The 55,724-nt window shown below is 64.0% G+C and carries 51 protein-coding genes and 3 pseudogenes (1 of these 54 running past the window's edge); 26 read left to right on the plus strand and 28 right to left on the minus strand.

The genetic code is table 11. The annotated features are described in order from the left end of the window. Positions 1–166: 166 nt before the first annotated feature. The 5 genes from ACLEJU_RS20105 to ACLEJU_RS20125 form a co-directional block, all read right to left on the minus strand. Complete coding sequence (locus ACLEJU_RS20105) at positions 167–1,087, minus strand: LysR substrate-binding domain-containing protein (protein WP_435424604.1); 921 nt, start codon at positions 1,085–1,087, stop codon at positions 167–169. Positions 1,088–1,169: 82 nt separating this feature from the next. After that, complete coding sequence (locus ACLEJU_RS20110; protein WP_435424605.1) at positions 1,170–1,769, minus strand: START domain-containing protein; 600 nt, start codon at positions 1,767–1,769, stop codon at positions 1,170–1,172. 90 nt (positions 1,770–1,859) lie between these two features. Further along, entirely contained in the window at positions 1,860–2,696 is an 837-nt protein-coding gene (locus ACLEJU_RS20115) for a bifunctional allantoicase/(S)-ureidoglycine aminohydrolase (RefSeq protein ID WP_027918838.1), read from the minus strand. Positions 2,697–2,828: 132 nt separating this feature from the next. After that, entirely contained in the window at positions 2,829–4,193 is a 1,365-nt protein-coding gene (locus tag ACLEJU_RS20120; RefSeq protein ID WP_435424606.1) for an LLM class flavin-dependent oxidoreductase, read from the minus strand. A 16-nt stretch (positions 4,194–4,209) separates the two neighbouring features. After that, positions 4,210–5,181 (minus strand): aliphatic sulfonate ABC transporter substrate-binding protein, encoded by a 972-nt coding sequence (locus ACLEJU_RS20125; protein ID WP_435424607.1) that lies wholly within the window; start codon positions 5,179–5,181, stop codon positions 4,210–4,212. A gap of 192 nt (positions 5,182–5,373) precedes the next feature. Here ACLEJU_RS20125 and ACLEJU_RS20130 point away from each other — a divergent pair, with 192 nt between their 5' ends. Next, positions 5,374–6,252 (plus strand): SMP-30/gluconolactonase/LRE family protein, encoded by an 879-nt coding sequence (locus ACLEJU_RS20130; RefSeq protein WP_435424608.1) that lies wholly within the window; start codon positions 5,374–5,376, stop codon positions 6,250–6,252. Here ACLEJU_RS20130 and ACLEJU_RS20135 read toward each other — a convergent pair. The 7 genes from ACLEJU_RS20135 to ACLEJU_RS20165 form a co-directional block, all read right to left on the minus strand. Further along, positions 6,249–7,133, minus strand: a complete 885-nt coding sequence (locus ACLEJU_RS20135) for a DMT family transporter (RefSeq protein WP_435424609.1) — start codon at positions 7,131–7,133, stop codon at positions 6,249–6,251. The two genes, ACLEJU_RS20130 and ACLEJU_RS20135, sit on opposite strands and share 4 nt — an antisense overlap. 42 nt (positions 7,134–7,175) lie before the next feature. Then, a complete protein-coding gene (locus ACLEJU_RS20140) occupies positions 7,176–7,838 on the minus strand; it encodes a class I SAM-dependent methyltransferase (protein ID WP_435424610.1) in 663 nt (220 codons plus the stop codon). Positions 7,839–7,865: 27 nt separating this feature from the next. Continuing rightward, positions 7,866–8,687: a phosphatase PAP2 family protein gene (locus ACLEJU_RS20145; protein ID WP_435424611.1), complete on the minus strand. Its 822-nt coding sequence runs from the start codon at positions 8,685–8,687 to the stop codon at positions 7,866–7,868. Between the two features lie 2 nt (positions 8,688–8,689). Further along, a complete protein-coding gene (locus ACLEJU_RS20150; protein ID WP_435424612.1) occupies positions 8,690–9,367 on the minus strand; it encodes a histidine phosphatase family protein in 678 nt (225 codons plus the stop codon). Positions 9,368–9,447: 80 nt separating this feature from the next. Continuing rightward, positions 9,448–10,821 (minus strand): efflux transporter outer membrane subunit, encoded by a 1,374-nt coding sequence (locus ACLEJU_RS20155; protein ID WP_435424613.1) that lies wholly within the window; start codon positions 10,819–10,821, stop codon positions 9,448–9,450. Beyond that, positions 10,821–13,952: an efflux RND transporter permease subunit gene (locus ACLEJU_RS20160; protein ID WP_435424614.1), complete on the minus strand. Its 3,132-nt coding sequence runs from the start codon at positions 13,950–13,952 to the stop codon at positions 10,821–10,823. Before ACLEJU_RS20160 ends, ACLEJU_RS20155 begins: the two co-directional genes overlap by 1 nt. 10 nt (positions 13,953–13,962) lie before the next feature. Continuing rightward, the gene (locus ACLEJU_RS20165; RefSeq protein WP_435424615.1) at positions 13,963–15,159 is read right to left on the minus strand and encodes an efflux RND transporter periplasmic adaptor subunit; all 1,197 of its coding nucleotides are present in this window, start codon (positions 15,157–15,159) and stop codon (positions 13,963–13,965) included. A gap of 151 nt (positions 15,160–15,310) precedes the next feature. Here ACLEJU_RS20165 and ACLEJU_RS20170 point away from each other — a divergent pair, with 151 nt between their 5' ends. Further along, the gene (locus tag ACLEJU_RS20170) at positions 15,311–16,705 is read left to right on the plus strand and encodes an ATP-binding protein (RefSeq protein WP_435424616.1); all 1,395 of its coding nucleotides are present in this window, start codon (positions 15,311–15,313) and stop codon (positions 16,703–16,705) included. Then, on the plus strand, positions 16,702–17,364 hold the full coding sequence (locus tag ACLEJU_RS20175; RefSeq protein WP_435424617.1) for a response regulator: 663 nt from the start codon (positions 16,702–16,704) through the stop codon (positions 17,362–17,364). Before ACLEJU_RS20170 ends, ACLEJU_RS20175 begins: the two co-directional genes overlap by 4 nt. A gap of 57 nt (positions 17,365–17,421) precedes the next feature. Here the strand turns inward: ACLEJU_RS20175 and ACLEJU_RS20180 are convergent, their stop codons facing one another. The 5 genes from ACLEJU_RS20180 to ACLEJU_RS20200 form a co-directional block, all read right to left on the minus strand. Beyond that, a complete protein-coding gene (locus tag ACLEJU_RS20180) occupies positions 17,422–18,627 on the minus strand; it encodes an MFS transporter (protein ID WP_435424618.1) in 1,206 nt (401 codons plus the stop codon). A gap of 73 nt (positions 18,628–18,700) precedes the next feature. Continuing rightward, positions 18,701–19,747, minus strand: coding sequence for a heme-dependent oxidative N-demethylase family protein (locus tag ACLEJU_RS20185; RefSeq protein ID WP_435424619.1), 1,047 nt, complete (start codon positions 19,745–19,747; stop codon positions 18,701–18,703). Positions 19,748–19,764: 17 nt separating this feature from the next. Next, entirely contained in the window at positions 19,765–20,733 is a 969-nt protein-coding gene (locus ACLEJU_RS20190) for a PDR/VanB family oxidoreductase (protein ID WP_435424620.1), read from the minus strand. Next, a complete protein-coding gene (locus tag ACLEJU_RS20195) occupies positions 20,730–21,335 on the minus strand; it encodes a dimethylamine monooxygenase subunit DmmA family protein (protein WP_435424621.1) in 606 nt (201 codons plus the stop codon). The genes ACLEJU_RS20190 and ACLEJU_RS20195 overlap by 4 nt, the downstream gene beginning before the upstream one ends. Before the next feature lie 141 nt (positions 21,336–21,476). After that, entirely contained in the window at positions 21,477–22,901 is a 1,425-nt protein-coding gene (locus tag ACLEJU_RS20200) for a gamma-aminobutyraldehyde dehydrogenase (protein ID WP_435424622.1), read from the minus strand. Between the two features lie 216 nt (positions 22,902–23,117). Between ACLEJU_RS20200 and ACLEJU_RS20205 the strand changes: the two genes are divergently transcribed. Beyond that, on the plus strand, positions 23,118–23,867 hold the full coding sequence (locus ACLEJU_RS20205; protein WP_103447590.1) for a FadR/GntR family transcriptional regulator: 750 nt from the start codon (positions 23,118–23,120) through the stop codon (positions 23,865–23,867). 42 nt (positions 23,868–23,909) lie between these two features. Beyond that, positions 23,910–24,656, plus strand: a complete 747-nt coding sequence (locus tag ACLEJU_RS20210; protein ID WP_435424623.1) for a PDC sensor domain-containing protein — start codon at positions 23,910–23,912, stop codon at positions 24,654–24,656. A 119-nt stretch (positions 24,657–24,775) separates the two neighbouring features. On the opposite strand, the gene ACLEJU_RS20215 is transcribed toward ACLEJU_RS20210, so the two are convergent. After that, the gene (locus tag ACLEJU_RS20215; protein WP_435424624.1) at positions 24,776–25,231 is read right to left on the minus strand and encodes a GNAT family N-acetyltransferase; all 456 of its coding nucleotides are present in this window, start codon (positions 25,229–25,231) and stop codon (positions 24,776–24,778) included. Positions 25,232–25,365: 134 nt separating this feature from the next. On the opposite strand from ACLEJU_RS20215, the gene ACLEJU_RS20220 reads away from it, so the two are divergent. The 5 genes from ACLEJU_RS20220 (at position 25,366) to ACLEJU_RS20240 (ending at position 29,750) form a co-directional block, all read left to right on the plus strand. Further along, entirely contained in the window at positions 25,366–26,562 is a 1,197-nt protein-coding gene (locus ACLEJU_RS20220) for an MFS transporter (protein ID WP_435424625.1), read from the plus strand. 54 nt (positions 26,563–26,616) lie between these two features. Next, positions 26,617–26,817 carry a DUF1289 domain-containing protein gene (locus ACLEJU_RS20225; protein WP_435424626.1) on the plus strand — a complete coding sequence of 67 codons (201 nt, stop codon included), beginning with the start codon at positions 26,617–26,619 and terminating at the stop codon, positions 26,815–26,817. A 53-nt stretch (positions 26,818–26,870) separates the two neighbouring features. Next, on the plus strand, positions 26,871–27,506 hold the full coding sequence (locus tag ACLEJU_RS20230; RefSeq protein ID WP_435424627.1) for a LysE family translocator: 636 nt from the start codon (positions 26,871–26,873) through the stop codon (positions 27,504–27,506). A gap of 126 nt (positions 27,507–27,632) precedes the next feature. Continuing rightward, positions 27,633–28,646, plus strand: coding sequence for a GNAT family N-acetyltransferase (locus ACLEJU_RS20235; RefSeq protein ID WP_435424628.1), 1,014 nt, complete (start codon positions 27,633–27,635; stop codon positions 28,644–28,646). Between the two features lie 258 nt (positions 28,647–28,904). Next, positions 28,905–29,750 carry an alpha/beta fold hydrolase gene (locus tag ACLEJU_RS20240; RefSeq protein ID WP_435424629.1) on the plus strand — a complete coding sequence of 282 codons (846 nt, stop codon included), beginning with the start codon at positions 28,905–28,907 and terminating at the stop codon, positions 29,748–29,750. A gap of 31 nt (positions 29,751–29,781) precedes the next feature. Here ACLEJU_RS20240 and ACLEJU_RS20245 read toward each other — a convergent pair whose 3' ends face one another. Further along, positions 29,782–30,732, minus strand: a complete 951-nt coding sequence (locus tag ACLEJU_RS20245) for a GlxA family transcriptional regulator (RefSeq protein WP_049276379.1) — start codon at positions 30,730–30,732, stop codon at positions 29,782–29,784. 107 nt (positions 30,733–30,839) lie between these two features. Here ACLEJU_RS20245 and ACLEJU_RS20250 point away from each other — a divergent pair, with 107 nt between their 5' ends. The 3 genes from ACLEJU_RS20250 to ACLEJU_RS20260 all read left to right on the plus strand — a co-directional run bounded on the left by ACLEJU_RS20250 (position 30,840) and on the right by ACLEJU_RS20260 (position 33,333). Further along, entirely contained in the window at positions 30,840–31,637 is a 798-nt protein-coding gene (locus ACLEJU_RS20250) for an SDR family NAD(P)-dependent oxidoreductase (RefSeq protein ID WP_435424630.1), read from the plus strand. A 23-nt stretch (positions 31,638–31,660) separates the two neighbouring features. Continuing rightward, positions 31,661–32,176 (plus strand): carboxymuconolactone decarboxylase family protein, encoded by a 516-nt coding sequence (locus ACLEJU_RS20255; protein ID WP_435424631.1) that lies wholly within the window; start codon positions 31,661–31,663, stop codon positions 32,174–32,176. A 149-nt stretch (positions 32,177–32,325) separates the two neighbouring features. After that, complete coding sequence (locus ACLEJU_RS20260) at positions 32,326–33,333, plus strand: zinc-binding alcohol dehydrogenase family protein (RefSeq protein WP_435424632.1); 1,008 nt, start codon at positions 32,326–32,328, stop codon at positions 33,331–33,333. A 293-nt stretch (positions 33,334–33,626) separates the two neighbouring features. On the opposite strand, the pseudogene ACLEJU_RS20265 reads toward ACLEJU_RS20260, so the two are convergent. Next, positions 33,627–33,753 (minus strand): annotated as a pseudogene (locus ACLEJU_RS20265) (GNAT family N-acetyltransferase); the annotation flags it as partial. Positions 33,754–33,930: 177 nt separating this feature from the next. Between ACLEJU_RS20265 and ACLEJU_RS20270 the strand changes: the two are divergent. After that, positions 33,931–34,245: a chorismate mutase gene (locus ACLEJU_RS20270; protein WP_435424633.1), complete on the plus strand. Its 315-nt coding sequence runs from the start codon at positions 33,931–33,933 to the stop codon at positions 34,243–34,245. Between the two features lie 135 nt (positions 34,246–34,380). Here the strand turns inward: ACLEJU_RS20270 and ACLEJU_RS20275 are convergent, their stop codons facing one another. Continuing rightward, complete coding sequence (locus ACLEJU_RS20275; RefSeq protein WP_435424634.1) at positions 34,381–34,710, minus strand: hypothetical protein; 330 nt, start codon at positions 34,708–34,710, stop codon at positions 34,381–34,383. Positions 34,711–35,004: 294 nt separating this feature from the next. On the opposite strand from ACLEJU_RS20275, the pseudogene ACLEJU_RS20280 reads away from it, so the two are divergent. Beyond that, positions 35,005–35,100, plus strand: a pseudogene (locus ACLEJU_RS20280) (DUF3077 domain-containing protein); the annotation flags it as partial. Between the two features lie 182 nt (positions 35,101–35,282). On the opposite strand, the gene ACLEJU_RS20285 reads toward ACLEJU_RS20280, so the two are convergent. The 3 genes from ACLEJU_RS20285 to ACLEJU_RS20295 all read right to left on the minus strand — a co-directional run bounded on the left by ACLEJU_RS20285 (position 35,283) and on the right by ACLEJU_RS20295 (position 38,830). Further along, complete coding sequence (locus tag ACLEJU_RS20285; RefSeq protein ID WP_435423886.1) at positions 35,283–36,584, minus strand: ABC transporter ATP-binding protein; 1,302 nt, start codon at positions 36,582–36,584, stop codon at positions 35,283–35,285. Between the two features lie 9 nt (positions 36,585–36,593). Next, a complete protein-coding gene (locus tag ACLEJU_RS20290) occupies positions 36,594–38,315 on the minus strand; it encodes an ABC transporter permease (RefSeq protein WP_435423885.1) in 1,722 nt (573 codons plus the stop codon). Between the two features lie 332 nt (positions 38,316–38,647). After that, positions 38,648–38,830, minus strand: coding sequence for a DUF2986 domain-containing protein (locus ACLEJU_RS20295; protein ID WP_435423884.1), 183 nt, complete (start codon positions 38,828–38,830; stop codon positions 38,648–38,650). 124 nt (positions 38,831–38,954) lie between these two features. Between ACLEJU_RS20295 and ACLEJU_RS20300 the strand changes: the two are divergent. Together ACLEJU_RS20300 and ACLEJU_RS20305 are read left to right on the plus strand one after the other, a co-directional pair. Then, positions 38,955–39,326, plus strand: a pseudogene (locus tag ACLEJU_RS20300) (tetratricopeptide repeat protein); the annotation flags it as partial. A 145-nt stretch (positions 39,327–39,471) separates the two neighbouring features. Next, entirely contained in the window at positions 39,472–40,662 is a 1,191-nt protein-coding gene (locus tag ACLEJU_RS20305; protein WP_435423883.1) for an MFS transporter, read from the plus strand. Between the two features lie 10 nt (positions 40,663–40,672). Here the strand turns inward: ACLEJU_RS20305 and ACLEJU_RS20310 are convergent, their stop codons facing one another. Beyond that, complete coding sequence (locus ACLEJU_RS20310) at positions 40,673–41,605, minus strand: LysR substrate-binding domain-containing protein (protein WP_435423882.1); 933 nt, start codon at positions 41,603–41,605, stop codon at positions 40,673–40,675. A gap of 303 nt (positions 41,606–41,908) precedes the next feature. Between ACLEJU_RS20310 and ACLEJU_RS20315 the strand changes: the two genes are divergently transcribed. From ACLEJU_RS20315 to ACLEJU_RS20340, 6 genes are all read left to right on the plus strand, one after another. Further along, on the plus strand, positions 41,909–42,802 hold the full coding sequence (locus ACLEJU_RS20315; RefSeq protein WP_435423881.1) for a LysR substrate-binding domain-containing protein: 894 nt from the start codon (positions 41,909–41,911) through the stop codon (positions 42,800–42,802). 101 nt (positions 42,803–42,903) lie between these two features. Next, positions 42,904–43,608, plus strand: a complete 705-nt coding sequence (locus tag ACLEJU_RS20320) for an SDR family oxidoreductase (protein ID WP_435423880.1) — start codon at positions 42,904–42,906, stop codon at positions 43,606–43,608. Positions 43,609–43,834: 226 nt separating this feature from the next. Continuing rightward, on the plus strand, positions 43,835–45,814 hold the full coding sequence (gene hflK, locus ACLEJU_RS20325) for a protease modulator HflK (RefSeq protein ID WP_435423879.1): 1,980 nt from the start codon (positions 43,835–43,837) through the stop codon (positions 45,812–45,814). Continuing rightward, positions 45,811–46,833, plus strand: coding sequence for a protease modulator HflC (gene hflC, locus ACLEJU_RS20330; protein ID WP_435423878.1), 1,023 nt, complete (start codon positions 45,811–45,813; stop codon positions 46,831–46,833). The genes hflK (ACLEJU_RS20325) and hflC overlap by 4 nt, the downstream gene beginning before the upstream one ends. Then, complete coding sequence (gene hflK, locus ACLEJU_RS20335) at positions 46,820–47,860, plus strand: protease modulator HflK (RefSeq protein ID WP_435423877.1); 1,041 nt, start codon at positions 46,820–46,822, stop codon at positions 47,858–47,860. The genes hflC and hflK (ACLEJU_RS20335) overlap by 14 nt, the downstream gene beginning before the upstream one ends. 37 nt (positions 47,861–47,897) lie before the next feature. Then, positions 47,898–49,862: a heavy metal translocating P-type ATPase gene (locus tag ACLEJU_RS20340; RefSeq protein WP_435423876.1), complete on the plus strand. Its 1,965-nt coding sequence runs from the start codon at positions 47,898–47,900 to the stop codon at positions 49,860–49,862. On the opposite strand, the gene mtlD is transcribed toward ACLEJU_RS20340, so the two are convergent. The 3 genes from mtlD to ACLEJU_RS20355 all read right to left on the minus strand — a co-directional run bounded on the left by mtlD (position 49,859) and on the right by ACLEJU_RS20355 (position 53,830). After that, on the minus strand, positions 49,859–52,033 hold the full coding sequence (gene mtlD / locus ACLEJU_RS20345; protein WP_435423875.1) for a bifunctional mannitol-1-phosphate dehydrogenase/phosphatase: 2,175 nt from the start codon (positions 52,031–52,033) through the stop codon (positions 49,859–49,861). The two genes, ACLEJU_RS20340 and mtlD, sit on opposite strands and share 4 nt — an antisense overlap. A gap of 564 nt (positions 52,034–52,597) precedes the next feature. Next, positions 52,598–52,894, minus strand: coding sequence for a DUF3144 domain-containing protein (locus ACLEJU_RS20350; RefSeq protein WP_103447561.1), 297 nt, complete (start codon positions 52,892–52,894; stop codon positions 52,598–52,600). A gap of 84 nt (positions 52,895–52,978) precedes the next feature. Beyond that, positions 52,979–53,830 (minus strand): diguanylate cyclase domain-containing protein, encoded by an 852-nt coding sequence (locus ACLEJU_RS20355; protein WP_435423874.1) that lies wholly within the window; start codon positions 53,828–53,830, stop codon positions 52,979–52,981. A gap of 119 nt (positions 53,831–53,949) precedes the next feature. Between ACLEJU_RS20355 and ACLEJU_RS20360 the strand changes: the two genes are divergently transcribed. From ACLEJU_RS20360 to ACLEJU_RS20370, 3 genes are all read left to right on the plus strand, one after another. Next, positions 53,950–54,438, plus strand: coding sequence for an isochorismatase family protein (locus ACLEJU_RS20360; protein WP_435423873.1), 489 nt, complete (start codon positions 53,950–53,952; stop codon positions 54,436–54,438). Between the two features lie 84 nt (positions 54,439–54,522). After that, entirely contained in the window at positions 54,523–55,293 is a 771-nt protein-coding gene (locus tag ACLEJU_RS20365) for a hypothetical protein (protein ID WP_435423872.1), read from the plus strand. 290 nt (positions 55,294–55,583) lie between these two features. Further along, positions 55,584–55,724, plus strand: the beginning of a protein-coding gene (locus ACLEJU_RS20370; protein ID WP_435423871.1) for a PAAR domain-containing protein. Its footprint extends 1,053 nt past the window's final position; the window shows 141 of its 1,194 coding nt (coding positions 1–141); the start codon lies at positions 55,584–55,586; its stop codon lies off the right edge, out of view.

Raw genomic sequence — 55,724 nt, forward strand, 5'->3', positions numbered from 1 at the left:
CCCACCCCCCCCCTCCCCCCCCCCTCCCCCCCCCCCCACCCCCCCCTCTCCCCCCCCCCCCCCCCCCCCCCCCCCCCCCCCCCCCCCCCCTCCCCTTTCTCCCCCCCCCCCCCCCCCCCCCCCCCCCCAACCACGGCTCGCACAAGTACAGCGTAAGCCTGCGCGCTCAGCTACGCAGCCACTGCACCAGCCCCAGTACCGTGGCCGTGGTGTCGCGGCCATGGGGTACTACCAGATAGTACGCTTCGCGCGGTTTCACCACCAGGTCGGTCAGGCGCACCAGCTCGCCCGAGGCCAGCAGGTGATCGAGCATCCGCCCCCAACCCAATGCCACGCCATGGCCGTGCAGTGCGGCCTGAATGGTGTCGGTGTACAGGTGGCAGCGCAGCCCGTAATCGAGCTTCGGCGGGTTGCCGCCGAGGGCGCGGAACCAGGTTGGCCAGGTCATCCAACCCTCGGTGGTGGCATCGGCGTCGAGCAGGTCGGCGGTGTACAGGGCTTCGAGCGAGTCCGGCATGGCATGGCGTTCCAGCCAGGCTGGCGAACACACCGGAAAGACCTCTTCCTCGAACAACTGCAACGCAGTGCCATCCTCCCAGCGGCCATTGCCGTAGCGCACCAGCAGGTCGATGTCATGATTGCGCAGGTCGCCGGTGAACATCTGCGTCGCCAGGCGCAGGCGCACATGGGGCATGGCCGCGCGCAGGTTGCTCAGGCGCGGCATGACCCGCAGCTGGGAAAAGGTTGCGGTGGTGCTGAGCACCAGTTCCTGTTCGCTGCTGCCTTCACTGAGGCGGTCGAACATCGCCGCGATTTTCTGCAATGAATCGGACATCACCGCGAACATCGCCTGGCCTTCACTGGTCAGGCGGATGCCGCGGTGCAGGCGCTGGAACAGCTGGATCCCAAGGTTTTCCTCGAGCTGCCGGATTTGCTTGCTCACCGCCGCCTGGGTCACGCCCAGCTCACGGGCCGCCAGGGTGACACTGCTGTGCCGGGCGACCGCCTCGAATTCGAGAAGGGCGGTCATCGATGGGATGATGCGTCGGTAGCCTTTGTGCGTGTTGCCGTTTTCTTGTGTTTTCATGCGAAGTCCTGGCGAGGCACGACACGCTGGTCCGCGTCGCGCGCCGACAGTGGCAGAAAACGCGGCAGGGCGAAAGGGCTGCTCAGGGTTGGCGCTCGGCCACTGCACGCAAAGTCCGCAGCGTTACCACCGGAGCATCGACGACGAAGCGATTGGCCAGCCAGCCCGGCACGTCACCGGCAGGGTCAGCCTGCAGCTGGTAGGTCACCTCGGTTTGCCGCTCGCCGAGCGGCTTCATGACCCATTCGCCCGTCAGGTGCTGTACGCGGATCAACCCCGGCTCTTCTGGCAGGCGGTTCGGTTCGGCGCTCAGGTGCCGTACCAGGGTGCCGTCATCCAGGCGCTCGGTGCGGACCTTGAGAATGATGTCGCGCGGCAGGGTCGGCCACGGCAGGTTGGTGGTCAGGTAGACCCAGGTCGTGTCGCCCTCCACATCCAGCAAGCGCATCTGCTCGCAGGCGTACAGCCATTTGCATGCCACCCGCAGGTTTTCCTGAAGATCGGTGAGGGTGCGCACGCTGGCTTTCATGGTGCTGACGCCGCGGAACTGCTGATAGGGCGAATCCGGTGCCGCAGCCAGGTAAACACGAATACCTTCGCGGTCGTAGGCGATCTTCCAGTCATCAGCCGCCAGGCTGGCGCTGGAAGCAAGCAACAAGGCAAGCATCAGGCAGCGGTTCATGGCGAGCACCGCGCGAAGGGCAGGGCTTGTCAGTATGAGCGGCAAACAGAAAGCCCGCCAGGTGGCGGGCTTTCGGGCATCAGCCTGAACTCAACGCTGAGGGTTGAGGGTCAGGTGCACGTGGCGGTTCACGTCCTTGTACAGCAGGTAGCTGAACTTGCCTGGGCCGCCGGCGTAGCAGGCTTGCGGACAGAAGGCGCGCAGCCACATGAAGTCGCCGGCTTCCACTTCGACCCAGTCCTGGTTCAGGCGGTACACCGCCTTGCCTTCCAGCACATACAGGCCGTGTTCCATGACGTGGGTTTCTGCGAACGGAATCACGCCGCCCGGCTGGAAGGTGACGATGTTGACGTGCATGTCGTGGCGCATGTCGGCCATGTCGACGAAGCGGGTGGTGACCCAGCGGCCTTCGGTGCCCGGCATCTCGATGACGGTGGCGTTGTCGCGGTGGGTGACGAACGACTCAGGCACGGCCAGGCCTTCGACTTTCTGGTAGTGCTTGCGCAGCCAGTGGAAGGTGACGTTGGCCTTGCTGTTGTTGCGCAGGCTCCACTCGGCGCCCGGGGCCAGGAAGGCATAGCCGCCTGGGGTCAGGGTGTGGTGCTTGCCTTCGACGGTGATGTCCAGCTCGCCTTCGACGATGAACACCACGGCTTCGGCGTTCGGGTCCAGCTCAGGGCGCTCGCTGCCGCCTTCCGGGGCCACTTCGACGATGTACTGCGAGAAGGTTTCGGCAAAACCGGTCAGCGGGCGGGCGATGACCCACATGCGCATCTTGTCCCAGAACGGCAGGTGGCTGGTGACGATGTCACGCATCACGCCTTTGGGGATGACGGCATAGGCTTCGGTGAACATGGCACGGTCAGTCAGCAGCTCGGTCTGAGCTGGGTGCCCACCGTGGGGGGCGAAGTAGGAGTGGTTCGACATGAGCGGTCTCGACTTGTTGTTCTCTCCCCGTGCCTTGGACCACACCGGCCGGTGCGTGCAGGGGATGTGCGGACAGCATATGGGGCAGCCCGCATCATCCACAAATTAAATGTTGAAATACTCGACATTCAGTTACTGAATGCGAACGTGACGCCCCGCGTGGGCTTCGGGCAGCCGGTCGCCTCGGCCGAACAGCTTGTGGCGCAAGGTGCCGTCGGTGTAGTTCAGCGGGTAGCGGCCACGGCGCTGCAGCTCGGGTATCAGCAGGTCGACGACGTTGGCCAGGTCGTCTGGTTGCACCGCATAAGTGAGGTTGAAACCGTCGATGCCGGTCTGGTCGAGCCAGCGCTCCAGTTGATCGGTAATCTCTTCGGGCGAACCCACCAACACCGGGCCGCGCCCACCCAGGCCGACGAATTCGGCGGCTTCACGCACCGTCCAGCGGCGGTTCGGGTCGGCGGCGGTGAATGCCGCCAGCGCGGCACGGCCAGCATCGTTTTCGACATATTCGATGGGGGCATCCGGATCGAGGCCGGCGAAGTCGATACCGGTCCAGCCCGAAAGCAGGGCAAGCGCGGCGTCCAGGTCGACGTAGCGGCGGTATTCGGCAAAGCGTGCGTGGGCTTCCTGGGTGGTCGGCGCGACGATCAGCAGCGCCTGGGCATAGATCAGCACCTCGTCACGGTCGCGCCCGGCCAGCTCACTGGCCTGACGGATGCCGTCGGCGTAACGGCGCAGCACGGTGGGTGTCGGGCCACTGATGAACACACACTCGGCATGTCGGGCGGCGAACTGCTGGCCGCGCGCCGAGGCACCGGCCTGGAACAGCACCGGGGTGCGCTGGGGTGAGGGCTGGCACAGGTGCATGCCGGGCACCTGGAAATGCTCGCCGGCATGGCGGATGGGGTGCACTTTCGACGGTTCGATGTAGCGGCCGGTTTCACGCTCCAGCTGCACCGCGTCGTCTTCCCAGCTTTTTTCCCAGAGCTTGTACAGCACCTCCAGGTATTCCTCGGCCAGGTCGTAACGCTGGTCATGGCCCAGCTGGCGGGCCAGGCCCAGGTTGCGCGCGGCGCTGTCGAGGTAGCCGGTGACGATGTTCCAGCCGACCCGGCCATTGCTCAGGTGGTCGAGCGTGGACATGCGCCGGGCGAAGGGATAAGGATGTTCATAGGTCAGCGAAAAGGTGACGCCGAAGCCCAGGTGCTCGGTGACCCCGGCCATGGCCGGCACCAGCAGCAACGGGTCGTTGACCGGCACCTGCACGCCACCGCGCAGGGCGGCTTGCGGGCCACCCTGGTAGACGTCGTAGATACCCAGCACGTCGGCGATGAACAGTGCATCGAACAGTCCGCGCTCCAGCAGGCGGGCGAGGTCGGTCCAGTAATCGAGGCGGTTGAACGCCACGCTGGTGTTGCGCGGGTGGCGCCACAGCCCCGGGGACTGGTGGCTGGCGGCGTTCATGCTGAAGGCGTTGAAACGGATGTGGCGGGGCATTGCCTTCACTCCTGGTTCATGGCAATACAGAAGCCGGGTAGACGGCATCGGCCACCTGCAACTTGTGCGGGATCAGGCCCAGGCCCTGGAAGGTATCGGCCAGTTTCTGCTGCTCGGCGACGATCTGCGGGGTGATGGCCACGGCGTTATAGTTGCGCCGCTCGCTGGCCACCTCCAGCACACTGGCGCTGATGCCCAGTTGCGGTGCCAGCAGTGCGGCGACTTCGGCAGGCTTGGCATTGGCCCAATGGCTGACCTTGCCCAGCTCGCTGAAGAAGGTCTTCAGCAGGTCGCGGTGCTGGTCGGCGAAGGCAGCGGTGGACAGGTAGAAGGTGCGGTTGTTGGTCAGGCCGCTGCCATCGCGCAGGTTCTTCAGGCCCGGCTGGTTTTCGGCCGCTGCGAGGAACGGGTCCCACAGCGTCACGGCCTGCACGCTGCCCGATTGCAGGGCGGCGACGGCATCGGCGGCGTTGTTGACATAGGCCGGGGTGATGTCCTGATAGCTCAGGCCGGCCTGCTCCAGGGCCACCGCCAGCAGGTATTGGGCGTTCCAGCCGCGGCCGGTGGCCACGCGCTTGCCTTTGAGGTCCTGCACCGCGGTGAGGTGATCCTGCTCGCGCACCACCAGGCCGATGCCGCGCGGGTAGGGTTGTTCGGCAGCCAGGTAGACCACCGGCTTGCCGGCGGCCTGGGCGAATACCGATGGCGCGTCGGCAGCATGACCCAGGTCGATGGCGCCGGTACTCAGCGCTTCGAGCAGTTGCGGGCCCGCGGCGAACTCGTGCCAGCTGACCTTCACGCCTTGGAGCGCCAGGGCCTTTTCCAGCGCGCCGCTGCCTTTGAGGATGTTGATGCTGTTGAATTTCTGATAACCGATGCGCACGGTCTTGGTGTCTTCGGCGAAGGCGCTGGACCAGGGCAGCAGGCTGCTGGCGACGGTCGCGAAAAGGCCGCCGACGAGCAGGCGGCAAAGGCGGGAGAAAGGCATGGGCGTCGCTCCTTGAGCAGGGTGGGAAACGGTATACCCAGCCTAAGGAGGCGGCGTTTGGCTTTCAATTTTTTTATTCCATTTTGTTAGATTCTTTTGTTCTTTTTATATCCTTCTATTGCTATGTCGTCCGATGACGAAATTTTCACATCCTCTTGCTAGGATTCGGGCCAATCAAAAGGAGCCCCGTTCATGCCCATCCTGCGCCGGCGCAGCACCCGTATCGCCCTGACTGCCACCACTGGACTGGTGGCCGCCACCCTGGGCTTTTTCGCCTGGCAATCGTTTTACCCGGTGCAGGCCGCCACTGGCTGGAATGTCGAAGTGCTGCACCGCGACGTGGCCAAGGCCGCTTCGTTGCTGCCCCAGGCTGACGGCAGCCTGCTGGTCAGCCGCGAGTTGGATGACGGCAAAGGCAGCATTCTCAAGATCTCCGCCAACGGCGACCGCGTGGTGCTGATCGACAACCTGTCCAAGCCCGACGGCATGGTCGCGGCCCAAAGTGGCTGGGTGTTCAGCCAGGAAGGCGGTCAAGCACCGGTCAGCCTGTCCCGCGATGGCCAGGTCACCCACCTGTTCGACGGTAACAGTGTGCAGGGGCTGTGGAACGATGGCGATCACCTGTATGCCATCGAAGACCGCAAGGGCAATGGGCGCCTGATGCGTTATGACTGGGCCAGCGGCCAGCTCGAAGTGCTGCGCTCGGGGCTGACCGAAACCGAAGGCCTGACCCGCTGCGCCGACGGCCGCCTGCTGTACACCGAAAAAGGCACCGGCATCGTTCGTGCGTTATCCGACGACGGCAAAGACCCGGTAGTGGTCGATGGCCTGCGCCATCCCACCTTCCTGATGTGCGACCAGCGCGGCCTGTGGATCAGCGAAGATAACACCCACCGCGCACGCCTGCTGCGGGTGGATGCCGACGGCACCCAGCACGTGGTACTGACCTTCCTCAAGGCGCCGCAGTCGATCATCGCCGATGGCAAGGGTGGTTACCTGCTCGCCGAAGGCGGGCGCAATCGCGTACTGCAGCTGACCCCGCCTGCCGACGAGGCCACTGCCCAGCGTTAACTGGGCAGGCGGCGCTTGCGCCCCGGCATCAGGCCCAGCACCAGCAGGCAGCCTAGCAGGATCACCAGACCACCTGCGGCCTGCAGCAGGCTCAGGGCTTCGCCAAGGAACAGCGCGCCGACCAGAACCGCCACCAGGGTCACGACGAACTCGACACTGATGGCGCGCGTCGCACCGATGCGTGCCACCAGGCCGAAGTACAACACGTAGGTGGTGGCGCTCATGACACTGCCGCTGAGCGCCAGGTACAGCCAGTCGCTGGCCTGCGGCAGGGTCGGCACCGGGACTATCAACAGCAATGGCAAGGTCAGCAGGCCGCCGGCCAGGAATGCGCCGCCGGTCACGGTCCACGGGTCCTGCCCGCGCAGGTGCAGGCTGGCGTAGTTGCTGCCGAAGGCCGCGCACACGCAGCCGAACAGCGAAGCGAGGCAGCCGTGGATGAAGTCCTCGGTCACCGCCTGTGCCGGGAAGCCCACCAGCATGACCATACCCAGCAGGCCCAGCAACAAGCCGATCAGGCCTTGCGGGCTGATCTTCTCCAGGCCCCAGACCCGGCCGATGATCATCGAGAACAGCGGAATGGTCGCGACGAAGATCGCGGCCATGGCCGTGCCGATGCGCGGGGTGGCATAGGACAGGCCGATCAGCTGCCCGGCGACGGTGGTGGCGCCGACCACCAGCAGCGGCTTGAGCAGCGGACGCAGGCGCAAGGTGCGGCCCAGCAGGGCGGCGAGGGTGGCCAGGGTGCCGCCGGCAATGAAGGCGCGCAGGCTTACCGCGCCGACCCAGCCGAAGGCATGCACCACCTTGAGCACCACCAGAAAGGAAAAGCCCCAGGCGATGGCCAGGAACAGGTAGGCGGCGATATCGCGCGGTTGCATGGGGCAGGGTCCATCCAGCGAGAGGGACCGCAGGCTAGCAGGTTATTGAGCGACGATCAGCAGCGACTGCGGGACCGGGCTCTGCGGATGCTGCGGCTCCTGCAGGCTCAGTAACTTGAACCCCGCCATGTCCAAGGCATTCAGCCAGCTGGTCAAGGTCCGGAAGTACCAAGGCATCGGCCGCCATTCCCCGACGAAGCCTGCAAACGACTCCTCGCGCCAGCCATCCTGATAGTCCCCGCCTGCCACGCTCCAGGGGTGCAGGGTCTGGATCACCAGCGCGCCGCCAGGCGTCAGCAGGGCTTTCATGGCCGTCAGCAAGGGGATGATGTCTTGATGCAGCAGGGCGAAATTGGCGCAGATCAGCTCATAGCCGCTGCCGATATTCACCTCGCCTGCGGCCAGCTGCGCATAGCTGGCCTGGTGCACGTGCGGCGAGCCTGCGGCCCGCGAAGCCTCTACCAGCGCGGCGTCGCCGTCCACGCCCGTCACCTCGATGCCACGATCGGCCAGCGCCCGCAGCAACCAGCCTTCGCCGCAGCCCAGGTCCAGCACCCGCTCGGGCTGGCGACCGAGGATCGCCAGCAGGATCGCCTGGTCGGTGACCTGCCGGCGGCTCTCGATGGCGCCGCCACGTATTGCATCTATCCAGGCCCGGGCGTTGTGCTGCCAGCTGTGCAGCAGGGCATCTTCGGGGGTGGGCATGTCGGTGTTCCTGAGCAGTGGGACTGCTCAAGCATAGGCGTTCGCCGACGTCTTGTCCGAAGGGGCCCGGGCCGGAGCCTGAAGCGCCTCGCGACCGTAGAAGCCCAGGGCGGTGGCCCAGGTGGTCAGCCACACGAAAATCCCGGCCCAGAAGGTATGGGACATGTAATGCCAGCCTTGCAGTACGCGGGTGGTGCCATAGACGAAGCCGATCAGCAGGATGGCCACCAACAGCTTGCGCGCATGCTGCCAGCGGTAACGCAGCGCCACGAAGTACAGCGCCAGCAGGGTGAAACCGCTGGAAGCGTGGCCGCCCGGCCAGCAACGACCTTCCCCCGCCTTGCTGAACCAGCGGAAGTTCTCGTACCACTCCCCGTGCGCCTCGGGGCCGCCGTAGAGGGTGGTTTCCACCGGGCAATACACGCTGGTGTGGCTTTTCAGGTAATGGATAACCGTGGTGCTCAGGGCAAATGCCACCACCACGAACAGGAAGTCGCGGCGATGACGGCTGGTAAAGCGCAGCACCGGGCTGATTCTGGCGGCATTCAGGCCGCGGGTGATCAGCGCGTCGGGGTGGTTGGCCAGGCGGGGCCAGATGAACGATAGCAACGAGCCGATGATCGCCGCCTCGCCGGTCCAGTTCGGCAGGATGCGTGGCCATTTGTGGGTCACTTTTTCGAACAGCTGGTCATGCAGCAGCGGGAACTGCCCGCTGACCGGGTCGAGCAGCAGGTTACTGATCCAGCGGTCCAGCGTGGTGAGGTCGAACAGCAGGAACGTGATTGCGGCCAGCAACAGCGGCAACAGCAAGTTGTTGACGTAGAACGTGGTGCGTGAAGAACCGGGCATGCTTACTTCCCTGTGGCGCTGTTGAGTGTCTGCCATTGATTGGCGTTGAGTTGCCCGAGCAAGTGTGCCTTGCCGTTGCTGTCTTTGCTGACGAACAGTGCACTGGCATAGCCGGCAACGCGTTCGCCGCCCGCGACGCGCAGCTCGCGTTCAAGGTGGTCGATGCAGCCGCTGTGGGTGACCAGCACCAGGTTGCGGCCCTCGCGCTTGTGCGCCAGGGCGGCGTTGGCAAAGGTGCTGTCACAGCGCGCCAGCCAGTCCTGGGTTTCGATGGCCTTGCCGAAGACGAACGAGGCGGTCTGCTGGGTGCGGACTTCCGGGCTGCTGAGGATATCGGCATTGGCCAGGCCCAGGCGGCGAACGCCGTCGCCAACGGCGGCTGCGGCCTGGCCGCCGTCCACAGTGATGCCGGCAGGGTCGCCAAGGCAGGCATGGTTGGAGCGGTCGCAGCGCTCGGCATGGCGGATCAGCACAATCATGTTGCCGCTGTTCCAGGCGCTGTAGACGCCCTGTTCGCTCATCAATTGCGAGCTGCCGAGGTTAGTGACATGCGTACGCAACACGTGCCAGAGGCCGAACGCCGTGAACGCCAGCAACAATGCCAGCAGCCAGGCAACAGGCAGTTTCCGGCGTTTCAGGCGCACAAGGCGCGGGTGCGTCGCAATTACATTTTCCAGCATGCTGCCACTCCGAGGACAAGGCTGGCTGCACCTTATCCTCGGCTTTGTGGCCCAATAGTGAAGCGGATGTGAAAATTGTCTTATCCCTGCCAGCCCCCGCCGAGCGTCTTGTACAGGGTCACCCGGTTGATCTGCTCGGCCAGTCGCAGGCTGATCAGCGACTGTTGCGCGGAATAGAGCGAGCGCTGGGCGTCGAGCACATCGAGGAAACTGTCCGAGCCTTGCTTGTACAGCGCCAGCGACAGGCTGTAGCTGGTCTGGGTGGCATCGGTCAGGTTGCGCTGGGCGTCGAGCCGTTCATTGATGTGGGCGCGTATCGAAAGCGCATCGGCCACTTCGCTGAAGGCGGTCTGCAAGGTCTTTTCATAGGTGGCCACTTCGATCTCGCGACTGACCTTGGCCGCGTCCAGGCTGGCGCGGTTGCTGCCGGCGTTGAAGATCGGCAGGTTGATCGACGGGGCAAAGCTCCAGGCGCCGCTGCCGCCCTTGAACAGCCCGGACAACTGACTGCTGGCACTGCCGCCGTTGGCGGTGAGGGTGACGCTGGGGAAGAACTCTGCCCGGGCCGCGCCGATGTCAGCGTTGGCTGCCTTCAGCGTGTGCTCGGCGGCCAGCACGTCGGGGCGGCGCTGCAGCAACGTCGAAGGCAGGCCTGCTGGCACACTGACCAGCAGCGCGATATTGCCCTGGCTGTCATCCGGCAACAACGTGCTGTCCACACGCTGACCGACCAGCAGTTCCAGCGCGTTGCGGTTCTGCTCGACCTGGCTGGCGTAATTCGCAGCATCGGCGCGGGCCGACTCCGCGGTACTGCGGGCCTGGGCCAGGCTTACCCCGGACTCGCCACCCAGGCCGTGGCCCTGTTGCACCAGGGCGTAGGTCTTCTGCTGGCTGGCGTAGGTTTCGTTGGCTAGCTTGAGCAGCTGCTGGTCAGCGGCCAGGGTCATCCACGCGCTGGCCACTTCGGCCACCAGGCTGATCTGGGTGCTGCGGCGGGTCTGCTCCAGGGCGAGGTACTGTTCCAGGGCGGCGTCCTTGAGGTTGCCCAGGCGCCCGAACAGGTCCAGCTCGTAACTGCTGACGCCGAGGCCGACGCTGTACTGGCTGCTGACCGAGGTCGTGCCGTTGGACAGCGCGCGCTGGCGAGTGCCATCGGCCGTGGCCGACACCGCGGGCAGCAGCGCGGCGCGCTGGATGCGGTATTGCGCCTGCTGGTACTCGACGTTCAGCCCCGCCACCCGCAGGTCGCGGTTGTTGGCCAGGGCCAGGGTTACGGTGTCGCGCAGACGGCTGTCGACGAACAGCGATTGCCAACTGATGTCGGCGCTGGTCGCGCTGTTACTGGTGGTCGTCGGCCACTGCTCGGCCACTGGCGCCGCCGGGCGCTGGTAGTCGGGGGCCAGGTTGACGCAGCCGGTCAGGGCCAGCGCCAGCAAGAGGGGGGACAGGCGCATCAGGCTTCTCCTGCAACGGTTGCGGTGCTGTTGGCGCGGCGCCCGGCCTGGCGTTGCACCAGCACATAGAACAAAGGAATGAAGAACAGACCAAGCACGGTGGCGGCCAGCATGCCACCCAGCACGCCGGTACCGATCGCCTGCCGCCCGCCCGCGCCGGCGCCGCTGCTCAGTGCCAGCGGCAGCACGCCGAGGATGAACGCCAGCGAAGTCATCAGCACTGGGCGCAGGCGGATGCGCACGGCCTCCAGGGTGGCAGTGAGCAAGTCCTGGTCGCGCGCGTAACCTTCCTTGGCGAACTCGACGATCAGGATCGCGTTCTTCGCCGCCAGGCCCACGGTGGTCAACAACCCGACCTGGAAGTACACGTCGTTGGCCAGCCCGCGCAGGCCGGTCAGCAGCAGCGCGCCGAGGATGCCCACCGGCACCACCAGCATCACGGCAAACGGCACCGACCAGCTTTCGTACAGGGCAGCCAGGCACAGGAATACGAACAGGATCGAAATGGCGTACAGCAGTGGTGCCTGGTTGCCGGCCAGGCGCTCCTGATACGACTGCCCGGCCCAGGCGTAGCCGATGCCATTGGGTAATTGCGCCATGATCTGCTCGACTGCGGTCATCGCATCGCCGGAGCTGACACCCGCTGCCGGCTCGCCCACCAGCTCGTACGAACCGAAACCGTTGAAGCGCTCCAGCAGCGGCGAAGCGGTGCTCCATGAAGTGCTGGTGAAGGCCGACAGCGGCACCATGGCGTCGCTGTCGTTGCGCACGTACCAGGCGCCGATGTCCTCGGCCTGCATGCGCTTGTCGGCCTGGCCCTGCAGGTAGACCTTCTTCACCCGCCCGGCATCGATGAAGTCGTTGACGTAGCTGCCGCCCATCACCGTGCTCAGGGTGGCGTTGATGTCGCTGGCGGCAACGCCCATGGCGCCGGCCTTGCGGTCATCGATGACAACGTTCAGCTGGGGGGTGTCTTCCAGGCCCTGGACGCGCACGTTGGCCAGGCGCGGGTCCTTGGCAGCCAGGGCGATGAACTGGTTGCGCGCCTTGAGCAGCTCGGCATGGCCGAGGCCGCCCAGGTCCTGCAGTTGCACATCGAAACCGGAGCTCTGGCCCAGGCCCTGGATGGCCGGCGGGGCGATGACGAAGACGTTGGCGTCGAGGATCGACGACAGCGCCATGTTGGCCCGGCGCGCCACAGCTGCCGCGCTGTGTTCGTCGCCCTGACGCTCGCGCCAGTCCTTGAGCTTGATGAAGCCGCGCCCGGAGTTCTGCGCATTACCGCCATTGCCCAGGCCACGCACGGTCAGGATCGAATCGACTTCCGGCTGCGCGAGCATGTAATCCTGCACCTGGCGGCTCACGGCCTGCAGGCGCTGGTCGGTGCCGCCGACCGGCAGGGTCAATTGCATCATCAGCATGCCTTGGTCCTCCTCGGGCAGAAACGCAGTCGGCAGCTTCTGGAACATCAGCGCCACGCCGCCGAGCACCAGGGCATACACCAGCAGGCTGCGCAGTGGTCGCGCCAGCACCTTGCCGACGGCTCGCTGGTAGCGCTCGGACATGCGCTCGAAATTGCCGTTGAACCAGCCGAAGAAGCCGCGCCGCGTGACGCCGTGGTCGGCCAGCGGCTTGAGCAGGGTGGCGCACAGCGCTGGCGTCAGGGTCATGGCCACCAGCACCGACAGGGCCATGGCCGCGACCAGGGTCACCGAGAACTGCCGGTAGATCACCCCGGTGGAACCGCCGAAGCAGGCCATGGGGATGAACACCGCCGACAGCACCACGGCGATGCCGACCAGCGCGCCGCTGATCTCGACCATCGACTGGCGCGTCGCCTCGCGGGGTGCAAGGCCTCTTTCGGCCATGATGCGCTCGACGTTCTCCACCACCACGATGGCATCGTCCACCAGCAGGCCGATGGCCAGCACCATGCCGAACATGGTCAGGGTGTTGATCGAGTAGCCGAGCAAGGCCAGTACCCCGAACGTACCGAGCAGTACGACCGGTACGGCGATGGCCGGGATCAGCGTGGCGCGCAGGTTCTGTATGAACAGGTACATGATCAGCACCACCAGGGCGATGGCTTCGAACAGCGTCTTGACCACTTCCTCTATGGAGATCTTCACGAACGGCGCGGTGTTGTAGGCCACCTCGCTGCGCAACTGCAGCTTGCTGGGGAAGAACTGCTGCAGCTCGGCCAGCTTGGCCTGCACCGCTTCGGCAACGTCCAGGGCGTTGGCGCCCGTGGCCAGGCTCACCGCCAGGCCGCCGGACGGCCGGCCGTTGTGCTCGGCGACCACATCGTAGCTTTCGCTGCCCAGCTCGACCCGGGCCACGTCGGCCAGGGTCACCACGGCGCCGGCGCTGTTGTGCTTGAGCACCACGTCACGGAACTGGGCGGCGGTCTGCAGCTTGCTGCGGGCGTTGATGGTGGCATTGAGTTGCTGCCCGGCGCGGGCGGGCAGGGCGCCGAGCTGGCCGGCCGAGGTGTCGACGTTCTGTGCTTCCAGCGCACTGCTCACGTCTGATGGCATCAGCGCATATTGCTTGAGCTTGTCCGGGTCGAGCCAGATGCGCATGGCGTAGCTCGAGCCCAGGGTGGTCACCTCGCCGACGCCGCTGACCCGGCTGATCTGGTCGTACAGGGTGCTGGAGATAAAGTCGCTGATGTCGGTGGCGCCGATGTCGGGGTTGTCCGACACCAGGGAGACGATGATCAGGAAGTCGCTGGCCGAGTTGTGGATCTCGATGCCTTGCTGCTGCACCGTGTCGGGCAGCCGTGCCTTGGCCTGTTCCAGCTTGGTCTGCACCAGCATCTGCGCGGTGTTGATGTCGGTACCGGCCTCGAAGGTCAGTGTGATCTTGGCGCTGCCCGACGAGCTGCTGCTCGACGACATGTAGGTCAGGCCGTCGAGGCCGGTCATCTGCTGCTCGATGACCTGGGTCACCGAGTCCTCCATGGTCTTGGCCGACGCACCGGTGTAGGTGGCGCTGAGGCTGATCTGCGGCGGGGCGATGTTGGGGTACTGCGCCAGCGGCAGCTTGAAGATGGCCAGGCCGCCGCCGAGCATCACCAGGATGGCGATGACCCAGGCGAAAATCGGCCGGTCGATGAAGAAACGTGCCATGTAATACGCCTCAGTGACTGTTGTTGATCGCGGTGAGGGCTTTGTCCTGGCCCTGGGCCTGGATCTGCACCTGCTGGCCGACGCTGACCTTCTGCAGGCCCTGGACGATCACCTGGTCACCAGCCGCCAGGCCCTGGCTGACCCACCAGCGGTTGTCCACCGCGCGGGCCAGGGTCAGCTCGCGCTGCTGCACCTTGCCATCAACCACCACCAGGGCAGTGGAGCCGCCGCGTTCATCGCGGCTGACGGCTTGCTGCGGCACCAGGATGGCGTCGCGCTGCACGCCTTCCTGGACGGTCGCCTTGAGGTACATGCCAGGCATCAGCAGGCCGTCGGGGTTCGGCACCACGGCGCGGAAGGTCACGCTGCCTGTGCTTTCATCCACGCTCACGCCATTGAAGGTGAGGGTGCCGGCATGGGCGTAGGTGCTGCCGTCTTCAAGCTCCAGGCTGATGCGCGTGGCATCTGCCTGCTCGCTGGCGGCCAGCTTGCCGGAGGCCAGCTCGCGCTTGAGGCGTAGCAGTGTGCTGCTGGGCTGGGTGAAGTCGACGTAGATCGGGTCCAGCTGCTGCACGGTGGTCAGGGCGGTAGTCTGCTCGGCGGTGACCAGCGCGCCTGGGGTGACTGACGAGGTGGCGGTGCGGCCATCAATTGGCGCATTGATGCGGGTGTAGTCGAGGTTGATCTGCGCCGTGCGCTGCGCGGCCTGGGCCGATTGCAGGCTGGCGCGGGCCTCTAGCAGGGCGGCCTGGGCGCTTTCGTTGTCCTCGGCGCTGATAGCGTCGATCTTCACCAGTTGCGCATCGCGTCTGGCCTTGAGCTCCGCTGCCTTGAGCGTTGCGTTGGCGGAACTGACGGTGGCCTTGGCCTGGGCCAGCGCTGCCTGGTAGTGCTGCGGGTCGATCTGGTACAGCGCCTGGCCAGCCTTGACCGTGTCGCCTTCGTTGAACAGGCGTTGCTGGATGATGCCGCCGACCTGCGGGCGGATCTCGGCAATCAGGTGAGCACTGGCACGGCCGGGCAGGGTGGTGGTCAGAGCTTGTGCGGCGGGGGTCACATCGTAGACGGCGACCGCTTGTAGCGGGGCTGCCGGGGTGGCGGTCTCGGCTTCACGGCAACCGCCAATGACCAGTAGCCCGGCACTGAGCAACCAGGCGCGGGCCAGGGGCGAACGGGCAAGCATCAGGGAATGGAATAACGTAGGCATCGCAGGCTCCGAGCCAGAAGATTTCGATGGCCCAAGCGTGCGCGGCAATTGTGCAGGCAATGTGCAGAAAGCGTGGAGATTGCCCTGCGCGCCTTGCGGCAGCAGGGCCTGCGCGCTTCAATAGCGGCAATTCCAAAGTGCCGGCGGTGCCATGAAACTCAGCCTTTCCCGCAAGTTCTTCATCGCCATGCTCGCGGTGTGCGCATTTGCCGTGCTGGGCATGGTGTTCGCCGCCTACCTGAGCCTGAAGTACGGTTTTCTCGGCTACCTCAACCAGCAGGCCGAAGAACGTATGGACCGCATCGTGCCGCGGGTCGAGCAGGCCTATGCGCGTAACGGCAGCTGGGACTTCATCCGCCGCGACAAGGACCAGTGGTTCGAGCTGCTGCGCCCGGACGATGCCCAACCGGACAAGACCTTCGACCCCAGCTTGCTGACTGTCTCCGACCTGACCGGCGCGTTCGTGCGCTTTGCCCTGCTCGATGCCCAGCACCAGCCGATCATCGGTTACCAGGCAGCCAGCAGCGACATGCTGCTGCGGCCGATCCATTACCAGGGCCAGGTGGTCGGCTGGATGGTCCTGGCGCCGCTGCAGTCGGTCACCAGCGTCGGTGACCGGCGCTTCCAGCTCAACCAGCTGCGCTCCAGCCTGTTGATCGGCCTGGCCTGCCTGCTGGCCACGGCAGTCATCGCCTGGTGGCTGAGCCGCGCCCTGCTGCGGCCGATCCGCGAAGTGGCCAGTGCTACCCATCGGCTGGCGGCAGGGGACTACGCGATCCAGCTGCCGGTACGCTCGGCCGACGAAGCCGGGCAACTGGCCGGTGACTTCAACCGCATGGCTGCCACCCTGGCCAGCAACGAGCGCCTGCGCCGCGATTTCATGGCGGACATTTCCCACGAGTTGCGCACCCCGCTGGCGGTAATGCGCGCCGAGCTGGAAGCCATGGAAGACGGCATTCGCCCGCTCGATGGCAACGCCCTGCGCTCGTTGCAAGGCGAGGTCGGGGCGCTGAGCAAACTGGTCGATGACCTGTTCGAGCTGTCCTTGGCCGAGGTCGGCGGTCCCACCTATCGCCGCGAACGCATCGACCTGTGCGTGTTGTTGCCGGTAGTGGCCGACGCGTTCCAGGCGAGTTTCGCCGAGCGCGGCCTGGCGCTGCGCCTGGAATTGCCCGACCAGCCGCTGTGGGTACTGGGGGATGAGTCGCGCCTGGGCCAGTTACTGCACAATCTGCTGGAAAACAGCCGCCGCTACACCGATCCAGGTGGCCATTCGGTACTGCGGGCATTCCAGGACGGCGACCAGGTGCTGGTGCAATGCGAAGACACCGCCCCCGGCGTGGACAACGCGTCACTGGCGCGCCTGTTCGAACGCTTCTACCGCGCCGAACGCTCGCGCAACCGTGCCAGTGGCGGCACCGGGCTGGGCCTGGCAATCTGCCGTGGCGTCGCTGAAGTGCACGGTGGCAAGCTGACCGCCAAGGCCTCGGCCCTGGGCGGCTTGCTGCTGTCCCTTACCCTCCCGGTTGCCGGAGTCCAGGCATGAGCCAGATCCTGCTGGTGGAAGATGAACCCAAGCTCGCTGCCCTGGTGGGGGATTACCTGCGTGCCGGTGGCTACAGCGTCGATCACCTGGCCGAAGGCTTGGCCGTCATTCCGGCGATCCGCCAGGGCCAGTACGACTTGGTCATGCTCGACCTGATGCTGCCCGGTCGCGATGGCCTGGACATCTGCCGTGAGCTGCGCGGCTTCAGCCAGATGCCGCTGATCATGATGACCGCCAGGGTCGATGAGATCGACCGCCTGCTGGGCCTGGAGTTGGGTGCCGACGATTACATCTGCAAGCCGTTCTCCCCGCGCGAGCTGGTCGCGCGGGTCAAGGCGGTGCTGCGCCGCAGCGGCCAGCAGGCGCCGAACCTGAGGCTGGAGCTCGACGCCCGTGCGTTCCAGGTGCGTTACCAGGGCGTGCCGCTGGACCTGACGCCTGTAGAGTTCCGCATGCTTGCCGCGTTGGCGGCGCGCCCCGGCCACGTACTGTCCCGCGACCAGCTGATGAACCACATTTATCAGGATCATCGGGTGGTGGCTGACCGCACCGTCGACAGCCATGTGAAGAACCTGCGGCGCAAGCTCACGGCAGTCACCCCGAAGCACGATCCGTTGCGGTCGGTCTACGGGGTGGGTTATAGCCTGGAGTTCGAGTGAGCCCATGGGTTCGCCACACCCCCAACGGCGAACACCTAAAGGCCAACACTCAAATCATCAAACCCCCACAGCAACGGCCCCAATGCCAGGCTCCCGCCGAATACTAGCCAACGGCACCGCCACCAGCAGCAAGGTCAGCACCACCGTCACGCCGATGCCCCAAGCCGCCAGGCTGAAGCCACCCAGCGAAATCAGCCCGCCGGAAATCGCCGGGCCCACTGCCAGTCCGAGGCTGAGGAAGCTACCGGCGGCAGCCACCACGCGGCCTTCGCGGTCCAGCGCTGCAGCCAGGCCAGTGAGGTAGCTGAGGGCGTAGAAATAGGTAATGCAGATGGTCATCACCCCGGCGGTGTACAGGGTCTTGGAGTGCTCGCCCAGTACATAGCTGAGGCTGGTTGCGCCCGTCAGCAGGATCGCGAGGATCACCGGCGTGCTCATGCCAAAGCGCTTGCCGACCACGGCTGCGATCAGAGGCCCGATCAGGCCAACAAACGACTGGAACGACAGCAGCACGCCCAGTTCATCGCCGCTGTAGCCGACCAGAGTGCCAATCCGCTCGACGAAGGCCCAGCCCATGGTGTCGCGGGCCTGGAACACGAACATTGCCAGCATCATGCAGATCGCCGGCAGGCTCAGCAGGATATTGCCTGCCCCTGGCTTGCCGGTTGGCACCTGAGGCGAAGGCTCGGCAACCGGTGCGCGCTGCACCATCGCCGGAATGGCCAGCAGCATCACTGCCATGGTCGCCGCCATCGCGTAGTAAAGACCGTGCAGGCCATGGGCGGCCATGACCTTGGCATAGCCCAGCATCACCACGATCATCAGCGCCACCGACAGCACGTTCATGTGCCCGGCGACCCGGTCCGGGTGCTTGGCGCTGGACACGGCAGCGTTGCCGCAGGCCAGCGCCAGGCCGGCGCCAATACCCGCCACGCAGCGTACTGCCGCGAGTGCGTAGAGGCTGTCGACATTGGCGCTGAGCAGGTTGGCGGCAATCGCCAGCACGGTACCGGCCAACGCCAGGGTGCGCCGCGGTGCGCGGCCCATGAACGGGGCGACCAGCAGCGAGGCGAGCATGGTGAAGCCGAACTCGGCCGACATCAGCAGCCCGGCCTGGGCCTCGTTGAGTTGCAAGTCGTGAATGATGGCGCTGATCAGGAACGGCAAGGCCCACAGCCCGAGCAGGCCGACGCCGTAGGCAGACGCGGCGGCGGAGAACACCAGGCTCCAGCTCTCGGGCAAGCAGTGTTTTATTGTTTTCATTGGGGTAACCCCTGAATGGCAGGCACGGCATTGGGTAGACGCGCGCCGGGTATCGACGCGCGCAGGGTACGGGTTACTGCTGGCTTTCGTCGACCGGGGTGCCGTCGTCGTACTGCGACAGCCAGCTGACCATCGCATCGCGGTAGCGGGTGAAGCCCTTGTAGTCGACCAGTTCCTGGTCCAGGTCGCGGATCACCCGGTGCATGCGCTTGGCCCACTGCGGCGCGAATTCGGCCAGTTCCTGCAGGCTGACCAGGTAGGTCCGCACCGGGAACAGCACGGCGTTGCTGCGTGGTAGGCGGTGCAGGGGCTGCAGCTCGATGCGCAGGTTGACCCGTTCACCGGCGTTTTCGGCGGTCACGGTGGTGCGTTCCGGGGCCCAGTCGGGCAGGGTTTCGGCGGAAGTTTCCAGGCGCGGGTCGACGGTGATCGACCAGTTGGTGCGGCGTACCGGGTGGCCAGGGCGCAGGCGCAGGAGGAACTTCAGCGCCCGCTGCAGGATACCCATTTCATGCAGCTTGGGCACTGGGCCGTGGAACTCCATGAAGCTCATGCCGAGGTTGAAGCGCAGCGAGTAGTCGGCGCGCTGGGTCGCCATCCCGGCGCCCATCACCAGAGTGTCGTCACGCTCTTCGAGGAGAATGAACTCGCCCTGGGCCTGGCGGGTGATGTATTCCATCGGCTCCAATGGCAAGGTGCTGGCATCGCCGAAGGTGAAGGTCTGGTCGATTTGCAGCGGGCGGTTGATCCAGTGCCACTGGCTGCCTTTCTTCTCTAGGGTGAAGTGCTCGGGGTAGTCGCGCGAATACGACTCCATCAGCAGCTCGAGCAGGTCCCACTGGGCTTCCATCATGTGCGGCAGGGCGGCGTAGTGCACGCCCGGCTGGCTGTCGAGGGTGTGCGCACGGTGGTGACATTCGGAGATGTAGTGCTCGTCGATGTCGAACTGCCCGCGCAGCGCGCCGGTGCCGAACGGCACGTGCGGCTCGACGTTCATCGAGTACATGTACTGGTCTTCCGGGTACGGGAAGGGCAGGCGCAGCACGGCTTCGCGGCTGTTCTTGTAGGTGTGGCCGTGGCCTGCGTCGGCGTAGGATTCGATCGGCTTGAATACGGTCATGTTGTTGTTTTCCTGTCTCAGAGGTCTACGACCAGGCGGCTGCAGTTGGCGCGGGATACGCAGGGCATGAATTTGCGCTTGCTCAGCTTGTCTTCCTCGCTGAGCCAGTCATCGCGATGGTCGAGTTCGCCATCGAGGTCCAGTACTTCGGTCTCGCAGTAGCCACAGGCACCGCCGCGGCACAGGTAGGGCACCTTGTAGCCTGCCTGTTCGGCGGCTTCGAGCAGCGACTGTTCGGCTGGCACTTCGAGGGTCACGCCCTGGCGTGCCAGGGTGACGCTGAACGGCTGGCCGCTGGAGCCTTGTTCGACGAAACGCTCGTAGTGAATGTGGCTGTCGGTCCACCCCAGGGCGCGGGCGCTGTCGAGGGTGTCGTCGATCATGCTGTCCGGGCCGCAGACATACACGTGGCTGCCCAAGGGGCGGTCGGCAAGGATGTGACGGATGTCCATGCGCGCATCGACGCCTTGCACGTACAGCTTCACGCGCGAACCAAAGCGTGCCTGCAGCTCCAGGCCCAGGGCGGTGTGCTCGGGGCCGCGCACGGCCAGGTGCAGCTCGAAGGTGGCCTGCTTGAGCTGCAGTTCTTCCAGTTGCGAGTAGACCGGGGTGATGCCCACGCCGCCGGCAATGAACACGTGCTGGCGGGCGTGCTTGGCCAGCGGGAACAGGTTGGCGGGCTGCAGGATCTGCAGCAGGTCACCTTCAGCGACCCGGTCATGCAAGAAGCGCGAGCCGCCCCGGCCATCACTGACCCGGCGCACGGCAATCTGGTAGGCGCTGGAGTCGTAGGGCGAGCTCATCAGCGAGTAGGCGTTGCGGTGGGTCTTGTCGCCGTCTTCGAGCACCACCACCACGTGGCTGCCGCCGGAAAACGCCGGCAAGTGCTTGCCGGCCGGGTCGACCAAGGTGAAGCGGGTGATTTCCGGGGTGAGCGCTTCGATGCGGGCGACGCGCACGCTGAGGGTGCCGTTATGGGTATTCATGTGTCGAGCTCCTCGGCTGTTGGTAGTTCGCCCGGGACTTCGCCATCGGCCTTGATGCCCTGGAAGGCGGCCAGGCGGCGGGAATAGTGGTCGCGTACCACCAGGTCGAGCTGGCAACCGGGGCAGCTGAACACCCGTTGGGTGACATTCTCGGTATAGGTGTCGCAATGCGCGCACCACACGCGACGAACCAAGGTGCCGCTGTGCTCACGCAGCACTTCGTCACGGTTCAGGTCGACCGCGTTGGCGGCCTGCATGGCGGTGCCGATGAAGCTTTCCGAACCGCTGAGGTACAGGCGCGTGCCCATGTGGGCCTGGCCCAGACGTTCGCGCAGGGCGGCGATCAGCGCCTGGTTGCTGGGGAACACGTCCAGCCCGGCCGCCTCTGCAGCTCGCAATGCCTGCAGGTGGTCGTGCCCGGAGAACGACTCGGTAGAGTAGAGCAGGGTGCTGTGCACGCGCTGCGCAGGGGACATGTCCGCGATCAGGCGCAGCATGGCCGCGCCGCCGCTGCCCTGGCCCGCGATCAGGTGGCGCAGGCCGCCTGCCATGGGCCGCAGCTGGTCGTAGACCGGGCGGCTTTTGATGCCGGTGATAAGCATGGTGACACACCTCGTAAGCCCGAACCCCCGACCTGTGCCGGAAGGTAACGTTAAGGCTGTTTTCAGGCTCGGGCACGGGCGGAAGCAGAACCCATGCCATATTGCCTATGGTTTTATATGTTTTATGACCAAAGTCGACAATCAGTGCTTGAACATCACGTGGCGCACGCAGGTGTAGTCCTCCAGGCCGTACATCGACATGTCCTTGCCGTAGCCCGACTGCTTCATGCCGCCGTGGGGCATCTCGCTGACCAGCATGAAGTGCGTGTTGACCCAAGTGCAGCCGTATTGCAGGCGTGCGGCCAGGCGGTTGGCGCGGCCGACATCGCGGGTCCATACCGAAGAGGCGAGGCCGTAGTCGGAATCGTTGGCGTAGGCCAGGGCCTGGGCTTCGTCGGTAAACGGGGTGATGCTGACCACCGGGCCGAACACTTCGCGCTGGACGATCTCGTCATCCTGGCGGGCATCGGCGAGTACGGTCGGCGCGAAGAAGAAGCCGTCGCCTGCACCCCGGTGGCCGCCAGTGATCAGACGTATGTGCGGCTGGGCCTTGGCGCGCTCGACTAAACCTTCAACGCGCTCCAGGTGCTCACGGGTAATCAGCGGACCGAGCTCGGTTTCAGGGTCGTCCTGCAGGCCCATGCGCAGGCTGGCCACGGCTTCGCCCAGCTTGCTGATGAACTGCTCGTAGACGCCTTGCTGCACATACAGGCGGCAGGCCGCAGTGCAGTCCTGGCCGGCATTGTAGAAGCCGAACGCACGGATGCCTTCGACGGCGGCATCAATGTCGGCGTCGTCGAAGATCAGTACCGGCGCCTTGCCGCCCAGCTCCATGTGGGTGCGTTTCACGCTGCTGGCGGTGCTGGCGATGATCCGTGCGCCGGTGGCCACGGAGCCGGTCAGCGACACCAGGCGCACCTTGGGGTGGTTGACCAGCGGTTCGCCGACGCTCGGGCCACGGCCGAACAGGATGTTGACCACTCCGGCAGGGAACAGCTCGGCCATGATCTCGCCCAGTGCCAAGGCGGTCAGCGGGGTTTGCTCGGAGGGCTTGAGCACCACGCAGTTGCCGGCGGCCAGCGCGGGGGCGAGCTTCCAGGCGACCATCATCAGCGGATAGTTCCATGGCGCGATGGAGGCGATTACGCCGAGCGGGTCACGGCGGATCATCGAGGTGTGGCCCGGCAGGTATTCGCCGCCGGCCGAGCCCGACAGGCATCGGCTGGCGCCGGCAAAGAAGCGGAACACGTCGGCGATGGCAGGGATTTCGTCGTTCAGCGCCGCCTGGTACGGCTTGCCGCAGTTCTGCGACTCCAGGCGGGCGAGGCGGGCGGCGTCGGCTTCGATGCGATCAGCCAGTTTGAGCAACAACTGGGCGCGGTCCTTGGGTGCGGTCTGCGACCAGCCGATGAAGGCCTGGTCGGCGGCTTGCACCGCAGCATCCACCTGGGCAGCGCTGGCTTCGGCGATAGTCACCAGCACCGTACCTTCGGACGGGTTGTACACGGCGTACGGGCTGCCTTGCCCGTCGACCAACTGGCCGTTGATCAGGTGTTTGGTTTGCATGGCGGATTCCTTGGTCGGTCTTATTGGTAGAAATCTAAACCTCTGAAACCATATCTTAATATTTCTAGTTTGCCAACCACTGCGAAAATCCACTTTCAGGCGGTAGAATGGCCGGCAAATCGGTATCGGGCGCTGGCCCGTTCGCTATAAGATGCGAAACTGAACCTTTTAGCCGGGGCCCGCGCCAAGCCTGGCAATGCTCGATAGGGAGAGGCAATGACTGCCCTGAATAGTGCTCGTAACACCGCCTTCATCCGGTTGCGCCAGGAAGGGCGAACCGATGAAGTGGCGCGCCGCCTGGTGGAGGCGATCGAGCTGGGGATGTTCGCTGAGGGGCAGCAACTGCCCAGTGAATCGGAACTGGCCCTGCAATTGGGCGTCGCCACGGTGACCTTGCGTGAAGCACTGGTGGTGCTGCGCCAGCGTGGTTTGATCGAGACTCGCCGAGGGCGCAATGGCGGCAGCTTTGTCTGTGCCCCGGTGGAGTTGCCCGAAGCGCTGCTGCTGCAACGCCTGCGCGACATGAGCGGCCCGGACCTGCGCGACCTGGGCGATGAACAGACGGCCATCTCTGGCACCGCGGCGCGCCTGGCCGCCAAACGCAGCTCGCCGGAGCAGCAGGCACGTATCGCCCAGCATATCGAAACCCTCAGCCAGGCCGGTTCGCGCCTGGCCCGGCACCGCGCCGATGCACGTTTTCATATCGAAGTGGCCGCCGCTGCCCAGTCGCTGCGCCTGACCAGCGCGGAAATGCGCCTGCAGTCGGAGGTCGGTGAACTGCTGTGGATGGAGGCCGCTGGCGGTGGTGACGTGACGGTGGTCGAGCACGAACACCGGGCGATCCTGGAGGCGCTGGTTGCCGGCGATGCGGTGCTGGCTGGCGCCTTGGCCGAAGCCCATGTCAGCCGTGGCATCAAGCGCCTGATCAGCCTGCGTCTGGAGCTGCTGGCCGACGGGCAGGACTGAGCCGTCCATAACAACAAAGCTGTACCTGCGTGAGGTAATGCCATGTTTGCCCTGAGCGACAACGACCCGCTGTCAGCCTGTGCCCAGCAGCTGGACCACACCCTGGGGACCATCTTCGGCCAGGTTCGCCAGCTGGTGGAGGAAACCCGAGCGCTATGGGAGCGGGTGCTGGCCGAGGGCCGCCAGCCGTGTGCCAAGGACCTTGCGACCCTGCGCCCGGCCATCGACCAGCAATTGCTCACCACCGGTGCCTTTGGCTGTGGCGGCGGCATCATCGTCGAGCCCAACGGCCTGGCCGACCGCGAGATGTACCTGGAATGGTGGTACCTGGCCGACGGCGGCAAGACCCTGCCGCTGCGGCCGAACTTCGATCGGCGCCGCGAAAACTACTACGACTACACCGAAATGCCTTGGTACAGCCGGCCGATGAAAACCGGCAAGAGTGTGGTCGAAGGGCCGTACGTGGACCTGTACGGCACCAACATGTACGTGCTGACCTTCACCATGCCGATCGAGGTGCAGGGCCGGTTCATCGGCGTCGCCGGGTTGGACCTGTCGTTGCACAATGTCGAGCGCCTGCTGGTGCGCAGCCTGATGCGCCTGGAGCATGAGGCGGTGTTGATTTCGGCGGACGGGCGGGTGATTGCCTCGAACACGGCGAACTGGATGGTCGGTGACCTGGCCCAGGCCTTGTTGAACACCTTGCCGCGCGATGGCATTCGCCTGGCGCTGGCCGAGTCCGAAGCGGGGTGGTCATTGGTGCGCTTGCCGGTGCTCAGGCGCAAGTGAATGGTTGACTGCTCGGGCCTCTTCGCGGGTAGACCCGCTCCCACAGGTACTGCACAGGTCCCGACGACAGTGCTATCCCTGTGGGAGCAGGTTTACCCGCGAAGGGGCTGGCCCAGGTTTTACAAGGCCTTGCGCATGAACACTCGGGCAAAGCCTTGTTCTTCAGCCCGGTGTGTCTCCGCATAGCCCAGCCTTCGATAAATCTCGATGTTCTCGGTCATCCGCTCATGGGTATACAGCCGCACGGCATTGCACCCTGCTTGCCGTGACCGGGTTTCACAGAGCTGCATCAGCACCTTGCCAATCCCCCGGCCCTTGTACGCGGGCGAAACCGCAACATTGGCCAGCAGCATCTCATCGCCTTCGCACTCCAGCACCAGCACGCCCACCACCTGCATGCCATGCAGCGCCACATGCACCTCTACATCCGCCACCACCTGGCGATAGTCATCCAGCATCGGCGCCGGCGGCTTGCCAATGCGGGCGATGTAGGGCGAGTAGGCCGCCTGGACCAACTCCGTGATCGCCTCGATGTCAGCAGGTTCAGCCCTGCGCAGCGTAAGGTCCGTGTTCAAGGTGAGGCCTCCTGAAGTTCGCCTGAGCCAGATAGGTATGAGTCTGCCACGCTTCACTCCGCTGCTTTCGTATCCAAACGCCGGTCACCCTGTGATAAAAACCGGGCACTCGACAAAAACAACCGGAATGTCTGATGTCTGCCAGTCAACCACCTGCCAATGGCCTGTTCGCCACCTTTTGCCTGAGCAGCTACCTGCTTTCGCTGTCCTACGGCACCACCTTCCTGCTGGCAATGACCCTGCGCGCACACGGTGCCAGCGAAGCCGATGCCGGCACGGTGATCTCCGTCGCCATGCTCAGCACCTTCCTGGCCGTGATCTTCTCCGGCCACCTGACCGACCTGATTGGCGCACCCAAGGCCGTGGCCGGTGGCGCAGTGTTCCTTGCTTCGGCCTGCCTGGGCTTTGCTGCCGCTCCCGGGTTCGGCACGGCCATCCTTTTGTGTGGCCTGCTGCTGGGTTTCGGCTGGGGCCTGTTCTACACGTTGGGGCCGATCATCGTGGCGATGCTCATCGAGCCGGCACGGCGGGTCAAATACTTTGCCTTGCTCTCGGGCAGCATGATGACCGGCATCGGCACCGGGCCGTTGCTAGGGCGCGCTGCGCAGGCGTTGAGTTACCCGGTGGAGGCGGCCTTCGTCGCTGCAGCCGCGGCGAGCGTGCTGGGTGGCGTGATGTTCCTGCTGATGGGGCCGCGCATGCAACAGCTGAAGACCGGCGCCGTGGTGGTGTGCAAGATCACCCCGGCAGCCACGTGTGCGGTGCTGTCTTCCAAGGCGGCCTTCGCCATCCTGATGGTTGGCCTGGGCGGCGCGATCTTCGGTGGCTTGTCGAGCTTCCAGACCTCGTATGCCAGCGCCAGGCAGCTGGACTACTCACTGTTCTTCCTCGGTTTCATGTCGGCTGCGATCTCTTGCCGGCTGCTGATTGCCGGTTTCATCGTCAAGCGTGACCCGTACCGCATGGCCTGCCTGTTCACGGCGTTGATGGTGCTCTCGGTGCTGATGTTCATGTACGGCGTCGACGGCACGGCGACCTATGTGCTGGCGGCAGTGGTACTGGGTGTCGGCTATGGCCTGACCTATTCGGTGATCAACGGCCTGGCAGCCAACGAAGCGCCCGCCGGGCAGACAGCCCAATCGCTGGTGCTGTTCAGCCTGGCCTATTTTGTTGGCGTGTTCGGTTTTCCGCTGTTGGCCGGCAAGGTCATCGTCCAGGCAGGCATGCCGGCGCTGCTGCAATTGCTGCTGGTGATCGCCCTGGCCAACTGGTCGATCACTTGCGGCCGCCTGGTCTGGCGGCGCCTGGGCGGGCGTGCCGTGGCAGTTTGAGTATGCCCGGCTGCTGCCACAGGGTATGATCCGCGGCCGTGATTGGAGCCCGCCATGGCCAAAGACATCGAAAACCCCTGCGTCTCGCTCTGCCAGCTCAACAGCGAGCTGTGCGTGAGCTGCGGTCGCACCCGTGAGGAAATCCGCAAGTGGCGCGGCATGAAACGCCCTGAGAAGATGGCCACCGTGCAACGCGCGGCCACGCGGATGAAGGCCATCACCAAGAAGAACGCCAAGCGCCAGGGTGACAACTGAAGCCGCTGCGCTTGTGTAAGATGCATGCTTCGTAACGTTCCCGAGCCTGCCGCATGGATACCCACTCGCTTCTTGCCTTCACCCTGGTCGCGGCAATCGCCATTGCCAGCCCGGGGCCCGCCACCCTGATGGCCATCAACAACAGCCTCGCCCACGGCCAGCGCAGTGCCGTGTGGTCGTCACTGGGCAATGGCTCGGGCCTGTTCTGCCTGTCGGCGGCAGCCATGCTTGGCCTGGGGGCGTTGCTGGCCAGCTCCGAGATGCTGTTCAACGCGGTCAAGCTGATCGGTGCCGGCTACCTGTTCTACCTCGGTGCCCGGCAGTTGCTCAAGAAAAGCCCGATGCTGGTGGATCAGGCGGCGGAGAACGTCAGCAAGCCGACCCCCTTGAAGCTGTACAAGTCAGCATTCCTGACCGCCGTCACCAACCCCAAGGCGACCATGTTCTTCACCGCGTTGTTCCCGCAGTTCATCGACCAGGGCGCGGCGCTGCTGCCGCAGTTCCTGACCCTGACCGGGATCTTCGTGGCCTTGTCGCTGACCTCGTTGAGCCTGTATGCCGCGCTGGCGTCGCGGGCCAAGTGTGTGCTGACCCGGCCGGCGCTGTCGCGTTGGGTGAGCCGGGTCGTCGGTACAACGTTCATCGGTTTTGGTGCGGCGATTCTGACCATGCGCCGGCAGGCCGGTTAAGAGCGTTCTCTGCGTAATCAGCCAGGCAGTGGGGGCTATGTACTGGGTACCGGTGTTGCAACTAGCGGCGTCATGGCTTTTGGCTGACGCCTGAAGTTCACCCTAGCGAGACCTAGGAGAACGAACATGGACCTGCTCATTGCCCCGGCAGCCCCGGAAGATCTGGCCGGTATTGCGGCGGTGACGGTGAAGGCCTGGCAGGCAACGTTCCAGGGCATCCTGCCGGATGCCTATCTCGCCGGATTGACCATCGAGGCTCAGCAACAACGGCACCAGAGCCTGTTCGGCGGCTGTGGCGTGGTGTACCACGTGGCCAAGGTAGCGGGAGAGATCGTCGGCTTTTCGTCGGGGGGGCCGAATCGAGCCCCGGCGTCTGATGAGGCCAACGAACTCTATGGCTTGTATCTGCTGCCGAGTTGGCAAGGGCAGGGCATCGGGCGGCAACTGCTGCTGGCCGTGGCGATGCAGCTGCAGGCGCCGGGCCGGCAAGGATTGTTCGCCTGGGTGCTGGCGGATAACCCGCACCGGCATTTCTATCAGCGCTGCGGTGGCGGGGAGGTATCCACACAGACCATCGAGCTGGCCGGGCAATCATGGCCGATCACGGGTTATCGCTGGTCTTCAGCTGCTGCAGCTGATACGTGCGTGTTCAATCCCGATGACTATCTTGAAACGCTTGGCGGGCGCGTGTTCAGCCAGTCGCGCAACCCCGAGGCTTGGCGGCTCGCGCTGCTGGCGCTGGAGCGAGCCCTGTCGCGCGCGAGGCCGAACGCGCGGTTGCAGTTGGTGGTGGGTGTGCAGGCGTCGGGGAAAAGCTATTGGATCGAGCAAAATCGTGCCGCCACCAACGACACCAGTTGCCTGTATTTCGATGCAGCACTGCCGCGGCGCGTGCACCGTGCGCCAATCCTAGCGTTGGCTGCGCGCCATGGTGTGCCGGTCACGGCAGTTTGGGTGCAGGCTCCGGTCGAGCAGGCATTGGCGCGCAATGCCTTGCGCCGGGTCGATCATCAAGTGCCGAGGGCGAGTATCGAGGCGGTGGCGGCTGCGTTCGAGCCACCTTGCAGGTCCGAGGGGTTTGTCGAGGTTATCGAAGTGAACGCCAGCCAAAGTGGGCACGAGAAGGCTGCAAGGCTTTGAGTGTCGGCAATCGGTCGGAAGCTGCCGGTCGCGAATGGCTGCTTACGACCCATTGCGGCCCTTCATGAAAGACAGCAATCGGCCAAAAGCAGTCGCTCATGTCGTCATCTTCTTCTGTCCCGCAGCCGTAACGCCCGCGATTACGATGGGCTGCAGACCGCGAAGCATATGTCTCGAATCACGCCTCTAAACGACGTTTAAGGCCATCAGGTGGTAGGTCAGGATTGCTCAAACCCCACCATCACGGATGTGCCCACCATGACTGCTACATCGCTCAGCGTTAATGCCCCGACTAAATTCATCGACTTGAATGACCGTCGATTGGCATATCGAACCATCGGCAGCGGCCAGCCCCTCGTACTGCTCGTTCGCTATCGCGGCACCATGGACGACTGGGATCCGCTGTTTCTGGATAACCTTGCCGAACTCGGTTTTGAAGTAACCATTTTTGACTACAGCGGACTGGGCCAATCAGGCGGCTCTCCCAGCTACAACCCTGGAGCACTGGCGAAGGACGCTATCGAACTCATTCAAGCGCTGCAGCTCGGTAAGGTCGTCATCGGTGGCTGGTCACTTGGAGGCATTGCAGCTCAGGTTGTACTGGCCCAAGTGCCACAGTTGATAAGCCATGCCGTGCTGATTGGCACCACTCCTCCTGGGCTCCTGGCAAAACCCGGTGAAGCGCTGTTCTACGAAATGGCTCGTCGAGAAAATGACTTCGAGGATTTCGTAAATCTGTTCTTCGAACCAGCCTCTGGTGTCAGCCGAGCAGCAGCTGAAAGGGCTTGGGAGCGTCTCTCTGCAAGGACGCAGGAGCGTAGCCCTCAAGTCCCGGTCGATTGGGCCGCCCAGCAACTTGGAGAGGGCCCCAAAAACCCGGTCTTCCCGGCTGAGGCGGTGTTGAATGCGCTGAAAGGCACCACTGTCCCCGTGCTTCATTTGGGCGCTGATCACGACATCGTCTTCCCGGTTGAAAACTGGTATGCCCTGAGCCGCCAGCTTCCGACATTGACGCTTGTGAGCTTTGCCAGTGCAGGCCACGGGCCGCACATGCAGTATCCGGTGGCTGCGGCTCACCATCTCGCTGCCTTCACATCCGCTTAAGGGAAAGGGGCCACCCAGGTGGCCCTTGCCGTCAAGCCGATACCAGACGCCTGGCGTCCCTTCGCACAGCTTGGGGAGGTACGCCATAGCCACGAATGAAAACCTCACGCATATGCCGGCGATCCCTGAAGCCAGTTTCTTTCGCTACGACATCCAAACTGTGTCGGCTCTGCTCGATCATCAAGCGGGCAGCCTCAAGGCGCAGACTTTCCACGGCCTTGGCGGGTGATTGTCCAGTCTCGGCGGTGAACACACGAGTAAACTGGCGGGGGCTTAGATGCACAGCATCTGCAAGCTCCTCGACACTCAGCGGACGGGCCAGATTCTTACGTGCGTAATCCAACGCGCTCTGAATGCGATCTGATTTAGGCGAAAGTGCCAGCAACTCAGAGTGCTGGGATTGTCCGCCGGAACGGCGCTGATGCATTACGAGTTTTCTAGCCACCGACTTGGCCATCTCGATTCCCAGATCCTTTTCCACCATGCCAAGCGCCATATCCAGGGCGGCAGTCATGCCAGCGGACGTCCAGATCTGCCCATCCACAATGAAGATCCGATCCTCTTCGACTTGGATGTTCGGGTGCAGCTCACGCAGTTTTTTTGCGTAGGCCCAGTGCGTAGTGGCTCGACGATTTTCCAGTACACCTGCCTGAGCCAAGACGAAGCAGCCGGTGCATAGACCCGCAGTGCGTCGAGCGCCGTCGGCAAATCCTCGTACGCTGGCCAGCACCTCCTCACTCGGCGGCGTCAGCGGGGTCAGTGTCCCCGTGATCATCCAGGTGTCGGCCAAACTAGGAGCTCCCAGCGGTAGCGTGTCCATATACATCCCGAGCGACGAGCGCACTGTGCCGCCCTCGATGGAAAAATTCTGAATCCTATAAACCGTTTCGCCCGCTACGATGTTCGCGAATTCAAATACGGCCTGGGTTGCCAGCGACATGACCTGGAAACCTTCAGTGATGAGATAGCCGACCCGGTGCATGGTTGGAGCTCCATTGCTCGATGTCCTAAAAGCGCATCATATGTGTCGTTTAAGACGAAAGCGACCTTCTGCATCATGGCTCCACATCCAAACAATGGAGCATGACCATGACACAGCAATCCAAAGGCACCGCCCTCATCACCGGTGCCTCAACCGGCATCGGCTCAATCTACGCGGAACGTTTGGCACGTCGGGGTTATGACTTGGTGCTGGTCGCTCGTAATCGGGAGCGCCTCAACACGCTTGCCAGCCGGCTCACCATGGAAACCAACCAGAACGTAGAGGTGTTTCCGGCAGATCTGGCAAACGCAGGGGACTTGGCAAAGGTTGAACGCAAACTGCGTGAAGACGCCACGATTACCCTGCTGGTAAATAATGCCGGCATTGGCACCCACACCAGCCTGCTGGAAAGTGACGTGGAGCGTATGGCCGAAATGATTACCCTCAACGTCACCGCTCTAACCCGGCTTACCTACGCAGCCATCCCAGGGTTTGTGACACGCAAGCAAGGTGCCGTTATCAACATCTCGTCCATCGTCAGCCTGGCACCGGAGCTTTTGAACGGCGTGTACGGCGGTAGCAAGGCCTATGTGACCGCATTTACCCAGTCTCTGAACAAAGAACTTGCGGACAAAGGCATCAAGACCCAGGCGGTACTGCCAGGGGCCACCGCGACTGACTTCTGGCAGATCGGCGGCTTGCCTATCGAGAATCTGGATCCGGGCATCGTGATGTCTGCCCATGATCTGGTGGACGGCGCCCTGCAGGACTTTGACGACGGTGTGCTGATCTCCATCCCCTCGATGCACGACCTGCAATCGTTCGAACGCTATGAAGCCAGCCGGCAAGCCATGTTCAGCGAGCTCTCCAGCAACCAGCTTGCTCCACGCTACAACGCCAAGTGATAACCCGCGAAGGAAACAGCATCATGACTCGCATCCATGCACTGACGCTCGACCAAGCTCCTACGGCTGCCCAAGCCGCCCTACAAGGTGTGGAAAAGGGCCTGGGTTTCATTCCAAATGCTTTCGCGACCCTCGCCCACTCACCTGCTGCTCTCGCCGGCTATCTCGCGCTTTCGCAGGCGCTGAACAAGAACAGTTTGAGTCCCAGCGAACGTGAGGTAGTGGCGCTGGCGGCATCGGAAGTCAATGGGTGTGACTACTGCATTGCCGCTCACAGCTTCTTTGGCGGCAAAGCAGGCTTGGATGCGAATGCCTTGTTGGCTGCACGTGCCGGAACGCTCGACGGTGTTGCGGCCTTGGCCAGGGTGGTGACGTTGAGCCGAGGCCAGCTAAGCGATGCTCAATTGGCGGCGGCCCGAGAGGCTGGACTAGATGACACCAGGATCGTCGATGTGATCGCCCAGGTTTCTCTGCTCACACTGACCAACTACCTGAACAACGTGGCCGTGACAGAGATTGATTTCCCTCCTGGCAAATGATGGTTGAGTGGAGCGAGCCCACCTGGTCACGGACGCTCCACAACGTTTTCATTCCGAGTGAGAAGGTCTGGTTCCCCTCAGGTTGTTTGTTGTGTGAGTCGAAGCGAACAGCCTGCACCCACTTTTTGAATTCGAAAGAGGTAGAGCCAATGAAGGCTGTCGTTTACACCCAATCCGGTTTGCCTGTCCAAGATCCGCAATCACTTTATGACGCGGAACTACCCACGCCCAAACCCGGTGCTCGGGATCTTCTGGTGGAGGTCAGAGCTATTGCTGTGAACCCGGTTGATACAAAAGTCCGGGCAAGCCGTGGCGGAGAGCATCCACAGGTGCTCGGCTGGGATGCTGTCGGCGTTGTCCGTGAGATAGGTGCTGAGGTTAAGTTGTTCCGACCCGGTGATGAAGTGTTCTATGCCGGTGCCATTGACCGGCCCGGCACCTACAGCGAGCTTCACGTGGTGGATGAGCGCATCGTGGGGCACAAACCTCGCAGCTTGGGCAACGCCAGTGCCGCCGCCTTGCCGCTTACCTCCATCACCGCCTGGGAATTGCTGTTCGACCGCCTAGGTATTGAAGAGAATGGTGGCAAGGATCAACGCCTGCTGGTTATCGGAGCTGCTGGTGGCGTTGGTTCAATCCTGATTCAGCTTGCCAGCAAGCTTACACAACTGACTGTCATCGGCACTGCCTCAAGGCCTGAAACCCAAGGCTGGGTCAAGGAGCTGGGGGCCCATCATGTCATTGATCACTCTCAGTCGATTCCCCTTCAGCTGGAGGAGCTCAAGCTCAATCCAGTCGACTATGTGATCAGCCTGACGCATACCGACACCTACCTTCCTCAGCTAGTGGAAGTGCTTCGGCCACAAGGCAAGCTCGCACTGATCGATGACCCCGCCCAGCTGGATGTCATGCCGCTCAAGCGCAAGTCTCTTTCGCTGCACTGGGAGCTCATGTTTACGCGTTCGCTGTACAAGACGGAGGACATGCTCAAGCAGCATCAGCTACTCGAACGTGTTTCGCAGCTGATCGATGATGGTGTTCTCAAAACCACCCTCGGCGAACACTTCGGTGCGATCAACGCCGAGAACCTCAAGCGCGCCCATTCGGTCATTGAAAGCGGTAAGGCTAGGGGCAAGATCGTTCTGGAAAATTTCTGATCGTTTCAAGCGCCCGCACAGCAGTGCGGGCTTACCCTCAGTGGATACGCGCCGGCGGATCTCGCCAAGGCAATGCAGCTGTTGTGGGCTTCAATGCCTGAGCTCAATTTCTTTCAGCCGTTTGATCAGAAAACCATGATTCAACAATGTCCGCTATGGGTCGGAAGCAGCCATCTACGACCGGCCGCTTTCGATCCAGTCGGCCGTCAAAAGCGTCCGCAAAAACTCGATAATGATCACTACAAAGCAATGGATTTGGCCATTTCTGCCGTTCCAGCCCAACCGCTTTGCTCCTAGACCGGCTTGCCCGTCTCGGTCGCGTGCAAGACCGCGAAGGTGATGCCTCGACGCGCGAACTCGGCGTCAGCAGCATTGCATCAATGCCGAGCCCAGACCTCCGCCACGGTAGGCGGGCTGGACGTTTTCTCCAGCGTCTTTGGCATCAATTAATGAGAAGGCAGCCTATGGCAGCTTCGGGCGTATTTGCAATGGCACCGAGATCCAAAGCGAACATTCGTCCATGGCTACAATGAGTGCCTGCAAACCCAGCCATTGCGGTTACGATCAATCTCGGCCCATGAAAAGGAATTCAAGAAAATGGAAGTAACGTGCACCTCTCTGGATGAAGTCCGGCAGCGCATCGATGTCATCGATCGAAGCCTCGTTTCACTGCTCGCTCAACGCGGCAAGCTCGTGACGCAGGCCGCGCGCTTCAAGAAAACCACCGATGACGTACGCGCGCCGGCGCGGGTCGAGCAAGTCATCGAGAAGGTGCGGGTAATGGCAGGCGAGGCGGGTGCTTCGCCTGCGGTGGTGGAACAGGTCTACCGGGCCATGATATCGGCGTTCATCGCCGAAGAGCTGAACGTTCACGCCACGCTGACTGCCACTGATCCTGCGGGCGATGCGTGAGCATTCATCGGAGCAGCGTGCATCAGGCGGGCAGGGCGCCTCAACCTTTCACAAGGGATCGAGGCGCCTCTGGGTAATGACTACAGCGACAGCGCGGTCACCCGCGAAGACTTGGCGTTGGGTGACCGCGGTCGGTCAGTCCACCCGCACGAACACGTTCTTGGCCATGTTGCTGCCGCCAATGGCTTCCAGACGCTTGCCGCCGTCCAGTACGCGCACATTGATCAGTGCCTGGCCATCCTTGTCGCGCGCGACGACCTCATCATCCTTGCGCTCCCACTCCTCGACCTTGAACTTGTTGCCGTTGGCAATGATGTAGTCCTTGGCGAACTCGACTTTCTGTTTTGGGCCCTGGATGCCCATCACCGTGGTGGTCTGTTCATAAGTGCCTTCCAGGGCATCGTTGCCGCAGCCGGCCAGTAAACAGAAGGGCAATGCTGCGAGCACGAGTTTGAATTGACGCATGGGATTTCCTTATCGATTGGCTTTGATCGAACGACCGGCGCGAGTCATGGCGCCGGTCCTTCGGCTACCGCACGGGGTGCGGTTAACGCCGCGGGATTATACAGATCGTTTAAAAAAAATCAGATTTTGGCCCTTTCTTGTAGTCCATTTCACTGAGGCTCAGGTGATGTGCTGACTGGTCTTGCCCTTTCGCGGGATAAGCCCGCTCCTACAAGGGTGCGTGATTCTCTGTAGGAGCGGGCTTATCCCGCGAAAGGGCAAGACCAGGCAATAGTAATTTCAGGGAGATGAACAATGCCTACAGACAACACCCAATGCACCGTCAGCAAGACCACCTTCTTCCAAGGTGAAAACCAGAGCCACCCATTGTTCCGCACCGAACTAGGCATGACCCAATAAGCCAAAATCGCGTCAGCAGGGAAGTCTGGATGCCGCAGGTCAGCCTTGAACGGCAGAGGCATCAGTGTCAGCAGCCGAAGCAATCGCCTGGGCAAGGCTGACCCGGAGCGGTTCGATGCGCTGCTGCTTAGCAAGGGCTCGCCGGTCTGAGCGCACACGCCTGAACGCCGCAATCAGTGTTCGCCGGTGATTTCCCGTGCAAGCGTCAGGCGGCGGGTGTGGAAGTCGTACTCATAGAGTTCGGCATAGCGCCCCCACTCGATGGCCACCTTGAGCACGCGCTCGGCTTCCTCGGCGTCCATGTACTCCGTCAGGCGGTCGAGCACGGTCTTTTCCAGCAGGCCGGCGGGCTCCAGGTGGAGGCTGTCGAGGATGTAGCTGATCAGCGACACGCGCCCCTTGCACTGGCGCGCGAACAAGTCCTGGCGCCGCGCCTGGCGGGCCGTCACGTAGTTGCGGCCCTGGCGTGTAAGGCGGATGTCGGCCTCGATCACCTGGGCGAAGCCAAGCAGGCCAAGGGCCTCGTAGATCGGGAACAGCACCTCGTCGGGCAGCGCGGTTTCTTCGGCCAGGTGCGGCAGGTCGGCCTCGCCGTTGAAGGGCTCGCCGGCGATGAGCTCAAGCACGCTCTCCATCCGCGCGATGTCGGCGTCGGGCAGCCGGTAGCCCAGCTCCACGGCCGGCGGCGCGCCCGCCGCAGCGATGGCTTCGGGACGCTGGGTCATCAGTCCGTAGACCTCATCGATCAGTGTGCGGACTTCCGCTGAGTCGGCATTGCGCGGGCGGGGCAGGTCGATGTGCAGTTCCGAGCGCACCCGGCCCGGGTCGCTGGAGAGGATGAGGATGCGGTCGGCCATCATCACCGTCTCCTCGATGTTGTGCGACACCACCAGGATGCTGCGGGTGGTGATGCGGCGTTCTTCCCAGAGTTCGAGCATGTCGTCGCGCAGGGTTTCGCCGGTGAGCACGTCGAGCGCCGAGAAGGCCTCGTCCATCAGCAGTACTTCGGGATTCATCACCAGGGCGCGGGCAATGCCCACGCGCTGGCGCATGCCGCCGGAAAGTTCGCGCGGCAGGGCGCCACCGAAACCGGACAGGCCGATCAGCTCCAGCGCCGTGTCGGCCAGGCGCTGGCGCTCGGCCGGGTTCATGCCCTGGGCCTCCAGGCCTAGCTCGACGTTCTGCTGCACGGTCAGCCAGGGGAACAGCGCGAACGACTGGAAGACCATGGCCACCCCGCCCACCGGGCCGTGGATCGGCTGGCCGCGGTAGGTGACGGTGCCGCGGTCGGCGCCGACCAGGCCGGCGATGATCCGCAACAGGGTCGACTTGCCCGAGCCGGAGCGCCCGAGCAGCGCGACGATCTCACGCTCGCGCAGGTTCAGGTCGACGCCTTCGAGGACGGTGCGCGGGGTGCCGTCGGAAGCCTGGAAGGCCTTGCTCACGCTCTTGAGCTCGATCAGCGATGGTTTCATGGCAAGTCCTCAGCGAAGGTTTTCGGCAAGCAGGTACAGGCGGCGCCAGAACACGCGGTTTACCAGCATCACGTAGATGCACATCACGCCGATGCCTAATGCGATGCGGTGGAAATCACCGGCGTCGGTCATCTGCTTGATGTAGCTGCCCAGGCCGTTGGCCACCAGCGAGGTATCGCCCCAACTGACGTATTCGGCGACGATGCTGGCGTTCCACGAGCCGCCGCTGGCGGTAATGGCGCCGGTGATGAAGCTGGGGAACACCGCCGGCAGGTACACGCGTTTCCATTTCAGCCAGCCGCGCAGGCCGAGGTTGTCGGCGGCCAGGCGCAGTTCGTAGGGAATGGTCGCGGCGCCTGCAACCACGTTGAACAGGATGTACCACTGGGTGCCGAAGACCATCAGCGGGCTGAGCCAGATGTTCGGGCTAAGCTGGAAGTGCACCAGCACCAGGACCACCAGCGGGAACAACAGGTTGACCGGGAAGGCGGCGAGGAACTGCGCCAGCGCCTGGACTTTCTGCGAATAGCGGGGCCGCAGGCCGATCCAGATCGACAGCGGCACCCACACCAGCGAGGCGAGGGCGATCAGCAGCATCACCCGGCACAGGGTGATCAGGCCCAGGCCGAGCACGTGCAGGGCCTCGCCCCAGCCGACGTCCTGGTGCACGAACAGTCCCAGGCGGATGAAGGCGAAAGCGCAGACCAGCACCAGGGCCGCGTCCCAGGCGCGCGACCACCAGGCGGGCAGGCGCAGCCACTGGCGCCGTGCCATGGTGCCGTCATGGCGTTGAGCGAACCAGCCCATGGCGCTCTGGAACCCCTTCGCCAACAGCGCGCCGAAGCCGCTCAGCCAACGGCTGCGGCGGCCCCAGTCGAGCAGCCAGGAGCGCTGTGCGGTGTCGCCCTGGGTGTCTTCGAAGCGGAAGCGGTCGGCCCAGGCCAGCAGCGGACGGAAGAACAGTTGGTCGTAGAGCACGATGCCGGTGAGCATCGCGGCGATGGCCCAGCCGATGGCGCCGAGGTTGCGTTGGTCGATGGCCACGGCGATGTAGGAGCCGATGCCGGGCAGCTTGATGTCCTGCCCGGCCACAGAGATCGCCTCGGCGGCAACCAGGAAGAACCAGCCGCCAGACATCGACATCATCATGTTCCACAGCAGGCCGGGCATGGCGAACGGCAGTTCCAGGCGCCAGAAACGCTGCCAGGCCGAGAGGCGGAAGATCCGCGCGGCCTCGTTCAGCTCCGGCGGCACGGTGCGGAACGACTGGTACAGGCTCAGCGCCATGTTCCACGCCTGGGAAGTGAAGATGGCGAATATCGCCGCGCACTCCACACCCAGCAGGTTGCCTGGGAACAGTGCGATGAAGGGCGCGATGGCAATGGCCTGGAAGCCCAGGATGGGCACCGACTGCAGCACATCCAGCAGCGGGATCATGGCCTTCTCGGCGGCGCGGTACTTGGCCGCCAGCGCGGCGAAGAGGAAGGCGAACAGCAGCGAGAAGCCCAGCGCGGTGAACATCCGCAGCATGGTGCGCAGCAGGTAATAGGGCAGGTTGGCCGGGTCGAGAGAGATCGACAATGCCTCGCCGACCACGAACGGCCGGCTCATCTGCATGGCGCCATAGGCGGCGAGCATCAGCAATACCAGCACCAGCGGCAGGAGGATCCAGTCCCACCGATTGGGCACGGCGTTACGCAGGCCTGGCGACGGGATGAACAGGCGGGCCATGATCAGGTCTCTATCGTCAGGGGCTGGGAAGGGCAGATATCGCCACGTGAGCCAGTATGGTTCAGTTGGCTTACAGGTCAATGGCAGTGCCCTTCGCAAGCAACAGGCCAAAGGGCGGCAAATGCCTGAGAGACATTAAGATTTGTTTAATCGTCACTGGCGGGGAGGTAAGTGACGAGGCATGTGCTCAATGCGGCATGGGGAGGGTATGTAGCTGGACCAGCAACTGCGTAGACGATCAATCCCGCCGGCATGAAAAGGAATTCACGAAAATGGTCAGACTTTGCTTGATGAAATATTGCAGACGCAGCGCTGATCGAGCCTGTCGGGGCTCAGGCGATTGCCTGGGCCGCCGGTGTGTCTGAGTCGCTCTGTACAACTGCTGCTTCAGTTTCAAGCTTCAGCCGGTCGGCCTTGCTGATGTACTTGGGCTTGTTGCTCTTGGGCGCCAGCTTGGCATTGGCCTTTTTCTGGTGGGCCTTGAGCAGCTGTTTGAGTTTCTTCTGGCGGTTCATTGCGTATCTCTGATGTGCAACGTGGGTCGCGCATTGTACCTCGGGAACTTCATCCTGCGGGCCCGGTCTGTAGCCTCTCGCCGAATTCACCTGACGCTTTCCGGTCCTTTTGAGTACCTATCCCATGCCTAGCCAGCACCTGCTGCCAGCACTGCTCCTGTTGTTCAGCACCGTCGCCTGCCAAGGCGCGCTGGCGGGTTCATACTCGGCCCCGGTGCGCAGCAACAAGGCCTCGACCCAGCTGATAGAAGCTGCCTCGCGACAATATGAAGAAGGCAAGCTGGACCAGGCCGCCGCCACGCTGGAACGTGCGCTGCAGATCCAGCCGAACAACCCCGCCACGCTGCACTACCTGGGCGTGCTGCGCCTGGAGCAGGGGCAGTATGACCAGGCTGAAGTGCTGGCGGTGCGCTCGAATCAGCGAGTTGGCAGTAATACCGCGTTGCGCAATCGCAACTTCCAGCTGATCCAGGCTGCGCAAAAGGCTCGGAACTCGGCTGCGGTATCCGTGGCCGACAAAACCCGGTGAGCGTGAAGACTGAAATGATTGGTGAATTCAGTTCCATTTATATGTGAGAATTGGCCAATAATTGTCTTTAAAGGAATGAATAAACTGGTGGCCCATTAACAGGAGCCTCCCAATGTCTGCCTATGAATCAACCGCACAGGTTGCTTCCACTTCCAGAAACGCAGGAATCAGCATCGCGATCCTGGCCTTTTCCGCCTTTCTCATCGTCACCACCGAGTTCCTGATCGTCGGGCTGCTTCCCGCGCTGGCTCGGGACCTGAACATTTCGATTGCCGCTGCGGGGCAACTGGTGACACTGTTTGCCTTCACCGTGATGGTTTTCGGTCCGCCCCTGACTGCGGCGCTGTCGCATCTGGATCGGAAAAAGCTGTTCATCGGGATCTTGCTGCTGTTCGCCGCAGCCAACGCCGTTGCGGCCGCTTCGAGCAACCTCTGGCTGCTTGGCGTGGCGCGCGTGGTGCCTGCCTTGGCCTTGCCGGTGTTCTGGGGCACGGCCAGTGAGACCGCCGGGCAACTGGCTGGGCCGCAGCGGGCGGGGCAGGCCATTTCGAGGGTTTACCTGGGGATCTCGGCGGCCATGCTGCTGGGCATTCCGCTGGGTACTGTGGCGGCCAACGCGATCGGCTGGAGAGGGGCTTTCTGGCTGCTCGCCGGGCTGTCGTTGATCATGGCTGTGGCCATGTGGGTCTACATGCCGAGCGTGGCACGCACGGCCAAGGTGGATTTCCTCAAGCAGGCTCGGATTTTCAAGGAACCATGCTTCCTGGCCAATGTGCTGCTTTCGGTGGTGGTGTTCAGCGCCATGTTCATCGCCTACACCTACCTGGCCGACATCCTCGAGCGAGTCGCGGGCGTGGCTCCGGCCGATGTTGGCTGGTGGATGATGGGCTTTGGCGCAGTTGGCCTGGTGGGCAACTGGATTGGCGGCAGGGCCGTTGACCATTCGCCGATCAAAGCCACCATCGGCTTTCTCGCGATGCTCGCACTGGGCATGGCCGCGGCCGTTCCACTGGCTCAAGCTGGCTGGCTGTTCTGTGTTGCGCTTGGGCTGTGGGGCATCGCCAATACAGCGCTTTACCCGGTCAGCCAGGTGCGGGTCATGCGTTCGGTCACCCACGCACAGGCGCTGGCGGGCACCAGCAATGTCTCGGCGGCCAATGCCGGCATTGGTGTGGGCGCCATCGTCGGCGGCATGACCGTTTCGAACCTGGGCATCGGCTACCTCGGCTACGTGGCCGCTGCCGTTGCGGTACTCGCGCTGCTCCTGGCGTTGGCGGTTCGCCACCTCGCGCCTGAGCGTTAGCGCAGGGCACTCAGCTGTCGCCGGGCCGGCTCCCATGGGGCGCCAGCCGTGGCAGCAGGTAGTCCAGCAGGGCACGGACCTTGGGCTGGTTCTCACGGTTTTTCAGCCAGACCAGGTTCATGGGCAGGCCGTCCGTTGCCAGCTCAGGCAGCACTTCGACCAGTGTGCCCTGGTCGATGTGCTGCTGGGTCAGCCAGGTCGGTAACTGGCCGATGCCATGCCCGGCGAGTACAGCGGCCACTTCGCCCTCGCCGTCGCCGACGGCGATACGCGCCTGCGGCGTCCGCCGCTCCATCTCTCCTGGCTGGCGACCTTTGAAGAACCACGGGCTGACCTGGCCGTCGCCGTGCCCATAGCCGACACAGTGGTGCTGATCGAGGTCACGTTCGCTTTGCGGGGTGCCGTGCTGTGCAAGGTAGGCGGGTGAGGCGCAGAAGATCAGGCGCTGGGCGCCGAAAAACTGGTGGCCCAGGCTGGCTGGCCAGGCATCCGGGCCGCCGATGCGCACGACAATGTCGATGCCTTCGTGCTGCGGGTCGATAAAGCGGTCGGTAAACGAGATGTGTGGTTGCAGCAGCGGATGCTGGTGGATGAAGTCCAGGATCAGCGGCAGCACATGCAACCGGCCGAACGAGGCCGGCAGGTCTATCCGCACCTTGCCGTGAGGCTCGTCGCCCTCGGCGCTGAGCGCATGCTCTACCTGCTCCAGATCGGCCAGTACCGAAGTACAGGTGCGGTAGAAGGTGATACCTGCCTCGCTCAGCGCCAGGGTGCGGGTGGTGCGGTTGAACAGCCGCACCCCAAGGCGTTCCTCGAGGCGCGCCACACTCTTGCTCACCGCAGATCCTGTGAGGTTCAGCCGTTCGGCTGCGGCAGTGAAACTGCCCAGGTCAGCGACGGCGACGAACACGTCGAGCCCTTTCAGCCGTTCAGATGAAAACATTCGTTACTCCCTTTGAGCGCCATTGGAACAGGAATTGCTCGCAATGCTGAAAAGCTGACCAGACAGGGGATACGCCAATGCTTGTGGAGGATCACTACTTCATGTTCCTCGTTGTGGCGATCGTACTGGCCGTGGATGTGGTGGCGGTCACCCTGTATTGGCGCAGCAAACCCTGAACCCAGCCTCGGGGGCAGAATACCCCTAGTCGGGGCCTTTGCGATGGATCATCGCCTGGCAGCGCTTCCAAAGCCGAGGTGATGGCGGTAGCCTCGGGAGACCTTGGCCGATAGAAAATCCATTCCCATGCCTGCTGGTTTCCCCGGGTTGCCGTCACTCAATGCGCTGCGTGTATTCGAAGTGGTGGCGCGTCAGTTGAACTTCCGCCTTGCTGCAGAGGAGCTGGGCGTGACCCAGGCGGCGGTCGCCCAGCAAGTGCGTGGGCTGGAGGCCAGCCTGCAGGTGCGCCTGTTCGAGCGCCTGCCGCGGGGCGTGGGCCTGACCGATGCCGGGCGTGGCTATGCGGCGAGCATCCGCAGCGCCCTGGGGATGATCGACGAGGCGACCCGGCTGCTGCGCCCGGCACCGTCCCGGCTCACCGTCAGCGTGACGCCGACTTTTGCCTCGAAGTGGCTGATTCCAAGGCTTGGCCACTTCGCCGAGGCCCACCCTGACATCGATCTGCGCGTGCTGGCCACCGACAGGCTCTCGCATTTTCGTACCGATGGTGTCGACATCGCCGTGCGCTACGGGCAGCCGCCATTCGGTGGCGGGCTGAACGTCGAGCTGCTGATGGAGCAACGGATCGTCGCGGTGGCGAACCCCGCATTGTTGGCTGAAATGGGCAGGCCAGAGAGCTTTGCGGCCTTGCAACGATTTGTCGCCTTGCACGATGGGCATAACTTCTGGCCACAATTCACGGCTGCCTTCTTCCCTGATCATCCGAAGCCGTCGGCGAAGAGTGTGCGCTTCAACCAGACATCGCTGGCCATCGACGCCGCCATCGGTGGGCAGGGTATTACCCTCGCCAGCTATGCCTTCGTCCAGGAAGACATCGCTGCCGGCAGACTTGAGCAGGTCTTTCCACAGCAACTGACGCTGGACAAGGCGTTTTACCTGGTATGGCCACGCAAGGCGCAGGAGGCAGCAGCACTGAGCCTTGTCAGAGGTTGGCTCAGCAACCAGGTAGGCGATAGTTAATCTACTGGATTGGCAAACTTTGCGTGCCTCCCTCGATCAGTTGCCGGCTGCTAGTGTGATGAAACTTGCAACAGCGCAGTTCCATTACCCAAGGAGGCAACATGTCTGTAGAAAAAGTGGCAATCATCACCGCCGGTGGTAGCGGCATGGGCGCTGCAGCGGCACGTCGGCTGGCCGCTGACGGCTTCAAGGTCGCCATCCTGTCCTCTTCAGGCAAGGGCGAGGCGCTGGCCGCCGAACTGGGTGGCATCGGCGTCACCGGTAGCAACCAGTCGGTCGAGGACTTGCAGCGCCTGGTGGATGCCGTGGTGGAGAAATGGGGCCGCATCGACGTGCTGGTCAACAGCGCCGGCCACGGCCCGCGCGCGCCGATCCTGGAGATCAGCGACGAAGACTGGCACAAGGGCATGGACACCTACCTGCTCAATGTCATTCGCCCGACACGGTTGGTGACGCCTTACATGCAAAAGCAGAAAAGCGGGGTGATCATCAATATCTCCACCGCCTGGGCGTTCGAGCCTGTTGACTTGTTCCCCACATCGGCAGTATTCCGTTCGGGCCTGGCTAGCTTTACCAAGATCTTCGCCGACCAGTTCGCTGGCGATAACGTGCGTATCAACAACGTGCTCCCCGGCTGGATCGACAGCCTGCCGGCCACCGAGCAGCGCCGCGACAGCGTGCCGCTCAAGCGCTACGGCACCAGCGAGGAGATTGCCGCCACCATCGCCTTCCTGGCCAGCGACGGTGCTGGCTACATCACCGGGCAAAACATCAAGGTCGATGGCGGCGTGACGCGTAGCGTCTGAGCAGGTTATTGGGGGAGAGGCCAGCAGGTGATCGGCGCTCCGTTTTCAGCGCCTTCAAGATCGAGCGCCGCATGCCTTGCGGCTACGCTTAAAGACCCAAATGCCAATTTTACGTTTTGCGACAAATTTTTTACATTTGTCGTTATAACGTTACGCCGCTCGTCACCGGTGGCCGTCAGCTCGTTCGGCTCTAGACTTGCAAAGCCTGGTCTTTCCTGGAGTCTTAATGAGAGTCGATCTAGACACTGAGGCCGCCGACCTCGATGGTTACCCTCGTTTTCAGCGTGCGCTGGTCCATACGCGCAAGCTGAGGCAGCTGATGTACCTGGCGTTGGCAGTTGCTGTACTGCTGGCGTTGTTGCAAGGGCTGATCGGAATATTCAGCCCTGACTCCTACTGGCTGGTCCTGCTCGCCGTCAACGGCGCCGTGCTGCTTCTATTGGCGGGCGCCGCGCAGTCGGCCTGGCAGGTGGCCAGCTGGCGTGCGATTGCCATGGGCCAAGTGCCCGCCCCGCTGCTGTTTACACGCGCTGGCGAAGAAACCGTCGAGCCTGAATCGCTCAGTCGTTTCGATCGCTGGTGCCGGCAGGTCGCCGATGCCTGCCGGCGGCAATGGCGCAGGCTTGGCGCAGAAACCCCCTGGCTCGTTGGCCTGGCGTGCCTGGCACTGCTGCTGGTCAAGGGCGCTTGGCGCTTCGACCTGGCGACACCGTCGGTGGCAGGGCAGGTGACGTGGGTTGCCATCGGCCTGTTGGCCGTTTTTGCGTTTTGCCTGGTCGTGCTCGAGCGCCACCTGATGGCTGAAAGCGAGGCGACCTGGCCCGAGGCCGCAGCGCTTGCCGCCACCTTGCGGCTGGTCATTGCTGTGCAGGTGCTGACCATTGCCTGCCTGGTCTGTATTGATGGCGAGCGGCTGTGGCCGGCCCGCCTGGCAGTGCTGATCGGCCTGTTGCCCGGCCTGGCAGCGCTCGAACTGCTGACCCGGGCAGTGCTGGCGATGTTCCGCCCCTCGCGCCCAGGTGAAGAGCCGGCACTGGTGGCGCGCAGCCTGGCGGGTGACTTCCTGCAATGGCCACCGCGGCCACTGGCCGTGCTGCAGGACGAACTGCATGAACGCCTGGGCATCGACCTGCGCCAGGTATGGGCGTTCGCCTTCATGCGCCGGGCATTCCTGCCGGTGGCGGCGCTGGTGGCGCTGGTCGGTTGGCTGCTGACCGGCATCGTCGAGGTGCCGACCAACAACCGTGGCGTCTACGAGCGCTTTGGCAACCCCGTGGCGGTGTACCCGCCAGGCCTGCATGTCGGCTTGCCCTGGCCCTTTGGCAAAGTACTGACAGTGGACAACAGCATCGTCCATGAATTGGCGACGACCACCGCCGAGGGAGTCAGCGAATCGCTGGCGGCTGCCGACGGTGCCCCGCCGACCACCGCCAACCGGCTGTGGGACGCCACTCACCTGAGCGAGAACTCGCAGGTGATTGCCGGTGCCGATGGCGGGCGTCAGGGCTTCCAGATCGTCAACATGGACGTGCGCTTCATCTACCGCATCGGCCTGAGCGACGCGGCCGCCCTGGCGGCGGCCTATCACACGGCCAACGTCGAGCAGCTGTTGCGCAGCGTTGCCAATCGCGTGCTGGTCCACGACTTTGCCGGCCGTTCGCTGGATGGTCTGCTGGGCGCCGAACGTGCCGAGCTCGGCCGTGACATCGGCCGTGCGGTGCAGGCGGACCTCGACCGCATGGATACCGGGGTAGAACTGCTGGCGACCTCGGTGGAGGCCATCCACCCGCCCGCCGGCGCAGCCAATGCCTACCATGCCGTGCAGGCCGCGCAGATTACCGCCCAGGCGCTGGTCGCCCGTGACCGTGGGCTGGCAGCGCAGAAACTTGATGAAGCCCGCCAGAGCGCCACGTCGTTGACCGACAAGGCCACGGCCGACGCCCATGAAACCCAGACCAAGGCCAACACCGCCGCGCTGCGCTTCGATGCCGAGCACACCGCCTGGCTGCACGCAGGCCAGGCGTTCATCCTCGAACAGTACCTGGAGCGTCTGTCGCAAGGCATGGCGCAGGCGAGCAGCCTGATCATCGATCACCGGCTGGCGGCGAACCAGGCGCCGACCCTGGACCTGCGCAGCTTTGCCTCGCCTATCGACCCTTCACAATCGAAACCCGCATCCGGCCGTACCCAGGAGCGTAACCCGTGAGTTCCCATACCGCACATGGTCATGACCACGACCACGACCACGACCACGACCACGACCACAATCACGATCATGCCGATGGTCACGGCCGTACCCGGCCCGCCTGGCTGCGTGTCGGGGTAGCGCTGCTGCTGGTCCTGATCATGGCCGCGACGGCCTGCCTCGTGCAGGTGCGTGTCGGCGAAGCAACCGTCATCACACGCTTCGGTAACCCGTCGCGGGTGCTGATCGAACCCGGGCTCAACTGGCGCTGGCCCGTGCCGTTCGAGGCCGCGGTACCGGTCGACCTGCGCTTGCGCACCACCTCAAGCGGGCTGCAGGATGTCGGCACGCGGGATGGCCTGCGCATCATCGTGCAGGCCTATGTCGCCTGGCAGGTGGCGGCCGATCCGCAGAGCATCCAGCTGTTCATGCGCGCGGTGCAGAACCAGCCCGACGAGGCGGCGCGGCAGATCCGCACGCTGGTGGGTTCGGCCCTGGAAACCACGGCCAGCGGTTTCGAACTGGCCGACCTGGTCAACGTCGATGCCAGCCGGGTGCGCATCGATGGCTTCGAGCAACGCCTGCGCGAGCACATCGAGCAGCAACTGATCAACAGCTATGGGGTACGTGTGGTGCAAGTGGGCATCGAGCGCCTGACCTTGCCCAAGGTCACCCTCGAAGCCACCGTTGACCGCATGCGCGCCGAACGCGAGACCATCGCCACCGAGCGCACGGCCGAAGGCAAGCGCAAGGCCGCCGAGATCCAGTCGGCCGCCGAGCGTGATGCCCGCATCCTGCAGGCCGATGCCGGGGTGAAGGCCGCACAGATCCAGGCGCAATCGCAAGTACAGGCGGCGGACATCTACGGCAAGGCCTATGCCGGTGCGCCGCAGCTGTACACCTTGCTGCGCTCGCTCGACACCCTCGGCTCGGTCATCAACCCCGGCACCAAGTTGGTGTTGCGTACCGACGCGGCACCGTTCCGTGCCTTGGTAGAGGGGCCTGTGCTGCCAGCGGGGGCTGACCATGGCCAGCCGTGAGCCGTTGTCGTCCAGGCTGCCCGCGGGCCCCTGGCTGCAATCGGGGCGCATCGGCTTCCTGGCTCTGTACGTGGTGGTGCTGTTGGCGGCAGTGGGCTGGCTGTTTGGCAATGTGCGCCAGATAGGCCCGGAAACCCGTGCGGTGGTCTTGCGCCTGGGCGCCGAGGAGCGCATCCAGAACGCGGGCTTGTTGCTGGCCTGGCCTCAGCCCTTCGAGCAAGTGGTGATGTTGCCCTCGGCAGCGCGGGTCACCGAACGCCGGGTGGAGTTGCTGCTGCGCTCGGCGCTTGCGCAGAAATCCGACAAGGACGGCACCCTGGCCAGCGATGCCACGGCAGGTTCCGGTTATCTGTTGACCGGCGATGCCGGGGCGGTGCAGCTGGACGTGCGGGTGTTCTATAAGGTGAGCGACCCCTACGCCTTCGCGCGACAGGGGCAGCACGTGCAACCCGCGCTGGACCGCCTGGTGGAACGTAACGCCGTGCAGATCTGCGCCTCGCGCGACATGGATGCCATCCTGGTCGCGCGCCCGGAGCTGGTCGGCGGCGATGCCCGTTTGGCCGATCAACGCGAGCGGCTTCGCGGTGACCTGCAGCAAGGCATCAATGGCAGCCTGGCCCGGCTGCAGTCGGCCGGCGCCAGCCTGGGCATCGAGGTGGTGCGGGTGGACATCCAGTCTTCGCTGCCGTGGTCGGCGGTCAGCGCGTTCAACACGGTGCTTACCGCCAGCCAGCAGGCCGAGCAGGCGGTGGCCAAGGCTCGTAATGACGCCGCTCGCCAATTGCAGCAGGCCACCCAGTCCGCTGATCGTACCGTGCAGGTGGCCCAGGCCGAAGCCAGCGAGCGCTTGTCCCGCGCCCAGGCCGCCACCGCGACGATCGTCGGCCTGACCCAGCAGCAGGATCCGCAGTTGCTGCTGCGCCTCTACCGTGAGCGGGTGCCGGCGATCCTGGCGCGTGCCGGGTCGGTCACCACCGTCAACAAAGATGACGTCGGGCACATGATCCTGCAGGGCCCTACGCAATGACTACGATGCCTTTTTCCCAGTTCTGGAGCTGCTCGCGATGAGTACTCATCACTGTCATGGTCACGGGCACCATCACCATGCCCACAGCCACCTCACGTCCGGCTTGCTGTCGCAGGCTGAGCAGCGCACCGCCGCACGCCAGCTGAGCCTGGCGATGCTGGCCCTGGGGTTGCTGGCGCTGGGCCTGGTCTGGCGCTGGCTGGCGCCGACCCAAGAGGGCGTCAGCCAACTGCTGCTGGGCGCCGCCTCGCTACTGGTGGCGGTGCCGGTACTGCGCTCGGCCTGGTTCAGCCTGCTGCACCCCAGCCTGCATGGCATCACCGATCAGCTGATCGCCCTGGCCATGCTGGGCGCCTGGGCAACCGGCGACCTGGCCACCGCGGCACTGCTGCCGATCATCATGATTTTCGGCCACATGCTCGAAGAGCGCAGCGTGCTGGGTTCGCAAGAGGCCATTGCCGCGCTGGGGCAGTTGACCCGCAGCCATGCGCGGCTGATCGATGCCGACGGCCAGGTGCGCGAGGTCGACAACGCCAGCCTCAAGCCAGGTGACCAGGTCGAGGTGCGCGCCGGTGACCGCGTGCCGGCCGACGGTCGTGTCCTGCAGGGGCAGGCCAGCCTCGATACCGCGCCCATCACCGGCGAGGCGGTGCCGCTGGAAGTGGCCAGTGGCATGGATATCCATGGTGGTTCGATCAACCTGGATGGTTTGCTGCGGGTAGAAGTCACCCGTGTTGGCGATGACTCCACCTTGGGCAAGGTCATTGCCCTGATGCAGCGCGCCGAGCAAGCCAAGCCGCCCATTACCCGGCTGCTCGAACGCCACGCCGGGCGCTACCTGGTACTGGTGTTGCTGATTGCCGCCGTGACCTGGTTCATCACCCGCGATGCCCAGGCCATGCTGGCCGTGCTGGTGGCTGCCTGCCCGTGCGCCCTGGTGCTGTCGGCGCCGGCGACGGCAGTGGCGGGGATTGCCGTCGCTGCCCGGCATGGCATCCTGATTCGCGGTTCGGCCTTTCTCGAAGAACTGGCCGATTTGTCTTCGCTGGTGATCGACAAGACGGGCACGCTGACCTACGGCGACCTGCGCCTGCGCAGCGTAGTTGGCACGGCCGCGGGCTTGCCCGAGGCCGATATCGTCAACCTTGCGGCCAGCCTCGGCGCCGCCAGCAGCCACCCGGTCAGCCGGGCCCTGGCGGCGCTGGTGCCCCATGAGCAGCATCTGGCCCTGCTGGACATCCACGAACGCCAGGGCTTTGGTGTAGTGGCGCACACGGCCGAGGGTGAAGCGGCCCTGGGGCGCCCGGAGCTGTTCCGCCAACTGGGCCTGCAGGTGCCGCCGGTGCCCGAGCATGACGGCCCGATTGCCGGCCTGGCGCTGAACGGGCAATTCCTCGCCTGGCTGCTGCTGGCCGACCATGTGCGGGCAGAGTCTGCCGAGGCGATGCAGCAGCTGCGCGAGCTTGGCCTGCAGCGCCAGTTGCTGCTGACCGGTGACCGCTGCCGTGTCGCCGAAGCCATTGCCGAGCAGGTCGGCATGACGCGCGTGGTGGCCGAAGCCCTGCCGGAAGACAAGATGCACCACGTCAACCAGGAACTGCAGCTGGGCTTCCGCCCGTTGGTGGTGGGGGATGGCATCAACGACTCGCTGGCGCTGAAGGCCGGTGTGGTCGGGGTGGCCATGGGCGCCAACGGTGCCGACATTGCCCTGGCCGCAGCGGATATCGTGCTGATCAACGGCGACCTGCGGCGCCTGGCCACCTGCATCCGCCTCAGCCGCGAGTGCCGACGCACACTCCAGGTGAATGTGCTGATCGGCCTCGGTTGGACCTTGGCGATTGTGATTGCCGCCGCATTCGGCCTGCTGGGCGTGGCGGGGGCCATGGTTGCTGCGCTGCTGCACAACCTCAGCACGCTACTGGTGCTGACCAACGCCGGGCGCCTGTTGCGCTATGACGAACGGCTCGGGCAGAGCAACGCGGTACCGGCGCTGCAGCCCTAGCTGAGCACGGCGTCAGGGCCAGGCGCGCGCCTGGCCGCGCCGCTGTTGGCTGCAGGCGCGATGCTCCACTCGGCGCTGTCGCGTCGCTGCAGGCGACGGAAGTGGGCCGCAATGCTGTCGATGATCGGCGCATCTTCGAGCGGGTCCAGCCCCGGATAGGGCTTGCCGTGGTAATCACCCTCATGGGTCAGTACCGCCTCGACCTGCTCGCCGCTGGCCCTGTAAAGCTGCTTCATCAGCTGCGCCTCGCGATCTTTGCTGGTGTTACAGCGCAATGCATAGTGAATGGCCAGCGCCGCCCCGAACGCCAAGGCCGGCGTGTCTATGCCGTGCTTGCGGGCCAGGTCGATGCTGCTGAGGATGCGTTCGTTGCGCTGCAGCTTGCGCATCGGGTCGCGGCCGACGCGGGCACAAGGGTCCTTGAACGAAGACTTGCAGCGCTCCAGGAACGCGTCGGCAAACCGCCCGACCACCTCGGCCATCTGCGGGTACTCTGCCACCAATGCAGGCGCCACTTCCTGATGGATCAAGCGCTCGGCCAGCGCGCTCACGCGGGCGTCGCCCATACCCTGGCCGACCCAGCTGTAGCCCAGCAGGCTGGCGTACCAGGCGATGATGGCGTGCGGGCCATTCCACAAGCGGTTCTTGATGATCTGGATCTGGGTAATGTCAGTGACGGTTTTCACCTGGCGCAGCCGTTCCAGCAGGTCGCCACCGCGCTCGACATACAGCGGCATGTCGGGCTCGCTGTTGAACAGCACCAGATGCAACTGGCTCAGCGCATTGCTGGACTGGGCGAAAGGCCTGAAGTGGCCGATCAGCCGTTGGTACTCGGCGGTCGGTTTTGCTGGCACCGGTTCGTCTTCAAGGCTGTTCTGGAACATCTGCGACTTGATGCGCAATTGCCGAACCAGCGCATCATTGCTGATCTTGGAAACGATGCGGCTGACCACGGTTTCGGCGAAGTGGGTCTTTTCCAGTACCTGCTTGCAGATTTCGGGCGTACACAGCAACGCCAACTGCGCCTGTACCTGCCGGCGGACAAATGCACCGCCGCCGATCTTGTTGAGCACGATCAGCAGGGTCAGCTCACGACCGCGGCGCTCGAAGCGCTGCAGCAAGCCTTTGGCAATGACCTTGGCCTGCTGCTGAATCGCCTGTTCGGGCAGGCTCAGGCCGATGATTTCGGCGGCGTTGTACATCTCGATCACCGCCTGCTCATCGTCCATGTCGATCATGCGCACATTTTCGACGGTCTGGTCGAACGCGCTGGCACCGTAGCGCACGCTGTAGCGGCCGAACGCGGCAACGGTTTCCCTGAGCATGCGCGAGCGGGTGGCAGCGATGATTTCGCAAGGCCGGGTATAGCCGTCCCAGTGGGCGAACACCTGGGTCAGGTAACCGCCGCCGATGGCGCCGAAACCATGGATGCCGACACAGAACTGGTTGAGCGAGGCCGGGAAGGGTTCGGCGAGCTCCGGCATGCCCAGGTCGGGCACGCATTCGCTCAGGTCGGCGAGGAACCCGTGCATGCTGCGGTAGGCCTTGAGCGCACCCGCCTTGACCTCGGGCGCAGGCGGCTTGATGTCTTCGATCAGAATGGCCTGGCCTTCGGCGCGGATGGCTGAAAGCAGGCCGTTTTCCGAGTCTTCGAGCATGAAGCACTGAGCGGGCGCGCAATTGAGTGCGCGGGCAGCGCGCAGGAAAATTTCCGGGTGCGGCTTGCCCTGGCTGACCTCATCGCCGCAAACGGTGATGTCGAAGTACTTGAGCACGTTGGCATTGATCAGGTATTCCTCGGCAATCGCACGGCGGCTGGACGTGGCCACCGCCAGGGTCAGGCCGGACTTGCGCAGGCGTTCCAGCACTTCCAGCAAGCCTGGCTTGATCGGTACGCCGTGATTGCGCACGTACTCCAGCTCCAGCTCATCAGCGCGCTGACGAATCTGCGCATAGGGGAAGTCCTCGCCGTTGTGGGCCTTGGCGAGGGCCTCGGCCTTTTTCGCGCTCAGGCCCAGCGAGCCGATCAGCGTCTGTTCGCTCAAGGCCCTGCCGAAGATTTCCAGCGAGGCCTGTTTCAACGTTTTGAAACGCAGGCGCTCGGTGTCGAACATCGTGCCATCCATATCGAAGATGGCGCTGAGAATTTTGTTGCCCTGAAACAAGATCATGTAGGTATTGCCCCTTTTTTTGGCGTGAAACACTTCGCCTTCAGCGACTGAATGGCGAGTCAATGCGTGTCGACTGCGGGATGGGCAGTCAGGTAGGGGGCATGCGATCTACAGGGGGGCGCTCGGGTTTGACCCAGAGGTAGGGCGGAGCGGCGCGGGGCGTGCAGAGGAGGGCGAGGAACTTCGAGGCAAGGCGGGCGACTTTGGATTCACGCCCACTGGCTGCAGCTTGGCTGGCAGACAATGGGCGCACAGAGCGATGGATACGTGTGATTCCAAGCATGAGTTGCTTATCTTCCTTATTCGGGTGACTGTCGTTCCTTTTTTACCCTTGCACGTATGCGCAAGCATATGCAAGGCGGCAGTCACAGAAGAACAGGTGCACATGACGCGCGAAGCAACCTGTTTTCTGATTTAACAGAGGACTCTGTGGGAGCGGCTTTAGCCGCGAACACCGGCAACTCCGGTGCCATCCACCGCGTCGCCTGCTTCGCGGCCATAGCCGCTCCCACAGGGATCGCGCCAGCTATTAAAGAATGAGTAACACCTTTGCCGGTCTGAGCCTTAGCTGTCCTTGCCCAGCACGTAACGGTCGAACTGCTCGATGTACTCGTCGACGTTGTCTTCCAGCATCATCCGGTACTGCTCGCTGAAGTACTTCAGGATTTCCTCGCGCGCGGCGGCCATTTCGGCGCCGGACTTGAAGTTGCGGGCGCTGAGCCAGGCACTGAAGCGGCTGGCGGCGAAGGTCATCGAGGCGCTGACCTTGCCGATGTCGGCGAGGGTGTCGAGCTGCTGGTTGGCCAGGTCGATATGCGCATCGGCGCGGTCGTAGAATGCCTGGTCGGTGGCTTGGGTCATGGCGGGATACCTGTGTGGGCCTGTCGTGCGGGGCGCGCAGCATGCCACAGCGGGCACCTGCCGGCAGCAATTTCCGGCAGCAGCCTAGCGCGCCACGGAGCGGCGCCGCTTGTTGCGGTACATGTCGTCATCGGCGCAGTTGAGCAGGGTGTCGATGTCTGCGCCGTCGTCCGGGTAACAGGCCACGCCGATGCTGCAGGACGGCATGGGCAGTGCACGCTGCTCGCTGGCCAGTGGCGTTGCCAGGGCGGCGAGGATCTGGGCCATCTTTTCGGCTACCGCGCCCGCCGGGCTCAAGTCGCTCAGCAGCACGGTGAATTCGTCGCCGCCCATGCGTGCCACCGTGTCCTGCTCGCCGACACAGCCCTCCAAGCGCCGCGCGACGGCGCGCAGCACCTGATCACCGATGGCATGCCCGTGCACATCGTTGATGCCCTTGAAGTCATTGATGTCCAGGAACAGCAGCGCAAACGGGCGCCCGTGGCGCAGGGCGCTGGCCAGCCGCTCGTTGAACAGCGAGCGGTTGCACAGCCGGGTCAGCGGGTCATGGTGGGCGAGAAAGCGCAACTGCTGCTCGGCCTGGGTAAGCGCCGTGATGTTGCGCGCCACGCCAATACGCGCGCCCACCTCTTCGGACCAGAAGGCCGACCAGAGGATGTGCACCACGCCACCGTCCTTGCGCAGGTAGCGGTTGCGGAAGTCGCTGTGCGACTGGCCGTTCATCACCCGAATGATCGAGGCCCTTGTGGCGTCCAGGTCTTCGGGGTGCATGTAGCGGGTGATCGGGGTGCCGATCAGCTCGTCGGCTCGGTAACCGAGCAACGCCTCGCAGGCATTGCTGACGAACACGATGGTGTTGTCCCGATCGACCACGAACACGGTGTCGAGCATCAGCTGGATCAGCTTCGGGTAAAGTGCTTGCAGGTCAACAGGCATAGGGGCGTCCGCTGCATCGGGCTCAGGCGTGGCCAGCATACACAGAGCAGGGTTGGTTCCACCAGCGGCCATTCAAACAGATATACTCCGCGGCCGTTTTGAGCATTCAGGAGTCGTTCATGCAGCAGGTTCTGCTCATCGTTGATGTCCAGTCCACCTTCAGCCCACCCGAATGGCTGGTGGACGGGATTCGCCTGTTGTCAGCAAGCATTCCGTCGATCGCCTCGGTCGAACTGCACGATGAGCAGGTGACGCCGTTCCAAGGCCAGCTTGGCTGGCACCCGGCCGCCGAGGACGAGTGCCTGGTCGAGGTCGACCAGGTGTTCATCAAGCATGGCTATGGCCAGACCGCCGAGACTATCGCCCACATCCGGCAGCTCGGCGTTGAGCGCGTGCTGGTGTGCGGCATGCAGACCGAAACCTGCGTGCTGGCGGCAGGCTTCGCGCTGTTCGATGCCGGGCTCTGCCCGACCCTGGTGACCGACCTGACCGTCGGCTCATCGCTGGACCGCTCCGGCAAGTTGGGTACCGACCTCTGGAAGCACCACTTTGGCAACGTGACCACTCGCGCTGAGGTGATGGCTGAGATCGCGCAGTCTGGTCACTGAGAAAACCGCGAAAAGCCAACGTGCATCGTTTAGCATGGGGACGCCGATGCAGGCTCCCTTCCTAATCGAAACGCGCTAGCCCCCATGACTGCCTTCTACCTCAAGTTCCTCATCACCCCCACGCTCATGTTGGCCATCTCGCTGGCGGCCAAACGTTGGGGCACGCAAATCGGCGGGCTGCTTTCCGGCTTGCCGGTTACTTCAGCCCTGGTCGTGCTGTTCCTGAGCCTCGAACAGGGCCCTGGCTTTGCCTTGCAGGCCGTGCCTGGAGCCCTGGCCGGCCTGGCGGCGGTCCAGGCGACGTACCTGTTCTACTACCGGGTGACGCGGCGGATCGGCGCATTCCCCGGCTGTATCGCCGCGCTGGTGGTTTACGCAGCCATGGCGGCCTTGATGAGCCACCTGGGTTGGGTGGCATTGTCGGTGGTGGTGACCCTGGCGCTGCTCAGCCTGATCATCGTCGTTACCTCGCAACCTGCGCCCACCGGCAACGCCAAGGTGGTGCAACTGCCGCGCTGGGTGATCCCGATGCGCATGCTCACGGCCACCGCGCTGCTAGTGGCGATCACTGCTAGCGCCGAGTGGCTCGGGCCGGTGGCCAGCGGCCTGCTGGCACCGATCCCGGTGATCGCCTGGCCGCTGGCGGTGTTCGCCCATGTTCAGGGTGGGCACCAAGAGCTGGGCGCGATCGTGCGCGGCAACGCCATTGGCGGCGTGGGCGTGTTGGGTTTCTACCTGACGGTGAACAGCTTCATCGAACAGTGGGGCACCGTGCCGGCCATTGCCGCCGCCGTGGTACTGGCCGTGGTGGCGACCTTCGCCCTGGCCAAGCTGCTGGACCGCCGCCGGAAGTAGTCGTCACGGCGCATGGCGCTGCCCGGCTGCAGCTGACCCGTGCATCTGGCGGCCATTTTGTAACTCCTGGATTCGGCAGGGCCGTTTGAAAGCCGATTTACCGATGAGTGAAGGCGAAGTGCCGGCCGGCCGTGCAACTGCCGCAAAGTAGCGCCGTTGCTGGGCCGGCGCTCTTTCCCTGCTTCGGGTACTTTTACGCAGTGTAGGAAAGCGCGAAATCACCCGGTTTCTCTGTCCTACACACCCTTTTTCGCTCAACACACTGTTCATTGTGAAAAGGCAGGCACCGCATGACCGGCGCTGCTGCGCGACTGGATGATCCGATCGAGCATTCCAGCGCATTGAGCGGCTTATTGGCCGGCCTTGCCTTGGGTGCCGGCGCAGTACTGATCGGGATTGCCGTGGTCGGCACCGGAGGGCTGGGTGGCCTG

This window comes from Pseudomonas sp. SMN11 (assembly GCF_052041945.1).
Taxonomy (GTDB): domain Bacteria; phylum Pseudomonadota; class Gammaproteobacteria; order Pseudomonadales; family Pseudomonadaceae; genus Aquipseudomonas.

Bases quoted from the DNA above. Each gene is read 5' to 3' on its own strand.
- ACLEJU_RS20105 (WP_435424604.1), bottom strand. From the start codon at position 1,087: ATGAAAACACAAGAAAACGGCAACACGCACAAAGGCTACCGACGCATC.
- ACLEJU_RS20110 (WP_435424605.1), bottom strand. From the start codon at position 1,769: ATGAACCGCTGCCTGATGCTTGCCTTGTTGCTTGCTTCCAGCGCCAGC.
- ACLEJU_RS20115 (WP_027918838.1), bottom strand. From the start codon at position 2,696: ATGTCGAACCACTCCTACTTCGCCCCCCACGGTGGGCACCCAGCTCAG.
- ACLEJU_RS20120 (WP_435424606.1), bottom strand. From the start codon at position 4,193: ATGCCCCGCCACATCCGTTTCAACGCCTTCAGCATGAACGCCGCCAGC.
- ACLEJU_RS20125 (WP_435424607.1), bottom strand. From the start codon at position 5,181: ATGCCTTTCTCCCGCCTTTGCCGCCTGCTCGTCGGCGGCCTTTTCGCG.
- ACLEJU_RS20130 (WP_435424608.1), top strand. From the start codon at position 5,374: ATGCCCATCCTGCGCCGGCGCAGCACCCGTATCGCCCTGACTGCCACC.
- ACLEJU_RS20135 (WP_435424609.1), bottom strand. From the start codon at position 7,133: ATGCAACCGCGCGATATCGCCGCCTACCTGTTCCTGGCCATCGCCTGG.
- ACLEJU_RS20140 (WP_435424610.1), bottom strand. From the start codon at position 7,838: ATGCCCACCCCCGAAGATGCCCTGCTGCACAGCTGGCAGCACAACGCC.
- ACLEJU_RS20145 (WP_435424611.1), bottom strand. From the start codon at position 8,687: ATGCCCGGTTCTTCACGCACCACGTTCTACGTCAACAACTTGCTGTTG.
- ACLEJU_RS20150 (WP_435424612.1), bottom strand. From the start codon at position 9,367: ATGCTGGAAAATGTAATTGCGACGCACCCGCGCCTTGTGCGCCTGAAA.
- ACLEJU_RS20155 (WP_435424613.1), bottom strand. From the start codon at position 10,821: ATGCGCCTGTCCCCCCTCTTGCTGGCGCTGGCCCTGACCGGCTGCGTC.
- ACLEJU_RS20160 (WP_435424614.1), bottom strand. From the start codon at position 13,952: ATGGCACGTTTCTTCATCGACCGGCCGATTTTCGCCTGGGTCATCGCC.
- ACLEJU_RS20165 (WP_435424615.1), bottom strand. From the start codon at position 15,159: ATGCCTACGTTATTCCATTCCCTGATGCTTGCCCGTTCGCCCCTGGCC.
- ACLEJU_RS20170 (WP_435424616.1), top strand. From the start codon at position 15,311: ATGAAACTCAGCCTTTCCCGCAAGTTCTTCATCGCCATGCTCGCGGTG.
- ACLEJU_RS20175 (WP_435424617.1), top strand. From the start codon at position 16,702: ATGAGCCAGATCCTGCTGGTGGAAGATGAACCCAAGCTCGCTGCCCTG.
- ACLEJU_RS20180 (WP_435424618.1), bottom strand. From the start codon at position 18,627: ATGAAAACAATAAAACACTGCTTGCCCGAGAGCTGGAGCCTGGTGTTC.
- ACLEJU_RS20185 (WP_435424619.1), bottom strand. From the start codon at position 19,747: ATGACCGTATTCAAGCCGATCGAATCCTACGCCGACGCAGGCCACGGC.
- ACLEJU_RS20190 (WP_435424620.1), bottom strand. From the start codon at position 20,733: ATGAATACCCATAACGGCACCCTCAGCGTGCGCGTCGCCCGCATCGAA.
- ACLEJU_RS20195 (WP_435424621.1), bottom strand. From the start codon at position 21,335: ATGCTTATCACCGGCATCAAAAGCCGCCCGGTCTACGACCAGCTGCGG.
- ACLEJU_RS20200 (WP_435424622.1), bottom strand. From the start codon at position 22,901: ATGCAAACCAAACACCTGATCAACGGCCAGTTGGTCGACGGGCAAGGC.
- ACLEJU_RS20205 (WP_103447590.1), top strand. From the start codon at position 23,118: ATGACTGCCCTGAATAGTGCTCGTAACACCGCCTTCATCCGGTTGCGC.
- ACLEJU_RS20210 (WP_435424623.1), top strand. From the start codon at position 23,910: ATGTTTGCCCTGAGCGACAACGACCCGCTGTCAGCCTGTGCCCAGCAG.
- ACLEJU_RS20220 (WP_435424625.1), top strand. From the start codon at position 25,366: ATGTCTGCCAGTCAACCACCTGCCAATGGCCTGTTCGCCACCTTTTGC.
- ACLEJU_RS20225 (WP_435424626.1), top strand. From the start codon at position 26,617: ATGGCCAAAGACATCGAAAACCCCTGCGTCTCGCTCTGCCAGCTCAAC.
- ACLEJU_RS20230 (WP_435424627.1), top strand. From the start codon at position 26,871: ATGGATACCCACTCGCTTCTTGCCTTCACCCTGGTCGCGGCAATCGCC.
- ACLEJU_RS20235 (WP_435424628.1), top strand. From the start codon at position 27,633: ATGGACCTGCTCATTGCCCCGGCAGCCCCGGAAGATCTGGCCGGTATT.
- ACLEJU_RS20240 (WP_435424629.1), top strand. From the start codon at position 28,905: ATGACTGCTACATCGCTCAGCGTTAATGCCCCGACTAAATTCATCGAC.
- ACLEJU_RS20245 (WP_049276379.1), bottom strand. From the start codon at position 30,732: ATGCACCGGGTCGGCTATCTCATCACTGAAGGTTTCCAGGTCATGTCG.
- ACLEJU_RS20250 (WP_435424630.1), top strand. From the start codon at position 30,840: ATGACACAGCAATCCAAAGGCACCGCCCTCATCACCGGTGCCTCAACC.
- ACLEJU_RS20255 (WP_435424631.1), top strand. From the start codon at position 31,661: ATGACTCGCATCCATGCACTGACGCTCGACCAAGCTCCTACGGCTGCC.
- ACLEJU_RS20260 (WP_435424632.1), top strand. From the start codon at position 32,326: ATGAAGGCTGTCGTTTACACCCAATCCGGTTTGCCTGTCCAAGATCCG.
- ACLEJU_RS20270 (WP_435424633.1), top strand. From the start codon at position 33,931: ATGGAAGTAACGTGCACCTCTCTGGATGAAGTCCGGCAGCGCATCGAT.
- ACLEJU_RS20275 (WP_435424634.1), bottom strand. From the start codon at position 34,710: ATGCGTCAATTCAAACTCGTGCTCGCAGCATTGCCCTTCTGTTTACTG.
- ACLEJU_RS20285 (WP_435423886.1), bottom strand. From the start codon at position 36,584: ATGAAACCATCGCTGATCGAGCTCAAGAGCGTGAGCAAGGCCTTCCAG.
- ACLEJU_RS20290 (WP_435423885.1), bottom strand. From the start codon at position 38,315: ATGGCCCGCCTGTTCATCCCGTCGCCAGGCCTGCGTAACGCCGTGCCC.
- ACLEJU_RS20295 (WP_435423884.1), bottom strand. From the start codon at position 38,830: ATGAACCGCCAGAAGAAACTCAAACAGCTGCTCAAGGCCCACCAGAAA.
- ACLEJU_RS20305 (WP_435423883.1), top strand. From the start codon at position 39,472: ATGTCTGCCTATGAATCAACCGCACAGGTTGCTTCCACTTCCAGAAAC.
- ACLEJU_RS20310 (WP_435423882.1), bottom strand. From the start codon at position 41,605: ATGTTTTCATCTGAACGGCTGAAAGGGCTCGACGTGTTCGTCGCCGTC.
- ACLEJU_RS20315 (WP_435423881.1), top strand. From the start codon at position 41,909: ATGCCTGCTGGTTTCCCCGGGTTGCCGTCACTCAATGCGCTGCGTGTA.
- ACLEJU_RS20320 (WP_435423880.1), top strand. From the start codon at position 42,904: ATGTCTGTAGAAAAAGTGGCAATCATCACCGCCGGTGGTAGCGGCATG.
- hflK (WP_435423879.1), top strand. From the start codon at position 43,835: ATGAGAGTCGATCTAGACACTGAGGCCGCCGACCTCGATGGTTACCCT.
- hflK (WP_435423877.1), top strand. From the start codon at position 46,820: ATGGCCAGCCGTGAGCCGTTGTCGTCCAGGCTGCCCGCGGGCCCCTGG.
- ACLEJU_RS20340 (WP_435423876.1), top strand. From the start codon at position 47,898: ATGAGTACTCATCACTGTCATGGTCACGGGCACCATCACCATGCCCAC.
- mtlD (WP_435423875.1), bottom strand. From the start codon at position 52,033: ATGATCTTGTTTCAGGGCAACAAAATTCTCAGCGCCATCTTCGATATG.
- ACLEJU_RS20350 (WP_103447561.1), bottom strand. From the start codon at position 52,894: ATGACCCAAGCCACCGACCAGGCATTCTACGACCGCGCCGATGCGCAT.
- ACLEJU_RS20355 (WP_435423874.1), bottom strand. From the start codon at position 53,830: ATGCCTGTTGACCTGCAAGCACTTTACCCGAAGCTGATCCAGCTGATG.
- ACLEJU_RS20360 (WP_435423873.1), top strand. From the start codon at position 53,950: ATGCAGCAGGTTCTGCTCATCGTTGATGTCCAGTCCACCTTCAGCCCA.
- ACLEJU_RS20365 (WP_435423872.1), top strand. From the start codon at position 54,523: ATGACTGCCTTCTACCTCAAGTTCCTCATCACCCCCACGCTCATGTTG.